The following is a 57,671-nucleotide window of genomic DNA, read 5'->3' on the forward strand; positions in this document are numbered from 1 at the left end:
GGCAAGGGCTAACAGAGGTGCTGCAGGACCTGAAAGGCACATCATGACGAAACAGCGCAAAGGGATCATTCTGGCAGGAGGGTCGGGCACACGGCTATGGCCGATTACCATGGGCGCATCCAAGCAATTGCTGCCTGTCTATGACAAACCGATGATCTATTACCCGCTTTCGGTGCTGATGCTGTCGGGCATCCGCGAGATTGCCATCATCACCACACCCGAAGATCAGGCGCAGTTCCAGCGGCTGATGGGCGATGGCAGCCAATGGGGGCTGGCTTTCACATGGATCATTCAGGCTCGCCCCGAGGGGCTGGCGCAGGCCTATCTGCTGGCCGGGGATTTTCTGGCAGGCGCACCCTCGCTGATGGTGCTGGGCGATAATATCTTCTTTGGCCATGGCCTGCCGGAAATGCTGGCGCGCGCCAGCGCGCAAGAAACCGGTGGCACGGTCTTTGGCTACCGCGTAGCCGATCCCGAACGCTATGGGGTGGTGGATTTCGACGCGGATGGCCGCGTGCGGTCGATCATTGAAAAACCCGAAATCCCGCCATCGAATTACGCCGTGACAGGACTTTATTGTCTGGATGGCACTGCCCCCGCCAAGGCCGCGCAGATCACCCCCTCGGTGCGCGGAGAGCTGGAAATCACCGCGCTGCTGGAAATCTATCTGGCACAAGGGACACTGACTGTCGAAACCATGGGGCGCGGTTATGCATGGCTGGATACCGGCACCCATGACAGCATGCTTGATGCCGGCAACTTCGTGCGCACGCTACAGGAACGCCAGGGCTTGCAGATCGGCAGCCCTGACGAAATTGCCTTTCATCAGGGCTGGATTTCGCCCGATACACTGCGCGCACGCGCACGCCTTTTCGGAAAGAGTACCTATGGCCGCTATCTGCATGCCCTGGTCGGCTGAGATAACCCGAATTAATCGCGCGATCGCGTCGGCCAACCCGCGACCTGATTGCTCAGAAGAGGCGTATCCACTGCAAATCAGATAGACAGCCGTATGGGCAGAACACTATTTCTTTGACATGTCCTCCCCGTGATCAGACCGCGACAGCAAGTGGCGGGCATATAAACCTGCGACAGATCCGCATTGGCAACCGTTTTGCTGCCGGCCACGCTCTGGGCTGCGGCCCTTCTAAGCTGCCAACATACAGTTTCAGTGGCACTGAAACCAGCAGGCACCATTTGTTCATCAAGTAGCATTTGAGGCGAAACGCTCCCACGAACAGATAACCAGGTTGACGGATTACTGAGAAGTTCAGGAATCCATGGGAACGATCGGTGACGACTTTAGGATACAATCAAATCGGCTTTGGCGGCTCTCCCATCCCCTGCGAACGACCCAGTCAGCGACGCTTGGATTGTTGCTGGATGACGCAAAGCAATCGTTGGGTAGTCCTGTAGACAATTCACGCCGAACTGGCCAAAACACAGCATTTGCGTGAAAAATTCTGTGATCTTTCCAACCTACCTGCCTCTTTTGCGGATTGCCGCCGAAATTTTGGGCGATCAATAGCCCACCTTGCCCAGAATACTATATTGCCCTAGGAAAGCGCCTGAATGTGGCTTAGATGGTGTCAGCATTTTGCGACACAGGCTTTGCTGGCACTGAATGTGCTGGAGAGTACGAGTATCTGCTTTTCCGAAAGTTTCAGTATATGTTGGGTGCATCGTATGTGCAGGGCCATTTGAAGAACTGGTTTTTGGAGCCTATCGAAAGATGACATTCATACTTGACCGCCTCATCAGGATAAACCGACCGTTCAAGCGCGCGCTGCAGGTATTTGCTGACAGCGCCCTGATCGGGCTCTGTTTCGCGACCGCGATGATGCTAAGGCTGGAAAGCGTTGTGTTTGTGTCCGATCCGCAGGTCTGGTTGGTGCTTGTGCCGGTGCTACCACTGACGATTTTCGTATTCGCAAGACTCGGGCTATATCGCTCAATCGTTCGCTATATCACAGGGCGAGCGCTGCGTTCGATCGCGATAGGTGTGTTTTTTTCCGCTGTCATATTGTTTCTGGTTGCGCTGATGTCATCGGCGCCCATCCCTCGCTCTGTTCCTGGAATTTACGCGATTTTGTTGTTCCTCGTGGTCGGGGGGGTACGCTTTCTGATGCGTATTGCGTTGCGTCAGTCTTCGGGAAATGCCCGGAAGCCGGTTGCGATCTACGGTGCTGGCGAATCAGGCAGACAGCTTCAGAATGCACTCGATCAAACACGAGAGTATACAGCACTCGCCTTCATCGATGACGATCCGGAATTACAGCGCAGCCTTGTCGCGGGCAGGCGGGTCTTTTCACCCGAACAGGCTGGGCTTCTCGTCGAAAATTTGCAAATCAAGGCGATTTTGCTCGCTATTCCCAGCGCAAGCCGGGCGCGGCGGCGCGAGATTGTAGCTCAGCTTGAGCCCTTGGGTGTCGAGATCAAGACCATCCCGGGGATGACGGACATTGTGTCTGGCGTAGCTAAGTTCAGCGATCTGAAACAGGTTACACCAGAAGACCTGCTTGGGCGCGACCCCGTACCATCACGCCCAGAATTGATGCGTCAAAACATCGCTGGCAAAGTCGTGCTGGTCTCGGGTGCCGGTGGATCGATAGGTAGCGAATTATGTCGCCAGATTCTCAAGCAAAATCCAGCCGCGCTGGTTTTGCTTGAGGTTTCGGAATACGCTCTCTACGCAATTTCAATGGAATTGCGCGAAACGTTGGCCCGCGAGGAACGGTCCATTCCGATTGATGCGGTGTTGGGATCGGTTCAGAATCCCGGACGCGTGCGCGCTATATTGCGCGCGTTCCAAGTACAAACTGTTTACCACGCAGCGGCCTACAAGCATGTCGTTCTGGTCGAAGAGAACGTTGTCGAAGGCATTCGCAACAATGTGTTCGGGACCAAAGTCATCGCCGAAGCAGCCGCAGAGATGGGGGTCGAGAATTTCATCCTGATTTCAACGGACAAGGCGGTACGCCCGACGAATTTCATGGGGGCGTCGAAGCGCATGGCCGAGTTGGTCTGTCAGGGTTTGGCACAAAGCCAGACTCGCACAACCTTTTCGATGGTTCGTTTTGGCAATGTGCTGGGGTCGTCGGGTTCGGTGATCCCGCGTTTCCGGGCGCAGATCGAGGCAGGTGGGCCGGTAACGGTGACCCATCGAGATATCACGCGCTATTTCATGACTATCCCTGAGGCCTCGCAGCTTGTCATTCAGGCGGGGGCCATGGCTAGGGGCGGAGATGTTTTCGTGTTAGACATGGGCGATCCGGTGAAAATCCTTGATCTGGCCCAGAGCATGGTCCGGCTGCATGGTCTGAAACCCTATATCATAGAAGAAACCGACCAGCCTGAAACCGAGCGCGGTGATATCGGAGTCAAGATCGTCGGGTTAAACAAGGGCGAGAAGCTATATGAAGAGCTGCTGATCGGCGACAAGCCCCAGGGAACCGATCATCCGCGCATTATGTCGGCAACAGAGGTATCGTTGCCCCAAGATGAACTGAATGCGTTGTTGGAGCAGTTGCAACGTGCCTGCCATTCCTTCGACATCGCCACAATTCGCAAGATTTTCCTGCAAGCACCCCTCGCGTATCGACCCAATGGCGAAGCAATATACGACCTGATGTGGACTGCGAGCCATCGCAAGCGAGTGGTAACTTTACCCAAGCTTACTGTCATCGAGGGCGCAAAGGACGACCTCCAAGCGAAATACTCTCTATAGCAGCCAACGATTTTGGACTGTTCTTCTATTCGAAGATTGGGCCTTTGCCAGCATGCCGCACGCCTTCATACACGAGCACCTTCAATAGCGAAACGACAGGATAATTATATCATTTTCAACGATCTATTGCTATTTACAAGAAGCTGGCAATCTTTGACACCCGCCGCAATCCGACGCCCTTCAAATTCTCGCATAATTCCGACAATAATCTTGATCGAAGCATCACGACGGGCTGGCTCGACCCGATCGGCGTGTACGCGCCGACCGGACCTGACTATATTGATTGCTGAGTGCGGCTGACTGGAAATCATCCCGACATGGTGATACCCAGCATCTCAGATAGGGTGGACACGGACGATACCCAAGGATGTGAGCTGCGGGGCAGGTTTCGCGGGTTTGGAAAAGAGTTGGAGAGCAGGTCACTTTTTGAGGGACAGGGTTTGATAATTCGATTGGTGTGCTTGACGCTGGTCAGGTTCGAGCGAGAACTAGACTTCAACAATCTCGTGTCCGGCTGATGATTGAGTCTTTCCGCACGAGAACGGCATATTCCACGCGAAGATACTTCAAAGCCTGAACCCAATTGGGCTTCTGCTTGACGGACAGCAAAGGCGTGCACGCATGAATCATCACGATTGTAGGTCCTGCTGGTTTTTGGCGCAGATCAAACCCAACAGCCATCGCATCGCCGAGCGCAATCTTGCGCGGCAAGGGTTTAGGACCTTCCTGCCGCTGCATGAGGAGACCAAACGCGCTCGTGGAAAGTTTCGCACACAACAGAGCCCGCTTTTCCCCGGCTATGTCTTCGTGGAGTTTGATTTGTCACATGGGAGCTGGCGCACTGTTAATTCTACCTACGGCATCACACGGCTTGTGAGCTTTGGCAATGCGCCGACTCCTGTCCCGCTTGATCTGGTCAACCAATTAATGCTTCGCTGCAACCGTGACGGCAGGCTCGTGCCACCCAAGCTGCTCAAACCAGGTGATCAGGTGACGCTGACGAAGGGGCCATTTGCAAATTTCGTGGCAACTATAGAACAAGTTGCCCCAGATCGTCGTATCTGGGTGTTGATGGACATTATGGGCGGGCAGACGCGTGTGGCGGTTGATGCTACCAGTGTCCAGACAATCCGCCAATGAAAGTCACCATTACCCATGCTGCTGAAAGCTCGGCGTCATGAGTAGTATGATTCCGTTGTGACGATTCGTTCAAGCTGTCGTGTTCCATCCGCTTGAACATAGCCTCTGGAATGTCGACTCTAGAAGGCCATTCAGCGCAGGTGTTTGCTGCAGAATAGCAGTCGGACAGGCATTCTCGTGGTAACGGCTTTGTTGTCGCTCCGCGTGGGCGCCTTTGTGTATCAGCGATATTTCGCAGGTGCAGAATTCCGGTGTTGCGGGACCATTCCCAAGCTATTACCTTGCCGGTGATGTCGTTTCCGTCGGCAGCTATGTCGATCCGTGCGTTTTGCTAAATTGTAGCGATTTTGGACAGCCCCGTCTTTTCCTCACAGTCAAACAAGTTTGCTGGTTGCAGGCCAACGCAGATGCAGTATATAGCTCAAAGTTGAGCAATTATGTTAGTAATGCTTCTTTTTGCTAAATCAGACTCCCAAGGCACCCTATGGGCAGTCCTTGTGCGGTAGCCTGCGAGAAAGCCCCAAGTCATGACAACCCAACGCGACAAGTTGCGTGAAGATGTGCAGTTTCGCATTCTGCGCCTTCTTCAGGAAAACCCCGAGTTGACGCAGCGCGACCTAGCTAGGGCCGTTGGCGTAAGTACGGGAGGGATACACTATGTGCTCAACGCTCTGGTAGAAAAAGGCCTTCTAAAGTTAGGCAATTTTACCTCTGCTGCGGACAAGCGCCGGTACGCCTACAAGTTAACCCCGCAAGGGATCGTCGAGAAGGCAACGATGACGCGCAAGTTTCTTGTCCGTAAGATGGCGGAATATGAAGCGCTGAAGGCCGAGATCGAAGACGTGCGCGGTGATCTTTCCGATCAGGAGCTGGCGGCGATCAGGTCCGACGTTAAGAGCCAGTAGATGAGCCCGGTGAATACCAACCCGCCACCCCCGCACTGCAAGGTCGACTTGCCCCTTGTCGGACACGGCATCGTGTTTATGCCCGCAACCGAGGCGAGATCCGACGCACTGCTTCTATTCAATAGTGTGCAGTATATCCTGTCTTCGGGGGAAGTTGCGAGAGCGGATATGGTAATCGAAAGGAAATTTAGACAATGAAGATTGCAATGATCGGCACAGGCTATGTAGGCCTTGTCTCTGGGGTGTGTTTCTCCGATTTCGGCCATGATGTGGTCTGCGTCGACAAGATGCCCGAAAAGATCACCATGCTGGAACGCGGCGAGGTGCCGATCTACGAGCCGGGGCTGGATGCGGTCATGGCGCGCAATGTCGAAGCGGGCCGACTGACATTCACGACTGATCTGGCTACTGCTGTTGATGGTGCCGACGCAGTGTTCATCGCGGTAGGAACCCCGACACGCCGCGGAGACGGTCATGCTGACCTGACCTATGTCATGGCCGCTGCAGCAGATATTGCCCATGCCCTAACCGACTATACGGTAGTGGTGACTAAGTCGACCGTTCCTGTGGGCACCAACCGCAAGGTGGCCAACGTCATTCGAGCCACGCGCGCGGACGCAGAGTTCGATGTGGCATCAAACCCGGAGTTCTTGCGCGAAGGCGCTGCGATTGATGACTTCATGAAACCTGACCGGGTCGTGGTCGGGGTTGAATCCGAGCGCGCAAAGCAAATCATGGGCGAAGTCTATCGCCCTCTCTTCTTGCGTGAATTCCCCATCGTCTATACCGATCTGGAATCGGCCGAGATGATTAAATATGCGGCCAATGCCTTTCTGGCGACCAAGATCAGCTTCATCAATGAAATTGCTGCGCTGTGCGAACGGGTCGGCGCGGACGTGAAATCCGTGGCTAAGGGCATGGGGCTGGATGGGCGCATTGGCAACAAGTTCCTGCATGCAGGCCCCGGCTATGGCGGGTCCTGTTTCCCCAAAGATACCAGCGCACTTGCCCGGATCGGACAGGAGTATGGTGTGCCCCAGCGGATCACGGAGACCGTGATCACAGTCAATGACATGACCAAGCGGCGCATGATCGATAAGGTGATGGACCTGTGCGGCGGATCAGTGAATGGCAAGACGATTGCAGTGCTGGGGGTCACATTCAAACCCGAGACGGATGACATGCGCGACGCCCCTTCGCTGACTGTCGTACCGGCGCTGGTGGGAGGTGGCGCGCACGTGCGCGTGGTTGACCCCCATGGCAGGCGAGAGGGTGAGGTGCTCTTGCCCGGCGTGGACTGGGTTGAAGACCCTTATGCCGCAGCCGAAGGCGCGGAATGCCTGCTGGTTCTGACTGAATGGAACCAGTTCCGCGCATTGGATCTGAGGCGCTTGGCTGGCTCCATGGTGACCGCTCGTATAGCTGATCTGCGCAACATCTATAGCCGCGAAGACGCGTTGGCGGCAGGGTTTGTGGAATATGAAGGCGTTGGCCGCGCCAGCATCTCTGATCTGTCCGCTGCGATGAGAGATGCTGCCGAATGAAACGCGCATTCATTACGGGAACTGCCGGTTTTATCGGCTTCCATCTGGCTGAATTGCTGTTGCAGGAAGGCTGGGAAGTAGCAGGCTATGACGGCATGACCGACTATTACAACGTCACGCTCAAACACCAGCGCCATGACATGCTGCGCCAGCATGCGCGCTTCACGGCGACCGAGGCGATGCTGGAAGATGCCGACACATTGTCCAAGGCCGTCGAGAATGCGCAGCCTGACATCATCGTGCATCTGGCCGCGCAGGCGGGCGTGCGCTATTCGATCGAAAACCCCCGCGCTTATGTTGAGGCCAATATCATCGGCAGCTTCAACCTGATGGAAGCGGCGCTGTCGGCGCGGCCTGCACATTTACTGATGGCCTCGACCAGTTCGGTCTATGGCGCGAACACAGAAATGCCCTATGCCGAGCCCCACAAGGCCGACACCCAGATGTCCTTCTACGCCGCCACCAAGAAAGCCAACGAGGCTATGGCGCATTCCTGGGCGCACATTCACGGCCTGCCCATCACCATGTTCCGGTTTTTTACGGTCTATGGCCCTTGGGGGCGACCGGATATGGCGCTGTTCAAGTTCACGAAAGCGATCCTCTCAGGCCAGCCGATCGACGTTTATAACCACGGCCAGATGTGGCGCGATTTCACCTATGTCGACGATCTGGTGCGCGCCATCCGGCGGCTGATCGACGCAGTACCGGGTCAGGGTACGGAAGTTGAGGGGGACAGCCTGTCCCCCATCGCCCCGTGGCGGGTCGTGAACATCGGCAATTCAACCAAAGTGCGGCTGGAAGATTTCATCGACGCGATCGAGGCCGCAACCGGCAAACCCGCGATCCGCAACTACATGGACATGCAACCCGGTGATGTGCCCGCAACATGGGCCGATGCCAGCCTTTTGCGAGCACTGACCGGCTATGCCCCGCAAACCGAGCTGTCCGACGGGGTTGCGCGCTTCGTTGACTGGTACAAGGGGTATCACTGTGGCTGACATGCCAGATCGCTCCTCGCTGCGCACCCGCATCAGTGCGCGTCTGTTCGGTGGGGCCTCGGGCGGGGTGTTCCGGGGGATGGTGACACTGGCACTGGGCAGTGGCATTGGCCGGATCATCGGCATTGCGTCGATCCCGGTTCTGACACGGCTCTACAGCCCCGAGGACTTTGGCGTGCTGGCGGTTTTTACCGCGCTTGTGGCAATCCTCGCACCGCTGGTCACGCTGCGCTACGCACTTGCGCTGCCCTTGCCGCGCCATGACGGGATCGCGATGAACCTGCTGGTTCTGTCTACAGGGCTGATGCTGGGGCTGACGGGGTTTTTTGCGCTGACACTCTGGCTGTGGGGCGCGCCCCTGTTGGCGCTGGTCTCGATGCAGGTGCTTGCCCCCTGGTGGTGGCTGATTGCGCTGGGGGTATTGGGGACCGCTGCCTATGAACTACTGACCATGTGGGCCACGCGCAGGCGCGCTTACAAGGTGATTGCACAGACCAATGTGACCCAGAGCGCAGCAGGCGCACTGGTGAAGATCGGCCTTGGCCTGGCCGCGCTGCAGCCGCTGGGGCTGTTGGTGGGTCAGGTGATCGCACAGACAGGGGGCGTTGGCCGATTGATAAGCGGCTTTCAGGCCGAGATGCGCGCGAACTGGCGCCATGTCAGCGTGAGACGGATGCGCGCCGCGGCATGGCGACACCGGGGGTTCCCGATCTGGCGCGTGCCGTCGCAGTTCCTGATGGTGTTCTCGATGCAGGCGCCGATGCTCGCGTTCGCGGTGTTGTACGATAAAGGAGTGGTTGGCCAACTTGCGCTTGCGTTCAGTGTCATTGTAGTTCCTGTAAGTCTGCTTGGCCAAACAACTTCGCAAGCTTATTACGCTGAAATATCCAAATTGGGGCCGAGCAGACCAAAAAGTATTCTGCTTACCATGAAAAGCACATTGAGCAACATGTTATGGCTCTCGCTCGTACCAACATTAATAATCTTTTTTGGGGGAGGAGCGCTCTTTGCATTCATTCTCGGTGCAGCATGGCTCCAATCTGGTGAGTTTGCGCAGATTCTCTCGATCTTTATGCTGACACAATTGCTGAACAATCCTATCTCAAGAACATTCTCCGTACTCGGAATGGAGTCAAGATATTTTCTCATGAACGCTCAGCGCGCTGCGTTAACCATCAGTAGTTTCACGATGAGTTACTTTTTTGCTCACGATCCTTTTCAAACACTCATTCTCTATGTTGCCCTTACTTCGGCACATCGTATACTCGTTATCCTCTATATTTTCCTAACCTTAAGAAGTAGGATTCGTCAGAATGCCCATCTATAAGCAGGCTGTAAATCACAACGTCACTTTGGGAAGATGGTTAAAATTCCAGATGCGAGATGCGCTTGTCAAATTACTGACACGAGACAAAGAAATCAAAATAAATCGTGCTCATCCCGTGTTCATTGTCGGCTGCGGCCATAGCGGGACGACACTCCTTGCAGATCGACTAGGTTTGCATCCTCATGTTCACACCATCCGTCAAGAGACAAACATTTTTTTGCCAAGTCGTTTACGGTCGGCAGCATCGGATTGGCTCTCACATTCTCTTGATCTAGTTTCTGATATCGGGAAACATGTACTGATCGAAAAGACTCCTAAGCATGTTCATGCCATTGAGGATATTCTCCGGGTCTGTCCTCAGGCGGTGATCCTAGGTTTGTCAAGAAACCCACTCGACAACATTGGCTCTCTGAAAAGAAGATTTGGCGCTATTGATCTCTGTATCGACCGATGGATGATTGATAATTGTGCGCTTCTGGATGCAACCGAAAAAGGCCAGGTTGAAACGATCAAATATGAGAGCCTAGTGTCAAATTATAATTATGTGATCGCAAGCGTGTTTGACAAGATCGGGGTCGAACCACTGGATGCAGATTGGATTGAAGAACGAGCGAAGAAGAGAGAGCTTGTTCCTAAAAACGAAAATCAAAAAATCAGATATGCCGAGGTATCTCGCCAAATTGAGAACAAGATTGGGTTCTCCGCATCATACCTCACTAACGAAGAAAAAGATGTAATCCTAGAGCGGACACATTCCGTATCTGAAAGACTAGGCTATTCGAAAGACTTCTTAAATGATCTAAAAGGCAAAAACAGATGAAGTTGAAAACAAATGCGGCTTCGATTTTGAACGGTTCCGTATCCGTCAGCGGCGCCAAGAATTCAGCGACACGTGTACTCGCGGCCAGTTTGCTGAGCGACTACCATGTGACTTTGCGGAATTTCCCGCTCGAACTTGAGGACGTAAAGGCAAAGCTTGCGTTCATTCGTTCAATGGGGGCTGAGTTGGTAGCCTCGTCTGACACGGAAGAGCTGTGCGTCCACGGGCGAGATTTGAGTTTCGATCAGATTTCAGATTTCAATCTGCCGATCCGCACAACCTATTTGCTAGCCGGAGGGGCACTGGCGCGGCATGGTCATGCAAAGGTTCCATATCCCGGCGGGTGCAAGATCGGCAGTCGGGGCTATGATCTACACATCATGGTCTGGAAGGCGCTGGGGTGCGAGGTCGAAGAACTGCCGGAGTATATCAGTGTAACCGGGCGGCTAAAGGGTGGTGAGATTGATTTTCCGATTTCCACTGTTGGTGGAACCGAGAACGCACTGATCTGCGCCGCGGTCGCGTCTGGCGACACACGGATCCGCAATGCTTATGTCACTCCCGAGGTGCATGATCTGATCGCGTTTCTACGCGAGATGGGTGCGCAGATTGAGCTGGAAGGAAGCAGTTTGATCAATGTGAGTGGCCGAGGCGGGCTACTGGGTAGCGCAACATTCTCCATCATGCCGGACCGGATCGAGGCGCTGACATGGATCGTGCTGGGTGCGGTCAGTGGCGGGCGGTTGCTGGTCCGGAATGTTCCATTGGACACGATGCAAGTACCGCTGATCCACCTGCGTGATGCAGGGCTGGATTTTTTCACGAATTCCGACTCTGTCCAGATCGGACCTGAGTGTATAGGGCCGCACGGTCTACAGCCTTTTGAGCTCGCAACGGGAACACATCCGGGTGTGATCTCTGACATGCAATCATTTTTCGTGTTTCTGGCGCTGTTCGCAAACGGTCGCTCGATCATCCATGACTACCGATATCCGGAACGGATTGCCTATGTTACAGAACTTGCAAAGTTCGCCCCCAATGCACTGGAAGCTGAACAAGGCAAGATAACCGTTCGCGGGCCTACCAGCCTGATCGGCGCTCATGCGACTTCAACTGATCTGAGGGGCAGTATGGCGCAAATTATGGCGGCTCTGTGCGCCGAAGGTCCAAGCAGGGTTGATGGCGTGGAAATGGCGCTCCGCGGATACAATAGGTTGCCAACCAAGCTTCAGTCCTTGGGAGTGCAGGCAGAATGGACCGACTGAGCGCCACCGATCTGGCCGAACTCTCCGCGCTTTGTCCTGGCGGCGTTGCGCGTGATGTCGACCTGTCGGCCATCAGCCAGTGGCGGATCGGGGGGCGCGCCGATCTGGTTTTGCGACCAGAGGACACAGTGCAGGTCGCGGCACTACTTCGCTGGTTCGCGGACCGGTCCATTCATCCAGTTGTCATCGGACTGACCAGCAACCTGCTCTTCGATGATACCGGCCTGCGCGCGCCCTGCATCCAGATCGGCACGCGCATGGCGCAAACGCGGATCGAGGGTGCCGATGTCCACGCCGCTGCGGGGGTATGGGTGCCGGGCCTTGCGCGTCGGCTCATGCTGGCCGGTCTGGGCGGCGGCGAACATATCTGCGGCATCCCCGGAACACTCGGCGGCCTGATCTGCATGAATGGCGGCAGCCAGCGCAAAGGGATCGGCAGCGCTGTGGTCACCGTGGACAGTGTTGACCTTGATGGCACCATCCACCAGCGCCGGGCCGATGCGTGCGGCTTCGCCTATCGCCGCTCGGTCTTTCAGACAAATGGCGAGATCATCACAGCCTGCCATCTGCGCCTTGCCTCGCGCCCGCGCACTGAGATCCGGGCCGAGATGCGCGCCATCCTGGCCGACCGGCGCCACAAGTTTCCGCGCAAAGAGCCCAATTGCGGCTCGGTTTTCAAATCGAACCCGGCGATGTATGCTGAAATCGGCGCCCCTGGTGCGGCAATAGAAAGCCTGGGCTTCAAGGGACAGCGCATCGGCGGAGCGCTGGTGTCACCGCGCCATGCGAATTTCATTGTCAACACGGGCGGGGCGCGCGCGCAGGACGTGTTGACCCTGATTGCGCGCATTGTGGAAGCGGTTGAGGTCGCCACGGGCTACCGGATGGAGGCCGAGGCGATCTTTGTCCACGCCGATGGCCGGCTCCAACCCGCTGATACAGTTCTGGAAGGATCGTCATGACCGAAACAATGCCCACGGTGTCTGTGGTCTGCGCCTGGTATAATAGGGCCGACTATATCCGTGACACCATCGACAGCCTGCTGGCGCAGGATTACCCGAATTTCGATATCACTGTGGTCAATGATGGCAGCCCCGATCCGCGGGTGCGAGAGATCCTCGACAGCTACACGGACCCCCGGCTGCGGGTGATCCATCAGGACAACACAGGCTTCACCCGCGCCATCCGCCGCGCGATTGTTGAAAGCGACGGGACGTATATCGCCATCCAGGGGGCCGGGGATATTTCGCTGCCGGGGCGGTTGTCGGCGCAGGTGAGATATCTGGAGGACCGGCCGGATTTTGCTGTCGTGGGATGCCGTTATGTGAATCAGGTCAAGGGACCGGACGGAGATGGCGAGCGCAAGCTAGCTCGCGTTCGGACATTGGAACCGACGGCGCGCGACATCATGCGGGGAAATCCATTCGGACATGGTGAGGTGACTATGCGGCGGGCCGCCTATGATGCAGTTGGCGGATACCGTGTGTTCTTCGAGAATTCGCAGGACAAAGACCTCTGGATGCGAATGAGCGTAAACTATCGATTGGGGATCATTGACGAAACCCACTATCAGCGCGTTATCTTTCTGGCTGACGGAATCGCGTCTAGTTTCGAGAAAACTCTGAAACAAATTGCTTATTCACGCGTGGCAGATGTGTGCCATCAGGAGCGCCTCAAGGGGGAGCGGGACTCAGTGGATCGTTTCGGCCAACTTGCTTTGATGAGGGTGCCAAAAGGATGGCGCACGACTTGGCGAATTGTGAGGGCAGTGAAGCAAGTGGCTTCTCAAAGGCTCTTAGCGTTTGAAGACTTCAAGATCACTCAAGAACTTTTTGGTACGTTTGCAGTGATTCCGAACCTGTTGTTCTATGTTGTATATCGAAAAGTATATGGTGTTCGATAGATGTTCATCTACGTAGGCGCTTTACTCGTTGCATTTTGCGTTTCTATATTCGCTTTAAGGCGTCAGCTTGCTTTGGAAATAGCTGTGTTTCCAATAATTATGATTCTGTACTTTTTAACTACCTTCTACATATTCGAGGTCGCTCACGAGATTCCAATTTTTATTCTTCACTATGAGAGAGGGGAGGAATATTTGTATGCTCTTATTGTCATTACGCTTTACCCGGCCGGAATTTTGCTGGGGTTTTCAATTCCAGCAAGATTGTCGGGAATGCGTTTTAATACTCGCCATGTAATTAACTCAGCGATTTCCAATTTAAGGATGAGGAATGTAGCGAGGCGCAGCGTCTTTGTCGAACTATCTCTTTTCTTTGTGGGTATCGTGCCCGTGCTTATTATACTAATTTTTGCAGACACCTCAGATCTCTACATTAGAGATACCTTCCCGCTTCGATCAATCGACGGGTTCGCGATGGGTTTGGCTGATACATTATTTTGGGTTTCTCTTATTGCGATACCCATTATTAAAAACCGTGCTCTCAAATATTTTTCACTGCTTGCATTGATAATAGTGTTTGCGGCCGCAGGCGAAAGGCAAGCGTTTGTTGCGCCTGTCGTATTCGTATTTTTCGAGCGGGCTGTATTTGGGAGAAAGAGTTTTGGGCATATTTTTTTAATTGCTTGCTCTTTCTGGTTGCTTGCTGTTCTGATATATTTAAGATATCAGTGGTTGGGTGGTTTGAAATATGTATCTCTGCTGTTTTTTTCGTTTGATGGTGATGTTATTGGATTTTTGGTGTTCTCTGTTAACTATATGTCGGTTTTTTCGGTTGTTACAGTGAGTGAGGCTATGATTGTGTTTGGGGAAGATTGGAGGGCATTTTGGTATGCAATCAACCCTCTTCCATCCAGCTTTGCTGACGGGCAACGTGAATTTTTGAATACAGCATCTCTACGACCTAATGTGCCATATTCGGGCTTGGCGATGATGCATAATCATTTAAATGTTGTTGGGGTTGTTGGGGTTGGGTTTGTTGTTGGATTGGTGGGATTTATCTCTGTTCTGCTTTCCCCCCGTGTCAATGCTTTGTCCGTGTTGCTTCTTTTGACTTTCTTGATGGTTCCATACATTTTCTCTTTGCAGTACAATCTTCGCGCATTTAGTAGGCTTATTTACTTTTCAGGTTTTATTTTTGTTTCTTATCAATTATTATTTCGAAGGCTGCGCTTTAATTTTTTAGGTATGCATGGGTTAAAAAATGTTTAACGAAGCGGTACTGATGCCCGCTTCGTTGCAAGAATCCAACAAGAGATTTAGATGAACGTGAATACTTTTGTTCTTATCACTAAGACCCTCACGAAGGGCGGAGCCGCCTCCGGAGCACGCAACCTACTTGGGGCACTCCGGGCTGCCGGGGCAGAGGTGACAGTTCTGGATGCCTATGCTCAGATGCAGCTACACCCGATCCGCGCTGTGCGTGTCGCGGAACGGGTTGTCGAGCGGCTGGCACAGGATGCTGAGACGCATTTCCTGCGCCTTGGCCCGCCAACCTTCGATCTGAGGGCGGTCTACCGTCAATACAAGCCAGACGTTATCCAGCTATGCGACATTTCTGCCAATACGATCCGGTTCAGCGACATTGCGCATCTGCCGTGTCCGGTCGTGCATCGTATGAGTGATTTCTGGCCCTATAACGGTGCGCATCATTACGCCGAGACTCCGCCTCGACAGCCTGACCTTGCGGATCGGATGTTGCGGCGTCTGGTGTTTGACGGGCGCTCGATGCCCCATCGCCGCGTCGCGCCCTCTGATTGGCTGGCCTCACGTCTGGGCGGTCCAGACATCAGCGTGATCCGTAACGCGGTTGCTGTTCCGACGCACGTGGACCCAAGATCGTCGGTCGAGGGGGTAGTGCGGTTTGGTTTCATCTCAGGTCAGATCATGGACCCACGCAAGGGCTATGCTGCCTTGCCCTCGCTTCTGAATGCGCTTGCCGGTCGCGTAGACAAAAGGGTGCAGCTTCATGTTTTCGGGCGCAATGCGAATGGTAATCTTGCGCAGATTCCGGGCGTCGAGACCATTCATCATCCAGCTTTTTCCAGTTCCGATCTGGCGCGAGTCTATACGTCTTTCGATATCTTGCTCTGTCCGTCCCGTTTGGATAACTCCCCCAATGTTGTGACTGAGGCGCTGGCCCACGGCACCCCGGTCATCGGGCAAAAGGGCACCGGGATGGAAAGCTATATCCGGCAAGATATCGGGGGGCTGATCGACTTTCACCGGCTTAACGGTCCTGCTGTGGAGGAATTCTCTGGCGTCGTGCAGGCGATCAGCCGCAATTACGAACAGATATCTATGCAAGCGATGCGATACACGCGGGACGAGCTGTCCCCACCGGTGATCGGAAAGCTATATCTCGATCTCTATGAGGAACTTCTGATGAAGGGCGTCAAATGAAAATCTCTGTCATCATGGCAGCCTATAATTCTCAGGCCACTATTGGCCGGGCCATCGAGTCCTTTCTGGCCCAGGCCCATCCAGACAAGGAGTTGATCGTCATCGACGGTGCTTCGAAAGACAACACCTGCGCTATTGTCGAAAACTTCAACAGCCCGCTCATCCGCCTTCACAGCGAGCACGACAACGGCATTTATGATGCCATGAACAAGGGATTGCGGCGGATCTCGGGCGATGCTTTCGGCTGCCTCAATTCCGATGATTGCTACGCCCGTCCCGACGCTCTGGCCCTGATTGCCGATGCGTTGAAAGACGCAGATATCGTTTCGGGCCGCCTACATTTCGTGCGCGAACATGACGGCAGCGCACCGGTGCGCAGGTGGCATCCGGAATTGCATCGGCCCGGTGCTTATGCGCGGGGCTTCAGCCTGCCACATCCTACAAGCTATGCGCGCCGCACGGTGTTGGAGCGAGTGGGAGAGTTCAGCACGCAGTATCGTAGCGCCAGTGATTATGACTGGCTAATGCGCGCGCTCGAGATCGAAGGATTCTCACATGCGATCATCGATGAAGTGCTGGTGAATATGCGAATAGGCGGTGAGAGTACGGCAGGTCTCCGCGCTATCTGGAAGAACTCGCGCGAGCTTCTTGAGGTCCGGCAGAAACGATTGGGCAGCGGTGTGTTAGATATAGCAATGGTTCTGAATCTTTACAGAAAATTCATGCAGCGCGCTGGTCACTGAACAGCGTGGGAAGACAATAAGGACTCGATAATGAAAAAAGCACTCATCACAGGCATCACTGGCCAGGACGGCAGCTATCTGGCGGAATTTCTGCTGGATAAAGGCTACGAGGTGCATGGGATCAAGCGGCGCGCATCGCTGTTCAACACACAGCGAATTGACCATATCTATCAGGATCCGCATAGCAATCACCAGCGGCTCAAGCTGCATTATGGGGATCTGACCGACAGCTCGAACCTGACGCGGATTCTGTCTGAGGTGCAGCCAGATGAGGTGTACAACCTTGGCGCGCAGAGCCATGTCGCCGTGAGTTTTGAGGCGCCCGAATACACAGCCGATGTTGATGGAATGGGCACGCTGCGTCTGCTTGAGGCGATCCGGTTTTTGGGCCTGGAGCAGAAGACGCGGTTTTATCAGGCGTCCACATCCGAGTTATATGGGCTAGTGCAGGAAATCCCACAGCGCGAGACCACGCCATTTCATCCTCGTAGCCCTTATGCCGTTGCGAAGCTCTATGCCTATTGGATTTGTGTGAACTATCGCGAAGCGTACGGGATGTATGCCTGTAACGGCATTCTTTTCAATCATGAAAGCCCGCGCCGCGGTGAGACATTCGTGACCCGCAAGATCACCCGCGGGCTTGCCAATATTGCGCAGGGACTGGAGCCTTGCCTGTTCATGGGCAATATCGACGCGCTCCGCGACTGGGGGCATGCCAAGGATTATGTGCGCATGCAGTGGATGATGTTGCAGCAAGAGCAGGCGGAGGATTTCGTGATCGCAACCGGCGTTCAGTATTCAGTCCGCGAGTTCATCACATGGACCGCAGCCGAGTTGGGCATGATACTTGAATTCAGGGGCGAAGGCGTTGAAGAGGTCGCTGTCGTGGCCGATGTGCAGGGCGATAGCGCTCCAGCAGTCAAACGCGGAGATGTGATCATGCGCATTGACCCACGTTATTTCCGGCCCGCCGAGGTCGAAACCCTGTTGGGTGACCCGACAAAAGCCAAAGAAAAGCTGGGCTGGGTGCCGGAAATCACCGCGCAGAAGATGTGTGCCGAGATGGTGGCCAACGACCTCAAGACCGCGCGTCGCCATGCCTTGTTGCGCCAGCACGGCATGGATCTTCCTGTTTCGCTGGAAGGGTAGGGCATGAAACGGATATTCATAGCAGGCCATCGGGGCATGGTGGGAGGGGCGATCCTTCGAAAGCTTGAGGCACGCGCAGCGGCCGGGCACGCTATTACGATGATCACGCGGTCGCGCTCTGAGCTCAATTTGACTGACCAGCACGCTGTGCGCGACTTCATGCAGACGGAGCGGCCGGATGTTGTGATTCTGGCGGCGGCCAAGGTTGGCGGCATTCATGCCAACAACACCTATCCCGCAGACTTCATCTACGAAAACCTGATGATTGAATGCAATGTAATTCATCAGGCTTTCCAGGCTGGGGTTCAGCGCTTGCTGCAACTGGGATCGTCTTGCATCTATCCACGCATAGTTGCCCAACCGATGCGTGAAGATGCCCTGTTGACAGGTGTCTTGGAACCCACCAACGAGCCCTACGCCATCGCCAAGATTGCAGGGATCAAGCTTTGCGAAAGCTACAATCGTCAGCATGGGACGGATTACCGCAGTGTCATGCCGACCAACCTTTATGGCCCTGGTGACAATTTTCATCCTGAGAACAGTCATGTCCTGCCCGCGCTGATCCGCCGTTTTCACGAAGCCGCGCAGTCAGGTGTCGATAGCGTGACGATCTGGGGTTCAGGGTTGCCGCGCCGGGAATTTCTGCATGTCGATGATATGGCCGATGCCAGCCTTTTCGTGCTCGACCTGCCAAAGGGCGACTATGACACCAACACCCAGCCGATGCTGAGCCATATCAACGTGGGCAGCGGCGTGGATATCTCGATCCTTGAGCTGGCGCAGATGATCGCGGACATCACCGGTTTCGAGGGCCAGATCAACACTGATCCCACAAAGCCGGATGGTACAATGCGCAAACTGATGGATGTCGGGCGCCTCAAGGCTTTGGGATGGTCCGCAGGTATCGGTCTGCGAGCAGGAATAGAGGACACATATCAATGGTATCTGTCCCATCACGCCAAAGCACGTCACTGAAAGCGAGAATATAGCCAATATGTCAACGCTCATTCATCCAGTTATTCTATGTGGTGGCGCAGGGACGCGATTGTGGCCGCTGTCGCGAAAAAGCTACCCCAAGCAGTTCACGCAAATTTTGGGTGATGAGAGCCTGTTTCAGGCTTCGGCGCGGCGGCTGTCGGCACCAATGTTTGCACCGCCCACAGTCATAACCGGGGCGGATTTCAGGTTTATCGTCATCGAGCAGCTTGCAAGCATCGAAATTGCGCCTGGCGCAGTGCTGATTGAACCGACAGGCCGCAATACCGCGCCTGCCATTTGCGCCGCCGCACTGAAGTTGCAGCAGAACATGGACGATGCCGTCATGCTGGTTGCGCCGTCTGATCATGTCATTCCGGAAGACTCAGAGTTTCGCGATGCGGTCGCAGCTGCACTCCCCGCCGCGGCAGAGGGGAGGTTGATTACATTTGGCATTCGCCCGGACCGCGCCGAAACCGGCTATGGTTGGCTGGAGCTTGGGCAGAGTATTGAGGGCATTGATGTCCCGATGGCCCTTAAGCGCTTTATCGAAAAACCCGAAGCCGATCTGGCGCAATCGATGCTTGATGGTGGACAGCATCTGTGGAATGCGGGGATTTTCCTGTTCTCAGCAAATGCAATCCTCAAGGCGTTTGAGCGATTTGCGCCCGATATTCTAGAGGGCGCGCGCGCCGCGGTCGCGGGTGCGCAGAGTGATCTTGGCTTTACAAGGTTTGACCCGAAGCCATGGAACGACTTGCCTGACATCTCGATCGACTATGCCGTGATGGAAAAGGCTGACAACCTTTCGGTTATGCCATATCGCGGGGCTTGGTCAGATCTCGGTGGATGGGAGGCCGTCTGGCGCGAGGCGGGACCTGATGCGCAAGGCGTAGTCACCCATGGCCCTGCGCATGCTTTGGATTGTGAAAATTCACTGCTGCGCGCAGAATCCGAAAAACAGCAACTTGTCGGCATTGGCTTGAAAGACATTGTCGCCGTGGCAATGCCGGATGCTGTGCTTATCGCACACAAGAGCTGTGCGCAGGATGTGAAACTTGCGGTAACGACACTCAAAGCGCAGGGAGTATCCCAAGCCGAAACACTGCCGCGCGATTACCGGCCATGGGGCTGGTATGAAAGCCTCGTCATGGGCGCGCGCTTTCAGGTCAAGCGCATTGTTGTGCACCCCGGCGCGGCACTTTCCCTGCAAAGCCACAATCACCGCTCTGAGCATTGGATTGTTGTGGAGGGCACTGCAAAGGTTACGATTGATGACAGCGTGAAACTGGTGACCGAGAACCAGTCAGTCTATGTCCCGCTTGGGGCTGTGCACCGCATGGAAAACCCCGGCAAGGTACCGCTGACACTGATCGAGGTGCAGACCGGCAGTTATCTTGGCGAAGATGACATCATTCGCTACGAGGATGTTTATGCGCGCAGCTGACAAATTGCCCGTGTTGCTGGTTGGCGCCTCTGGGCGGGTCGGTCGCATGGTCACGCATCATTGGCCGCAAATGTCAGGCAGCTTGCCTATGGTGGCACAGTTTCGCCGCAGCACCACTCTGCCCGATTGCTTGATTTGGGATCCCTTGACTGGGCCAGAACCATTGCTGGATGCGGTGTCTATGACGGGTGGTTTCTCAGCCATGATCATGCTGGCTGGCGTGACGCCGGGGCCAGGTAAAGATCTTGCATTGAACCGGACATTGGCGGAGGCCTGCCTTGATGCGGCATCGCGCGCTGGGATCGGGCGGGTTCTGCTTGCGTCGTCCTCGGCGGTTTATGGTGCGGGAGCAGGCACGCCGTTGGCAGAAACTGCATCCTGCGATCCTGCCAATGCTTATGGGGCCGCTAAACTTGCGATGGAAAAGGGCTGTGCGTCTTGGCGTGCGCGCGGCATGGACCTTTGCATGCTGCGGATTGGGAATGTGGCCGGGGCCGATGCCTTGCTTCTAAACGTGGCAAAATCTGCGCCGGATCAAGCCATTGAGATCGATATTTTTGATGATGGCCGTGGGCCGGTCCGCTCCTATATCGGGGTGCAGACCTTGGCATCGGTCCTTCAGTCGCTTTGCCTGCACCCTGACCAATTGCCGGAAATTGTCAACATTGGTACGCGCGAGCCGATTTCGATGGACGCCTTGGGTGATGCTGCGCGCCACCCCTGGCTTAAGCGAAGCCCTTCTGGGTCTACCCCTCAGAGCATCACGCTCGATTGCAGTTTGCTTTCGACATTGCATGAATTCAACACGCTGGACTCTCGACCCGAAGAAATGGTCCGGCAATGGAAAGAAACCCTTCAGCCATGACTTTTTCCAAGCGTGCCCTTGATCTTGTCGTCGCGATTATCCTGCTGGTCATTCTTGGCCCAATCATCTTGATCACCGCTCTGATCATTCTGGTTCTGGATGGGCGACCGGTTCTCTATATTTCGGAACGCATGAAATCCCCCACAGAGGGTTTCAATCTGATTAAGTTCCGTACCATGAAACCTGTTGCCGAGGACAGTGGTGTCTCTGGCGGGGATAAATCAGACCGCATCACACGCACCGGCCCATTTCTGCGGCGTTCGCGGTTGGATGAGTTGCCACAGCTTTGGAATGTGATCCGCAGCGATATTAGTTTCATCGGACCTCGCCCGCCTTTGCGTCAATATGTAGAGCGCTTCCCAGATCTTTATGCGCGGGTTCTGAAATCGCGGCCAGGCGTGTCGGGACTTGCCTCGATCTATTTTCATGCACATGAAGAACACCTTCTGGCGCGCAGCCGTAGCCGAGAGGAAACCGACACGATCTATTGCCGCGCCTGTATCCCGCGCAAGGCGCGGCTGGATCTGATCTATCAGGCCAGGCGCAACCTTTGTGTAGACATCATGCTCATGCTCAAGACCGTGTTCAAGCGGCTAAGGTAATCCACAGCTGTTCTGCCTTCTTTGTCCGGAGACGGCAATCCACTGGGCTTCGAAGACATCTACATTCCTTTCTCCATTCTTCGGAAAAGTTGCGCCGACTCGAACTGCCGATCTACACGCAGGGGGCGCTGAATACGGAAGTATTCGCAATGACTTCCATGCTAGCACCGAGGCATGAATGCAATGGGCGGATGCCCCTGTTCCGCTCACGCTTGGTGGGTAGCGACCGGCGATATACTGAAGTCAGAGACTTCGACAGAGCGTGCGGTCCCAACAGACGGCCAAGGGGTAGTGTCGCTCGGGACAAACGGTTGAGTGTGGATCGCCGATCCGAATAGAGATAAGGAGCGCCCTGAAAGTTGATTGCTCATTTGGTGTAGGTCTTTCCCGAGCGCTAGATGGGCACGACGTGACTATCGTAGTGATGTCATATTCTCGATCTAAGCGAGCGAACGTTGTATCCGGTCGATGTATAACCAGTTTACAAATCTCCATAAGCTTATGATATGAAAGAAAAAAAGCCAATGACGATTCTCACTTGCTTTAAAGCCTATGACATTCGGGGCCGCCTCGGTGTCGATCTTGATGAGAGCATCGCAAACCGTATCGGGCGGGGCTTTTCGCGCGCACTGAACGCCCAGCGGGTGGTGCTGGGGCGTGATTGTCGCGCCTCTTCCAAGGCGTTGGCGCAAGCGGTCGCCGACGCACTCATGGCTGAAGGAGTCGAAGTACTGGATCTTGGACTGTCGGGCACGGAAGAAATGTATTTTGCAACGACGTATTTCGGAGCTGATGGCGGCGTTTGCGTTACCGCCTCTCACAACCCGATGGATTACAATGGCATGAAAATGGTACGCGCAGGTTCTGCGCCACTGGATGCCGAGGGTGAACTTGCCCACATCCGCGCACTGGCCGAGGCCGATGATTTCGGCCCTCCCCGTGAGGGTGGCAGCCTGCGCGACGTGGCAATCGAAGCGCGCGCTGCTTATGTCACTCGAGTGCTGTCCTTTGTCGATGTCACCGCATTGCAGCCCCTGAAGATTCTGGTCAATGCCGGGAATGGAGCAGCCGGTCCGACCTTCGACGCCATTGCAGCGGAACTCGCGGCGCATGGCGCACCATTGCAGTTCATCCGCATGCACCACGACGCCGATGGCAGCTTTCCCAATGGCATTCCTAACCCGCTCCTGCCAGAAAACCAGCCGCAAACCGCCAATGCCGTGCGCGCGGCAGGTGCAGATTTCGGAGTGGCCTGGGATGGCGATTTCGATCGCTGTTTCTTTTTCGACCATGCGGGTGATTTCATCGCTGGCGAATATCTGGTTGGACTCCTCTCGGAGGTGTTTCTGGGCAGGGAGCCGGGCGCGACCATCATCCACGACCCGCGCGTCATTTGGAACACACTGAATGTCGTGGCAGATGCAGGCGGTCAGGCGGTGCAGTCACGCACTGGGCATGCCTTCATCAAGCAGGCCATGCGCGATCATGGAGCGGTCTATGGCGGTGAAATGTCCGCGCACCATTATTTCCGTGATTTCGTCCATTGTGATAGCGGCATGATCCCTTGGCTGATGATCGCGGAACTGGTCAGCCGACGGGGCGCGTTGCGCGATCTAGTGGCTGCGCGGCGCGCAGCCTTTCCGTCTTCTGGCGAAATCAACTTCGTGCTGGACGATGTGCTAACAGCAGTAGCACGGGTGCGTGCTGCATTCGAGCCCGAGGCGACAGGCATCGATGAAACCGATGGGCTGAGCCTTGATCTGGGTGATTGGCGCTTCAACCTGCGCGCGTCGAACACCGAACCGGTCCTGCGCTTGAATGTCGAAACACGTGGTGATGCAGCACTTTTGGCGGACAAAGTTGCTCGGGTATCGGACATGTTCTAACGGGGCATTGCCGAGTTATTTGGCGCGGATGATTTGGGTAGATGTTGAGCCATGAAGGTTCCACCGTCCATGCCGCGCCTGAAAGGCTTTCGCTTCCCACGTGGGATCGTCGCCTACGCTGTTTGGGTTTACTACAGGTTTGCCCTCAGCGCGGCAGACGTTGAGGATCGTCTGGCGGGGCAGGGCGTCATCGTTAGCCTCTGGGTTAATCGCTTTGGTGTGCATTTCGCCGCTTGCATCCGCCGGGATCGGGCGTGCCCGGATGACAAGTGGCATCTCGACTATACCCGCGCGATGGCCGCATAAATGACGAGAGCCATCAAGGAAAACTCTTGCCAAGGGCGGCAGAAGGTTCGTGGGCGGACCAGAGGGACAGATCAACCGCCTCAAAACTCTCAAACGCCAGATGTATGGACGCGCCAACATCGACTTGCTCAGAGCCCGGCTCATTGCAGCGTCCTGACAAGGAGGCATCCGACGCTGCACCAAAACTGCGTCAGATCCAGTTTTGCACACCGAAACACAGAGAAACGGGGTATCAGGTAGACTATTTGAGGGACTCAGTGTGTCGTAAAGGTCAAGCCTCTCCTGCGGCGTTTTGCTGATGGAATTACCCTTCGGAGCCAATGCTGCCCATGTACTGACGTTCTTCGATGATCGATAGCGATGCGGATCGTCAGAGCCACGAGCGCGCCGACACCCCGTATGGTAGGTAATGAACTGTCGGCAGATGGGAGCGGAGTTGGCATGATCGCACAACAACTTCTTCAGACCAGCCTCAAAAATACCGCTCAAGTGGAAAAAAACCGCTCAGGCGGAATGAGGCACTGGATAGCGTGCTCCGGGTTCGCTACAAGGCAAAACAATAGATCTGAGATGTGTGCCACATCCACCTTGAAGCGTGCGAGACGTATGTTTCGCTCGGCTTCTATGACGCGATTGAGGGAAGTTTCGATGGACAAGGTTTCGTGGAGAGCGGAGAATGCCCTGATGCAGAGCAAGGTGCCTGTTTTTATTGCATTCCTGTTGATCATGGCCATCACAGCTTGCTCCGATGGATATGTTCAATTTCCGACCGGGAAAGAGGCGCAGGGTTCTCTTGGTGACGACGTCGAAGTGATCGTTTTGTCATCAGAAAATATCAGTGATTTCACTCGCCCTGCACGCGGGCATCAGGTAACCCAATTGCCTAATCGGCGCGACTGGACCTATGCAGTTGGTGCTGGTGACATTCTTTCAGTCATTGTTTTCGATCACCCGGAATTGACGCTTCCCGCCGGGCCGCAGCGCAGCGCAGCCGAAAGTGGCTTTCAGGTCGCCAGCGATGGCACCATCACCTATCCCTATATCGGAGCAATACGAGCGAGTGGTCGTTCTGTCGGTCAAATCCGAAGTGATATCTCACAGCGCCTCGCAAATTTCATCCCCGATCCCCAGGTTGAAGTGCGCATAGCGGCCTACAATTCGCAATCCATCGTGGTGTCAGGTGAAGTGGCGGCGCCAAACCGCCAGCCTCTCACTTCTGTGCGGTTGAGCCTGGTTGAGGCGATCAATGCTGCGGGAGGCCTCACAGATGAAGCTGACCCCCGCATTGTCAGCGTTCAGCGCGGCGGGCACATCTACCATGTTGATGTGCTGGGCTTTCTTCAAGATGGTATCGAACAGAACAATCCTATCTTGCGCAACGGTGATGTAGTGAACGTCCCCCGCCGCAGTGCCGAAGAAGCGTATCTTCTAGGCGAAGTTGCACGTCCCGATGTCGTTGATCTATCGCGCGAGGCAATCACGCTCACTCAGGCTATCACGCGTCGCGGGGGGTTGCAGCAGTCTCGCGCCAATGCCCGTGGGGTTCTGGTGTTCCGAGCGCATGGTGATCACGTAACGCGTGTCTTTCAGCTTGATACGTCTTCACCAAGCGGTTTGCTGCTCGGCACCAAGTTTGTTCTTGAACCAAGGGATGTTGTTTACGTACTTCGCTCTCCGTTGCAGCGCTGGAATGATACGATTGTACGGCTATTGCCAACCGTGCAAGCCGTCAATACTGTCGATAGCGTTGTGAACTAATATACAATGGGCGTAATGTTTCCATCCGTTCTGGTGGTCTGCGTAGGCAATATATGTCGATCTCCCGTCGGCGAACGCTTGTTGGCGACCAAACTTGCGCAGCATGGCTCCACGATAAATGTATCATCAGCAGGGATCGCTGCGCTTGAAGGCCATGCTGCTGATGAAGATGCCGCCACAGTTGCAAAAGCGCATGGCGTGTCACTGGATGGACACATAGCGCGACAGTTCTCACGAACACTTGGTGCTGAACATGCCCTGATTTTGGTAATGGAATCCGGCCACAAGCGAGAGATTATCAAATCTGCCCCCGATTTGTCTGGCCGAGTCATGCTGTTTGACCATTGGATTGGTGGCAAGGGCATTGCCGATCCCTATTGTCATTCGATCCAGTTTCATCAAGAGGTGTTTGCGCAAATAGAAGCCGCCGCCGCTGCGTGGACGGAAAAGCTGGTAAAATAAGCTGGAGCAATGGGTTAGGTGAAGGATAGCTGTACTGCAGATCCTGACCTATTGCGATTAGCCCAAAAATGGAAAACCTACGACCATGACTGCCACGCAAAACTTGAGCGATGATGAGATCGATCTAGGCCAGTTGATTGGCACGCTGTGGCGGGGCAAATTGGCGATCGCCGCTGCAGCAGCGCTCGGAATAGCCATCGGCGCGTTTCATATTGCCAACACGAACCCCACGTTTCAGGCCGATGCTCTTTTACAACTCGAAGAAAAATCCGGGTCGCTCGCCCTGCCCAGCAGCTTGTCGACCATGGTTGACAATGATCCGCGCAGTGTAACGGAAATCGAGATACTGCGATCACGCATGGTTCTCGGTCGCGCGATTGCTGACCAGAACCTTGATTGGCGTGTCAGTCCGGACATCATGCCCTTCGTCGGAACGATGTTTTCGCGATATCGCTTTCCTGTGCTTAGTTCTGCCCTGCCATCCAGATTTGCACGTCCTGGAGACAGGATTGAGCTGGAAAATCTGGTCGTGCCACCCAGCATGTTGAACCAGAGCTTCGAACTGATTGTAACAAGCGAAACAGAATATCGCCTGATTTTTCCGGATAGCTTGCGCCTGGATGGAACTGTCGGACAGCCAACAACGCTCACGGAGACAGGGTTTTCAATTACAATTTCCCGCGTCGAGGCCCCAGCCGGCCGGAGATTTTTTATCAGGCAGGTCGATGAACGGCGTGCAATCAATGACCTACGAAGCAGACTTTCTATCAGCGAGCGTGGCCGCGCATCCGGTATCCTCGAGGCACGCCTGACCGGCGAGAACAGGACCGAGAATACTCGCGCCCTAGAAGCGGTAATTCAGGCGTATCTGAATCAAAATGTCTCCCGCAGTGCTGCCGAAGCTGAGAGCAGCCTGACGTTTATCCGCGAACAACTGCCTCAAGCAGAGCAAACACTGCGCACTGCGGAAGCTGCGCTGAACGCATTCAGGCAAGAACAGGTAACGGTTGACCTGTCCCTCGAGACGCAGACTATTCTGGGTCAGGTTACGCGCATAGAAGGTGAGTTGGCAGACCAGCAACGCCGTGAAGACGAATTGGCGCAGCGCTTTACGCCCTCACACCCGACATACCGGCAATTGCTGGACGAACGTGCGCGCTTGGAGGCACGTCTGGCAACGTTGCGCGATCAGGTTGGCGCTTTGCCAGAAACGCAACGACAAATTTTGAACCTGACTCGTGAAGTGGAGTTGGCACAACGCATTTACACCGAACTGCTCACCCGCGCGCAGGAAGTTGAAGTGCTGCGCGCCAGTACCATCGGAAATGTCCGGATAGTCGACGGCGCCAGCGCAGCGCCTTTGCCGATTGCGCCGCGCAAAGCACTGATTCTGGCCCTCAGCATGGTTCTTGGTACTATGGCAGGCATTGCCGTGGTGCTTGTCCGCAACTGGATGCGAAAGGGCGTTCAAGATGCGAGCGAGCTTGAAAAGCTCGGTATGCCGGTTTTCGCGACAATCAACTATAACAAGGACGCTGACACAGATGGGCGCCGCGGCGGAAAACTGCCAATCTTGGCATTTGAGAGCTCGGCCGACCTGACGGTCGAGGCATTCCGCTCTCTAAGGACCAGCCTACATTTTGGGATGCTCGACGCCAGCACACCAAGCCTAACTATAACGTCTTCACATCCCGGCGCAGGGAAGAGCTTTCTTTCAGTAAATCTCGCGGCAGTGGCGGCACAGGCCGGGCAACGCGTCTGTGTGATAGACGCTGACCTCCGTCGTGGGCAGTTGCGCCGCTATTTTGACCTGCCACGCAACGCGCCGGGGCTAGCAGAAGTGTTGGCGGGCGATATTTCCTTCGACGACGCAGTTGTCCAGGGATCGCACGAAAACTTCTTTCTACTCCCAACAGGTCGGTATCCACCAAACCCGTCAGAATTATTGATGCGCGCTGAATTGTCCAAATTGATCGAAACCTGCGCGCAATACTTTGATTTGACGATTTTTGATGCCCCTCCTGTTCTTGCAGTGACAGACCCGGTCATTCTCGCGAGAAATACCGGGTCAACCATTTTCGTGGCCAGACATGATATAACCCCGTTAGGAGAGGTGGAAGCGGCACAAAAAACGCTTTCTAGCGCTGGACTGAAGTTTTCCGGCGCTGTCCTTAACGGGTTTGATCCCAAGAAAGCCGGCGGGCGGTATGGATATGGATATGGGTATCGCTACGAATACAAACAGCGCAAACAATAGGTTCTGGCCGTCAAAAATACTGACCGGGGGCGCGCATTATGGCTGTTGGCGTGATTCTGAGACGAGTACTTGAACCCCCGCCAGCAGGATGAACATCTTGAAACTTGGCGATTGAGCCGTTGATCATTGCGTATTCAAGCCTGTTACCCCGCTCAACTCTTTTAATAGGCTATATGTAAATGCTGGCTTAAATTCCCTACCTCACGGGGTCGGATGATTTCCCAGTGTTTGCTTGTACGACCCCGGGGATTTTTGCCCGCGAGGTCATTCATCGCCATCATGTCCCGTGTTCATTCAACTGTCACAGATTTGGCCAGATTTCGTGGCTGGTCCACATCTGTCCCTCGTGCGAGGGCTGTGTGATAGGCGAGCATCTGAGCAGGAACAGAATACACGAATGGCGAAATAAAGGAGGGGACTGCTGGCAAGGTGATGGTATATTCTGCACCGCCAGTTGCGTTAAGTCCGGCTTTGTCGGAAATCAAAACGATCTTGCCACTGCGCGCCATCACCTCCTGCATGTTCGAGATGGTTTTACCGAACAAATCGTCTCGTGGTGCCATCACAACGACAGGCAGGTTTTTATCAATCAGAGCGATTGGGCCATGCTTAAGTTCCCCAGCCGCGTAGGCTTCAGCGTGAATATAGCTGATTTCCTTGAATTTGAGAGCAGCTTCCAGAGAGAGCGGGTACATCAGGCCGCGCCCTAAAAACAGCACATCATCATGTTTGGCAAGTATCTCGGCGATGGATCGATAATTGTCCTCTCGGTCTAGCGCCTGTGCGACATATCCAGGAACTGTTTGAAGGGCCTCCAGATGTTGGTCGCACGCCTTCGCATCAAGACGCCCACGATCCACCCCGGCTTTGAGAGACAGAAGGGCCAGGACGAGCAGTTGCGCTGTGAATGTCTTTGTTGAGGCGACACTGATTTCAGGACCAGCATGCAGGGGCAATGCCAGATCCGCCTCGCGCGCAATCGACGAGGTGGGTATATTCACCACCGCAATCGTTTGCGCTATTTTACCTTTCACATGGCGCAAAGCTGCCAATGTGTCGGCGGTTTCACCGGATTGGCTGACGAAGATCGCGATAGTTTTTGCGGTCAGCACAGGCGCTCGATATCGAAATTCCGATGCAATATCGATTTCAACGGGGACGTGTGCGATCTGCTCGAACCAGTATTTGGCGACGTGACAAGCGTAGTGCGCGGTCCCACACGCCACAAGGATCACGCGATCGGCTTGTGCAAAATCGACGCCCTCCGGTAGCCCGGAGATGCCCGAATTTGGAACGCCATAGAACCCGAGCGCGGCTTTAAGTATTGCTGGCTGCTCTGCCATTTCCTTGGCCATAAAATGTCGATGACCCGATTTGTCTATCCGGGTGTTCTGCTGTGAGATACGTGTCATTGGGCGCGAAACGATGTTTCCACTCGCATCGTGGACCTCTGCACCTTCTCGCGTGATGACTGCCCAGTCGCCTTCTTCCAAATAAGTCAGCAGATCGGTCAGGGGTGCCAATGCGATAGCGTCAGAGCCCACATACATCTCGCCCTGACCATGACCTATCACCAAGGGTGACCCGCGGCGGGCTGCGATCATCAAGTTTTCTTCACCTTCAAATAGGAAGGCCAAGGCAAATGCGCCCTCAAGCTTCTTCAGTGTTTCCCGTGCGGCAACATCTGGACTCATTCCCTGGTCCAGAAACTTGCTGGCAAGATGAACAATTGTTTCGGTATCCGTTTGTGACGTGAACTCAGAGCCATCCGCGCTAAGCTCTTCACGTAATGCGCGGAAATTCTCGATAATTCCGTTGTGCACGACAGCGACGCGGCCCTTGTGATGGGGGTGCGCATTGGCGACACTTGGTCCGCCATGTGTTGCCCATCGCGTATGGCCGATACCGGCTCTGCCCTTGAGCGGTTCATGGACGAGCAAATCAGAAAGATTGATCAGTTTTCCAAGTGCCCTGCGACGATCTATCTGCCCTTCGTCCAGCGTAGCAATACCAGCGCTGTCATAGCCCCGGTATTCCAGCCTCTGGAGGGCGTCGAGTATGAGCGGCGAAACCTCATGCTTGCCAAGAATGCCCACAATTCCGCACATGGTTGTCCCTAAAGCTAAGATTCTTAAGTAGTTTCTATCGTGCTCCGTATCGCGTTTGTCGTTACTTGACCAGCCTGCTCAGGCCGCCATGAGCGCTACTTGCTCCTCGGGCTTTAGCTTCGGCAGACATTCGCCTGCCGTCACGATCCCCGTGCGGCATCAGTATCCCCGTGCGGCATCAGCTGTCTGATCAATCGAAGTGGGCAAAACCTTGAAACAGAACCAAACCGCCATGTTTAGATTTGAAATAGACCATTTCCCGTCGAGAACAGCCACCTTAGCGATGGTGACGTGGTTAGCTCCCTTTGGCGGCCACGTCGTCTGGCGGCACTGGCCCATGCGGGTGTTACCAATTGTCATTGTCACAGATTTTTGCGCGCGAAGGTGCGATTGGAAATCCCTAGAGATACCGCGAACCATAGTTGGTCAATGACCTCATGTGAACGGCAATATATGAGCAGAGTTCCCGGAATAGCACCAGCACTCCGCTTGCGGCGACTTGGACGGTAGCATCTTCCACAGTCGCCAAGCGCAATCTACTATGCGCTATAGAAGACATACTTCCACTGCCGTGATTTGGCATGCCACACGAACACCATCGCACGGTCTCGGTAGGACGCTGAAACTAGCCGGAATTCCGTTGATGTGCTTTCCGTGCGACAAGCTCCTATGGCTATGTCGACTTTTCAGCCATGCATTGAAATGGGCCGCCAGTCGAAAATGCGGCGCACAGGCTCTTAAATGGCCCTGCGGATCAGTTTTGTTAGTACTGGCTCGCGATCGGAGGTGACCGTGTTGGAACACTCTCCGTATCATCCGAAGCCCATCGAACCCTGACTCCGCCCCTGCTGACAAAGAGCCACGGCCAACAATCTCACACTCACAACCTGCCGAGGTCAATCTCGATCGAGATAGGACAGTGATCTGATGGATAGCGCGCTGCTGCGCCGCTGAATGTTGTTTCAGTAAATGACCCTCGCAGCTTTGCAAATTGTGCTTCGTCGTTCAGGATCAGGAAATCAATAAACTCGCGATACTGAGGCAAACAATTGGGCCGAATACCTTCTCCGGCGATATGCAGGTCGCCGAATTCGTTCAGCACAGCCCAGAACACATCGCTTGAAACCTCGAGGCGCCGGTTCAAATCGCCGCCGATGAGCGCTGGCCCACTCAAGGCATCGAGCCATGAGCGCAAGACTGGCAACTGCGCGAAGAGATCTCCACAAGCCTGACGCCCGGTGCCTTCAAAACAGCCCGATTTCAGATGCGTGTTGAGAATGGTCAGTGGGCGACTGGCCGACAGCTCGACCTGCACAGCGTGGCGCAGGGAGCCCCGTCCTGAGATGTCGAGTGCCGCAAGATCATGAAGGCGTCGATGCGCCACGTCATTGCGAACGACAATCGCAGTGGACTGCATCGACAAGCGCTGACCAGCCGTGTTCCGGCATTCGGGGTAAGACCGGCGTGGCTGCCGTTCCTCGATGTGAAACACCCACTCAGCTGCGTCGAACACCCGGGCGAGGGCCGCCTCACCTTCGATTTCCTGCAAGAGCCAGACATCGGCATCAACCTCTGCGATGACATCTCGCACGCGTTGGAAATCTGCCTCGTTGCGCGGGCGGCAACCTTGATCGAAACCTGCTACCAAATGCTCGATGTTCCAACTCGCGATGCGCAGGGTTTCTGCGCTGACCAGCGGTGCCCAAAGTATCGCGGCAATAACGAGCAGAGTACGCATTATGTCTCTCCAAAATTAGATTTCGCTCAACCACACAACCTCTGCCGGACGCCATTATCCGCCCCCGCGAGCAAGAAAGATATTTCCATCAATTATAGATGCTGGCGTACAGATGTGCCAGGCGCGAGGGCGGGAATTCAGCGATGAACCGAACGCGCCGGGCCCGTGTATTCGTACTCTGCCCAAGGCAAAGCGACAGATGCCGTTTTGTTGTACCAGCCCTTCCGGGCCCACGTGTTGCACCACGAAATGACCTTTGGGGGCACTATAGCAGTTCCCCGCCATCATTCGCATTACTCTGCATTGGTCTCTCAGCCATGGTCCTGCCGCGCGACAATTTTCTCCATAGCCGGAGAGGATTTTAAATGACAAACATGATTGATGAGAGGCCCAATGTGGTGCCAGAAGATTTGATGCGCAATTCTCAGGCCGAGGGCTACCTGCTGGAAGTAGTCTGCATCCAAAGCGGTGAGACGCGCCATAGCAGCCGGTACAACACATGGGTAGTGCGCGCAGTCTGATGATGGCAGTCCGACCATGCGGCTTGTTACCAGCCGCAGCTATCTCAATATCTCGAGTTCAAGACGATTGTCGGTCTGGCGGACTTCCTTGCGGATATGGGCTGCACAACAGCCAGCATTCCACTGAAAGAATTTGGGCGCGCGCGTCGCGCGGCCACTGGAAAACCTGTGTGAGTGCATTTTCTAACTGAGCATACTTGGACGTCCCCCGAATATGTCCATCGCCACACTTCATCTCACAGGCGCGGCGGCCTTGCAGAAATTCACCCATCGCTTCTTCACCGACGAGTCGTTGAACCCGATGCCGTGGCGCCTGAGATTGCCCCGGAATTTCTCCGCTACCCTGTTCATGCAAGGCCGCGATCGCCCGCCGGGCAGGTTGAGGCGCGCCAGATCAGCCCAGAACGTGTCATAGGTGATGGCGCCAGAGGCGGGGAAGGGCCCGGATGTCTTTTCCTGATCAGATTTTTCAGCGGTAATTGATTTATATTTCAAATCTTTCTTCTTGGGCGGACACTGGTTGTCCGGGGTCTTTTCGCGGCGCGCCTCAAACCATTCCCAGAACCCTTTGAGCCGCACGCGGTTCAGGAGGTTTTTGTAACGATGACGGGGGTTCTTACGGTATTCGCGTGCGATTAGGCCCAAGGCTTCGAGATGGGCCAACCAGCGCCGCGCGGAGCGAATGGTGACGCTGAAACGCGCGGCGATGGCGGCATTCGAGACAGGCCGTGTCTGGAACGCCCGCCCTCCACTGAAGTCATAGCGTTGCTGCTCGAGATAGCTCATCAGATCGATCAGGACCGAGACCTGCACACGGGTGACCTGTGCGCTCAGACGAGGGCGCACGACCTCATCAATATAGATGCGGAAACTCGCGCTGCTCGGCTTAAGCGTGCCTTGGGGCGTAGACATTTGGCTTCGATCTTTCAATCAGTCAGGCGACCGGCACAGCGCCATCCTTCGCACGGATGCGTTTTTTGCTTGTGACGGAGGAGAGAGAAGGCTAACAAGCCAATGGTTTTGTTTATTTTTCCAAGGCGGACACCTTGGTATCTGTTAGCCCTGTATCTCCCCCGTAGGTCTCCTGCGGGGGATTTCAGTTTAGGGGTGGGGGCTCGACCTTTTCTCCTCTGGTTTGTGTGCTTGTCGCGCGCGCGGCCTGCAGGGAGACGCGCAGCTTAGTAATTCACAAATTCAGTGTGCTTGTTGCCCTCGAAATCTTCATAGCGGATCGCAACCACAGGCCTGTATCCAAGCAAAAACCCTCCCGCAGGCCAGTTCTCATAGTGTGAGACACGCCATTCCCAGCAACCATTGTCGGTCTCGCGTGTGCAAACCTGGATGGGCACGCGGCGGACGCGGTCCGACTCCGCCAACCATGCCGGTCCATGGCGCAGGCTGGCACCGACCCAGCGATGACTGCCATCGTCCAGATAGGTACCGCGCTGCGTATGATCGCGCCAGGCACTGTCGGGCGCCTCATCATCCACGGGAGGGAATGTGCGTATGTGATAGATCTCAATCGCGTCGCGGTAACCACGCACCTCATCAGTCAGCCCGTCGGGTCCAAGACTGATCCCGGGGCTGCCCGGTGCGGCTGTAAATCCCGTCGGCAGGCCGAACGGGCAGTTCCAGAGTTGCAAGGGCGGTGACACCGGCCAGGGCGTAATGCGCCGGATCATGGTCAGTTTTGCGCTCGAACATTCAGCACTCGCGGGAAACCCGCCCGCAAGGCACAGAAGGATTGCGCAATCGATCGGATAGGCTCGGGCGGGAGGGCTATGCAGAATCGTTGCGCCAAGCACCAGGCTGGCGAGCGCTAAGCGTGAGAGTGACATGAGGGGTTCCTTTCTCTTGGATGGAAGGACTGTGCGGATCAAATCGCATAGCGGGTGAGGTGCACCGATCACGGCGGTGCGCGGCGCAGGGAGTCTAGGAAGGTGCCATATTGTGCAGTGACCTGAGCAGCCTCACGCAAGGCGCGGTCGCGCTCGTCATCAAGGCAGCGGAAATACCGCGTTACCTCCGATAGGTACTGCTCGAACTCTTCGCGCAGTAAATCTTCGAATTCCCGCATGAGTTTATCATCCGCGGGCAAGATCGGCGGGATGAGGAGCAGGCAGTATTCCGGGGCTATCTGGGCATGCACATGCCTATGCGGCGATGCGAGAGTCGCGAGCAGCAGTGCCAGCGCAGTACCTGCGTGGGCGCGGAATGCGTTGCGTCTTCCCTGCTGCTTCTCGGGCACGGGCGTCTGTCGAGGGGCACTCAGAACCGGCAGCCTCAAGATCTTCCCGGGCAGGGTGGGGCGAAAATCACCTTTGCGCGCGGGATGCCTTGGCTCGCGCGCCATCAGCGACCGTAGGGAGCAGAAGATTCGAGGGCGATTCGTAGCGCAAATCTGGTTTCGCATGCGGCTTCGATTTCGATATTTCGCACTGGCCCCAAAGCCTGTCACCGCCCACGTTAAGAGGGTGCAAATCATAGTTCGCGCAGAGCGCAGCAAGTGTAAAATAAGGTCTGTCAATTTATTTACTCATGGTTGTATTTTGAGGGTTGCCCCTCAAGAAGTAGCTGTTTAAGACACGCGAAAACACAATCTATAGGGGAGTATTTGTTCAATCCTGACATCTAGATATGCGTGAAATACCGCCGCCTATGTCGGATCAGAAGTTTTTCTGCAAGTGCAAAATATGGATTTAAGATATTGTAATGGTATGTATATTAAGAATCCTCGAGAATATTGCGGGGCGGGTTTGTGTGAGACAATGATCATTTGATCGTCTCCAAAGCGCACAACCATAAGTTGCATTATAAGCTCAATCCGGTCGCACCTTCCTAAAGAAACTGGTCAGAAACATTTTTGTAAATTTTGGCTGTCTCACGCGTGTTTTACGCTCGGTCAGCCCAGTTTCAACGCCACGCAATTGCCTTGCGCGGACCGGTCTCTTGCATCCCCAAACCACGGCGCACGACGCAATCGATCTTCACGAAACGCACCAAAAGACGCCCCGAATGATGCAAGGCCAAGAAAGGGTATTTTAATGATTGACGAAATCTCGATCCGGGCGCTCACCCTCGCAGGCGCCGTGATCCTCGCCACACCAGCACTGGCTGGCGACGGGCTGATCCTGCGCTTTGACGCAGATGGCCGGTTCGGTCCCTCCGGGACCACGCGGGCGTTTGCCAAGCACTATTCTGGCGGCGGGGTGCTGTCCCATCCCCTACAACAAGCCGCGCTGGATTCCGCCGAGTTGGACGGGCAGGGCAGGCGCTCAACTCCCCCAGCAGCACCCGTTTCCGCAAGCCCCAAAGTCCTCACAGCCATTCTTGACGCCGCGATGCGCTATGCCGGGCACCCCGCTCTACGCGAGACGGGGCTAGGTGCGACAGACTGGGTGCTGCTGTTCCAATCCAATATCGAGATTGAGAGCGCCTATAACCCGCGCGCGCTCTCACATGCGGGCGCCATCGGGCTTGGGCAATTGATGCCTGACACGGCCCGAGCACTTGGCGTCGATCCCCATGACATGGATCAGAACCTTGATGGCTCTGCGCGCTACCTGCTCAAGCGGCTTGCACAGTTCGGCACGCCCGAACTGGCACTCGCCGCCTATAACGCAGGGGCTGCAGCGGTCATCCGCCATGATGGCATCCCCCCGTACCCCGAGACCATTGGTCATGTTCGCAAGGTCATGGCCGCATTTCACCGTTTGAAAGGAAAGACGTCATGAGACATGAGACTTTGGCGCTTGTAGTCCTGCTGGGCTTTGCGACCTTGCTGATTTCTGTCAGCCCTGCACTCGCGCAATCGATTGATCTCGATCCGGTAACCAACCTGTTGCACGGGATCATCGACACGATCACGGGGCCGTTGGGCATGGCCATCGCAACGCTCGCAGTCGTAGGCATCGGCCTGAGCTGGTTTTTCGGGATCATCGATTTTCGGCAAGCCATGTTCGTGGTGATTGCCATCGCCATCGTGGCGAGCGCCGCCACCATCGTTAGCGCCATCTGGCAGACCTGAGGGCGCGAAATGCCGGAACGCTCAACACTCTTTCTGGGGCTTGTACGCCCGCCGCAGATGCTCGGTCTGCCGATCCTCTATGCGGTCTTGTGGATATTTGGCTCAGTCCTGATCCTCATCTGGTCGCAATCGCTCTGGGCCTTCGCGCTCTCAGGTCTGGCCTATCCGATACTCTGGGGGGCGGCGCAATGGGACCCGTATTTCGTGGAAGTGGTGCGTGTCGTGACCGAGCGCACCCGCCCCACTAAGAACCGCGATATCTGGGGAGGGGACAGCTATGGCCCGTGATCTGGAAATGGGAATTGCGGGCACGCAGGTCATGCCCGCATGGGCAGGCGATGAGGCGCGGCTTGCCCATCACCTGCCCTATATCCGGCTGGTCGATGATCACACGATCCTGACCCGCGGCGCCGAATACATGCAATGCATCCGCGTCACGGGCGCAAACAGCTTCACGGCCCTGGATGCAGATCTCGACAAGGCCCGCGCGACACTAGCCACCGTGATTGCCCAGAGCGGGGCAGGGTTCTCCTTCTATGTGCATAAAGTATCCGCGCGCGTGCCGGTTGATCTTACACCCGTCAGCACCGAGGGATTCGCGGACGCCGTCGATCAGCGCTGGCAAAGCCACCTTGCAGGCGCAGGGCTGCGCGATCGCACGCTGACCATCACAGTCGTGAAACGCCCCACAGCGCTGGAGCGTGTCTCGCTCTGGCCCCACCCGCGCGGTGGTAAACCCCGCGATGCGCAAAAAACCCAGATGGCACGGCTCACCGAAGTCGTGCGGTTTCTCATGCAAAGCCTGACTGGTATGGACGCCCGACTGCTTTCAGCCTCATCGGGCGAATTGCTGGGTTTTCTGGATGGGCTTAATACTGGGCTGGAGGGTCATACTTTCCCGCGCGGCTTTCCGTCGACAATCGCCGATGATGTCGCCAATGCCCGCATCACGTTTCGCGGCGAGAAATTCTTTGTGAGCGGCGGCTCGCATCCCGATCGCGTGGGGCAGATATTTTCCATCAAGACCTATCCGACCCAGACCGGGTGCACGATGTTTGATGATCTGGCGCTCCCGATCGATATGGTCGTGACCCATAGCTTCACGCCGGTGAACTCAAACCTCATGGGTGACCGGATCAAGCGCCAGATCCGGATGATGCGCGCGGGCGATGATGCCGCAATCTCGCTGCAAAACGATCTGGTGCAGGCCGCCGATGATCTGGCCTCGCAGCGCCTGATCTTTGGCGATCACCACATGACTGTGGCGACCTACGCCGATAGCGAAGCAGCACTTGACACGATTTCGGCAGAAATCCGCAATATCTCGGCCTCCGTCGGCGTAAAACTGATGGTCGAGAGCTATGCCGCACGCGCGAGCTATTTTGCGCAGGCGCCCGCCAATGCCAGCTACCGAGCACGCCGCGCCACGATCACCAATCTCAATTTCGCCGATATGGCCGCCCTCCACCGCACACCACTGGGCAAACCCGGCACCAAGGCCCCCTGGGGTACACCGATCACGATGTTTCCCACGCCCGAACGCTCGGCCTATCGGTTCTCGTTCCATGAGAAGGGCAGCCCCGGATCCGAGCCCACCAGCGGGCATACCATCATTCTGGGCCGCTCGGGTTCGGGAAAATCTGTGCTGGCGAGTTTTCTGATGGCGCAGGCCCGGCGCACGGGCGCGCGAATATTTGCCTTCGATTATCGTTACGGGCTTGAGATGGGCCTCCGTGCCCTCGGGGGCAGCTATCAGTCAATTGAGCCGGGCCAGCCTACCGGGCTTAACCCACTCTGGGTAGAGACAGACGCAGGCGGGCGCGAATGGCTGACAGATTGTCTGGTGACACTCCTGGAATCACGCGGTGCACAGCTCACCCCGCAACAGACCCATGCGCTCCAGCAAATGGTTCGGCGCAACGCAGAGGCGCAAGACCCGAGCCTGCGGACATGGACGGAATTCGCAGGCCAGTTCCGCTCGGTCGATGATGGCGGAGATCTGGCCGAGCGCGTACAGGAATGGACACCACAAGGCAGATTTGGCTGGGTGTTCGGCACCACAACGAAAGATACCTTCACGCTTGATGGCGATGTCGTGGGCTTTGACCTGACAGGCATTCTGGATACGGAAAACGAGACCGCGCGCATGGCGGTCCTGAGCTATATTTTCCGGCGTATCGAGCGCAAGATCGAGGATCGCCGCCCGACCATCGTGCTGATCGATGAAGCATGGAAAGCGTTTGATAACAGCTATTTCGCAAACAAACTTGAAGACTGGCTGGTCACCGCGCGCAAGCAAAATACCGTCGTTGTGATGATGACGCAATTTGCCTCGCAGCTCGAGAAATCGCGCGTGGGCGCGACCCTCATTCAAGCCCTGCCTACCCAGATTCTGCTGCCCAATTCCCGAGCCAAAGCCAGCGATTATGGCCCTCTACAGCTCAGCGACAAGGAGCTTGATGTGATGCTTGGCACGCTGCCTGCCTCACATCTGGCCCTCCTACGCGATGATCAAGGCTCGCATATCATCGACGCCGATCTCTCCGGCCTAGGCAGCCATCTCGCAATCCTTGGCGGGCTTTCCTCCGGCGAGGCCGTGGTGGGCCCCAACTATCGCGACATCCCTGATTTCTGGAGAACTGCCCCATGAAACGCGCTTTCATTCTCGGCCTGCTGGCCGTCATCCTCGCTGGTTGTGCCACCACATCAGCCGCCCCAGTCAAATCTGAATGTTTCCGCTCTGACGGCAGCGCGCGCTGCACATTCACCCCGCTGCCGGAACTGTGGGAAAGGGCAGGGGGGCGTAATGCGTGAGAAGTTGCGTGCGAGCGTTCGCGGGCTGGCGGCGATGGGGGCTGCAGTTACAGCCCTGAGCAATGGCACTGCCAGCGCGCAAGGCGTGCCGATCTTTGATGCCGCGCAAGCCATTGAGCAGGCGCGCCAGATGGCTGAGCAGACGCAAGACCGGGTACTGCAGATCGGCAAGGGTGATCAGCGCGCCCGCCTGGACGAAATCAAGCGTGCGCAGCTTGAGGTGCTGGATTCTATCATTGAAAGCAGCACGATCAACCCAGCAGATGTGACTGCGACCATTCAGTCACTGGAAGCAGGGCAGGGAGCGGAGACCGCCGCCACGACAGTCTATCCAGCCCAGGAGACCAACCTGCCTGCCACCCAACTTTTTGGCGATGCGCGCCAGAATATCGAGGAGATGATCATCGAAGGTGCGCGCGAGACACACAATCATCCTGGAGTGGCCAAGGCGGGTCTCTCACTCGTGCAGTGGCGCGCACTATTGCAGGCGCTGATCTGGCAGGAAAGCCGCTTCAACCCGGCCGCCGAATCCCATGTCGGAGCCTATGGGCTTACGCAAATCATGCCCGACACGGCCCGAGACCTCGGTATCTATCCCGCCTATCGCACCGATCCCTTGATGCAGGTACGCGGCGGTGCGCACTATCTTGCCTCGCGGCTCGATCACTTGGGCGGCAATATCACCCATGCGCTAGCTGCCTATAACGCTGGACTTGGCCGCGTTCAGCAATATGGCGGGGTACCCCCCTTTGCCGAGACACAGAACTATGTCGTCGTCATCCCGCGCAAGTACAACGAATATTTAGCCCGCTTGGGCGGTATCGACGCGCTTGGTACAATCGAGCCCACATATCTCGCCAACGGCGAATTGGCACTGCAGGGCTTAGCCGCGATCGGCTATGCGGAACTGGCCTATTCCACGATTCAGGCCGCCGCCCAAAGGCTCGCGCACCTCGTCGAACAGGTTGGCCAATCCAGGGACTGGGCGGCGGCCCAAGCACTCAACACCTATGCTCGCACGGAAATCGCGCGCCTGCTGGTCCTGAGCATGCGCCTGCAGGCAGTGCGCGCAAAACCACTAAGCGCTGCACAGCTCGCAGTCATGGCCCAGATGGCCGACGAGAAGGGGTTTTCTGACATGACATTGCAGGAGTTTTGATATGTGGAGCAAGTTCAGGATATCAGTTTGCGCACTCAGCCTGGCCGCCATGCCGCTCGTCGCACCAAATCCGGCGCTGGCACAAGGTGTCCCCACCTTTGACGCTCAAAACCTTACCAACCAGATCCGGCAGCTCCAGCATATGCTTGATGACATGGGCATTCAGACCGATCAGCTTGATACGCTGATCGAGCAGGTCACGTTGCTCGATGATCAGCTCTCCCAGCTGCAGGATATCCACGGTATCCTGACCAGCAGCAATCCGATGTCACAGCTTCTCGGTGGCGATCTTGACTGCGTGCTCGGGCAGGATTTCTCTGGGTTGATGAATGTCGTCCACGGCATTTCTTCGGGCAGTATCGTCTCAACGCTCACGGGCGGCTGCGGGGACATCGGCGCCTCGGTCGAGCGGGTGCTGACCAGCGCTGGTCTGGGCCCGCAAATTGTCCAGCAGCTCTCCGGGTCCATCAATGCAGGCGACCGGCGGCTCGGACAGCAAGCCTCTGCTGCGGCGATGACCAGTGCGGCGGCCGAGAGCAGCTATGAGCGTTCGAATACCAGCGTGCGGCGCATCGAGATCATGGTGGGTGAGATTGGCAATCTTGCGGACGTCAAAGCCTCGGTTGATCACAACACATTGGTGACTGCGGAGATCGGGATCATCCTGTTACAGATGCTGGAGCTGCAGGCCGCGCAAACCATGGCCGATGGGGTTGCAGGTGTCAGCACGGCCTCGCAACAGGCCGAAGAGAAGGCGTTTTCTGATCTGACCATGCCGCCCCTGAGGGTGCAACCATGATGGGCTTTGGCAGGATGCGCGCGCCTGTGCAAGCTGACATCGCCGAGACTGTCACCGAAGAGTTGATCTATGGTGCGCTGAGGCGCGAGCGCCAATGGCAGATGATCGCACTTGGTAGCGCCGCTTTTGCGGCCCTGATGGGCTGTGGGATGATGGTCGTGGCGATGAAGCATAAAATGCCCACGCCGGAACTTGTGCCCTTTGACACATCGACGGGCACAGCCGTCCCTTGGGCGCAGGTCCGCGCGATCTCTGTTCATGAGGAACGCGCGGTGGCAGATTCGCTGATCTACGCCTATATCCGCGACCGCGAGACCTATAACCAGCTCGACAATGATCTGCGCGTGCGCGCGGTCATGCAGCGAAGCGACGGCGAGGCAGGCGCCAGCATGCGCCGGCTCTGGAGCAGCGCCAACCCGAATTACCCGCCCGCGCGCTATGGTGACACCGCACGAATGGATGTCGAGGTCATCTCGATTGCGTCGCTTTCGGGTAATCGCGCGCAGGCACGTATCCGCAAACGCCTGCGCGGTATAGAAGGCGAACAGATCGGCAATTTCACAGTGACACTGGCCTATGATTTCCAGCCCACGGAAGTGCGCGAAATCGCCGATGTCTGGGCCAACCCGTTCGGCTTCACAGTCACGGACTACGCCATCACCTCTGACCGGTTCGAATGAGGCCCCTTATGCACAATGCGCTCCTTCTATCCACCTGCCTCTGCCTTGTCGCCAGCGCAGCATTTGCGGAAGTAACACCGCGCCGCGGTGCACATGATGCCCGCGTGCGCGAGGCCCTCTTTGTTGATGGGCAAGTCTATACCCTGATGCTGATGCTCGAGCGCGTCACCACGGTCGAGTTTCCCCGCAATGAGGAGATTGTCTCCGTGGTTGCAGGTGACACAGAAAGCTTTGATTTCGACGCAGTACCCGGTGGTCGGGCTTTTGTGATCAAGCCCAAGCGCTCTGGCGCACGCACCAATATCACTGTCTTCACCAATCGGCGCAGCTACTACTTCACGGTGCAGGAATCCCGCGACACGGCCTTCTATGCCGTGCGATTCACGGTACCCTCGGAGCGTGACCAAGGTACTCGCACCCAGGTAGCTGCGTGGCCACCCAATCTGCACTACGGCGCCAATGCAATGAACGCAATCACACCGCGCGAAGTCTGGGATGATGGTAGCTTCACCTATTTCCGATTTCACGAGACAGGCGAGATGCCCGCAATCTTCGCAGTCTCGGACGGCATGGAGCGGGTGGTAAACGCCCAGATCCAGCGAGATGGATCCGTGCGCGTCAGCGGTACCAGCCCCTATTGGGTGCTGCGGCTTGGCAAGACCGAGACTACCATCGCCGACCTAAAGGTGCCGCAATGAGCACAGACAGCGATCTCCCGACCCGTCTCAAGGAGCTTGAAGGTGAGTTTGAAGGCCCGCGTCGTGCCCGGTATTCACCTTCCCTGATCCTTGGCATTTTTGCTGCTGCCGCCGCGATGTCAGTGACGGTCTTTTTCTTGTTGCGCGAGAGTGACACAGCCCCGCGCCTTGCCACGCAATCGAGCCGGGAGTTTCAGACCGGTGGTTCAGCCTTCGGGGATATGGAGATCGCGCGCCGTGATCCACCGTCGCCCACAACGCGGCCTGAACCTGAAGCCCCCAGCGAAATGGCTCAGCTGCTCGAGCAACTGGCCGCGATGCAGGCAGAGCTGGCTGCCCTGCGCGCGGCCCCGGTAACTGCGAATAACGATGAGGACCCGGCGGCGGAACTCAGCGCCCTGCAGGCGAAGGTAACGCAGATGCAGGCGGCGGCCGATCAGGCACAACGCGAGGCACAAGAGGTTGCGAGGCGTCTCGACCGCGATCTCGCCGAGCGCAATCGCGAAATCACGCGGCTGGAAAGCGAGTTACAGATGGCGCGGATGGCACAGCCCCCGGAGGCGTTTGAGGCCCGCGACCATGAACGCGAAGAGTTACAGAGACGGCGCGCGCAAGCCGAGGCCGAGCAGCAGGCGCGGCTGAACTCTTCCATGTTGGCCATTGGCGGGCGCAGTTCTTCCGCGGCGGGTGCCTCGGATCAGGATGCGCGGCGCCTTGATGACAATGAAGCCTTTGTACGCAGTGCAGGCAAGCCCGCGCCCGTTGAGCGCGCTGGCATCATCGTCAACCCGTCAAATACAATCACGCAAGGGACCGTGCTGCAGGCGTCGCTAGAGACCGCAATAAACTCCTCGCTGCCGGGCCCCATCCGCGCACTGGTCACGCAAGATGTGCATTCCTATGACGGCACGCGCATACTCATACCGCGCGGCAGTCGGCTCATCGGGCGCTATTCGGCCAATGTCAATATCGGGCAATACCGCGCCATGGTGGCTTGGGAACGTATCATCCTGCCCGACAACCAGACCGTCACGATTTCAGCCTTTGGTGGCGATCAGATCGGGCGCTCGGGCGTCTCGGGCCGGGTGAACACGCGCTTCGGCGAGCGCTTCGGCTCGGCCGCGCTGATCTCGCTGCTGGCCTCTTCACCTGCGGCTGCGAGCCGGAACATGACAGATGAAACTGTCCGCGAGGCAACCGCGCGCGTCACGGGCGATCTACGCGATGCCACAGGCGATGCAGTCAGCGAGTTTCTTAACCTGCCTCCAATCATTACCATCGACCAAGGCGCACGCGTCACGGTTATGGTTGATCGTGATCTGGAAATCTTCTGATGGATGGGGCGAGTTACTTTGCGCAGGAGATGAACCGGCTCGGCCCCATCGTGCGCGATCCAAACCTTGTGGAGCTCTGCATCAACCCTGATGGCCGGGTCTGGGTCGAGATGCAGGGAGATTCTGCCATGCGCAATACGGGCCAAAGCTTGTCGGCCACCGAAATGCTCGATCTGGCCAGCAACATCGCCTCGACGGGCAACAGCAGCCTCGGACGCAGCCGACCCATCATCTCCGGCTCTGTACTCTATCAGGGCCGCGCGGTGCGCTATCAGGTCGTGGCCCCGCCCGTTGTCGCCCAAGGCCATTCCATCTCAATGCGGTTTTTTGCAACCCTCGCGCTGGACAGCATCGCGCTGCAATTCCTGCATGGCGGCCAAGTCTCACTGGAAGCGCGGCGCGCGGGATTGGGGCGCGCGCTGCAAGGCCTCGTCGCAAAGGGCGATATTGATGCAGCGTGTCGTTTCTGCATCGACTATAAGCTGAACCTGATCATCTCAGGAGGCACCTCGACTGGAAAGACCGTGCTGGCGCGCAAGCTTCTGTCTTTCATCGCGCCTGACGAGCGCATAATCACCATTGAAGAGGCGTCAGAGCTGTTGCCCACGCAGCCGAATGTGGTGACCTTGCTATCGGATCGGGACAACCCGCTGCGCTCGACCGATGCGCTGCTGACCTCGTCGCTCAGGATGCGGCCCGACCGTCTGGTTCTGGGTGAGGTGCGCGGGGCGGAGGCCATGACATTTCTCGAGGCGATCAACACAGGTCATGGTGGCTCGATCACGACGCTGCATGCGGAAACCCCGCAGCTCGCCATCTCGCGCCTTGCCATCGCCGCCCTGAAATCCAACCTCCCCCTGACCTATGACAATATGCGCGCCTATATCGAAAACTCGATCGATGTGATCATTCAGGCCGGGCGCTATAAGGGCCAGCGCGGGATCACCGAATTTCATCTCCCCTCCCATGCAACAGACCAGGAACCGATCCCATGATCCACATCACGCTTGCCACAGCGCTTATCCTCGCCACGCCTTTGAGCGCCGGGAGCGAAGGGACGCCGCTCAATCCCAGCGGCCCGCCCGCCGCCATGAGAGGCACGCTCGATCTCGACCTGAGCCTGCCCGATCTCTTTGGCTCCAGCGAGCCGGATCGCGAGATCAATGGCTGCATCGTGCCCGGTCGCCCCGACTGGGTCTGGCAGATGGATCCAACGACGACCAATGAACGCGCGCTGGCTAACGCTATGTATCAGCACCGCTGGTCCGCCGCCGTGGTAGAAAATCAAGATTGTGGCTGCGCGCTACGCTATCCCGATTGGCATGAAGTGATAGAGGAATTCCAGTCGAATTATGACGGAATGGACCCGCAGGAAATGTTTAAGATAATCATGGCATATCGATCAAAGTTCCACCAAGTAGTCTCTCGCGCCGACAGTATCTGCAGCGAGAAAACCCAGTAAACATGGGAATCGTCTCCTGGATCGTCGGCTCGGTTGATAGCTATCTCGCATCCGCAGGCCAAACGGCCTTCGGGGCGTTACTAGGCGCAGTCGGGATGATCGGCATGACGATGGCCACACTCGCCGTGATCTTAGTTGCGCTCAATGCCATGCTGCAGGTCCGATCGATCGATCTGCGCACCGCCGTTCTGCTGGGCGTCAAACTCGCGTTAGTTGGCATCTTCGCTCGGAACTGGGCGGAGTTCAATTCCGTGACCAATGCCATCGTCGGCGGGTCGGAATACCTCGCCGGGGTGATTGTTGGAGCCGCCGGTGGTCTAGGAGATGGCTCGGCCAGCAATTTTGCGCAGCAATTCGATTCGATCATTGCCGACCTAGTTCGTACGGCAAACAATATCGGCAGCGCGATGAACTGGGTCGGCGGGGCCTTCTTCACAACTATTGCTTTCATCATTCTCGCTGCCATGGGGGCATCTGCGGGCTTGATGATCGTCTTCGCCAAGCTGATGATCACTTTCTATGTCAGCATTGCGCCCATCATGATCACCATGTCCCTCTTGAACGCTACCAAGGACTACTTCCAGAACTGGCTGACCGGGATCATCAGCTATGCCTTCTATCCGATCGTGATTGCCGCAGTCTTCTCAGTCATCATCTCGATGAGTGATCAGATGGCCACCAATGTGAATTCCGGCGATCTGGCCACCCTCGGTCAGGCAATCCCCTTCTTCGCCATGATCATCATGGCCTTCTTCGCAATCTTCCTGATCCCCGTGATCATGCGCCAGATCACGGGCAATATCCAAATGACCTCGGTGATGAGTGGCCCCATGGCGGCGCTGAGCACCTTGTCAGCCGCGCGCATGGCCGGTCTGACCGGACGGCCAGCACCCTTGCAGCCTCTCCCGCCAGGGGCGGGAGGCGCGACGCGTGGGCCAACACCACCAGCAAGCGGGGCCGCCTCTGGTGCCAGAGCTCGATTGGCGCGCTCAGCAAGATTGGCAGGAAGTAATGGATAGTCTCTTTCAAGCGACGCAGTTAAACACACTCGCAAATGACCTGCCCCCGGTCATCCCTCAATCTGATGAAGAGCTTTGTTGCCTGTGATCCGACCCCCAACGTTGGACCGCCGGAAGCTGGATTTTTCTGGCTTCCGGTCCCTACTGGATGAAGGTTCAGTGGCAGGTCAGACAGGGCACCGGCGCAGGGAAATTCACAGTGATGGCGCAAGTGAACATACCCGATCAAAGGTCAAAAACTGCCGTTTGTTGGTGAGCTAAGAAATCACACCTTACCGACCAACTGAGGTTTGCTAGCGTCAAAGTAAACGCCGTCGTGACGCTTCCAGCAGGGCCGCTCCGCGGCTGTTCACGTCGAGCTTGGAATAAATGCGCTTCACATGCGTCCGCACTGTCGACTCTGCAATTCCCAGAGACCGCGCAGCCTGCTTCAGCGTATGACCGGTGGAAATGCTATTCAGCACATCCTCCTCGCGCTGCGTCAATTCGACAGGTGCCATTTGTTCATCGGAAGGGGCGGCGAGGGAGTTCAGGATATAACGCGCAACCTTCGGGCTGATGGGCGCACCGCCGGCCATCATCTGCGACAGCATTTCAATCAGACTGCTCCCGGCATTCTCTTTGAGGATATAGCCCGACGCTCCTTGGCGAATAGCCTCCAACACGGTTTTCTCATCTTCGAAAATCGTGCAGATGGCGCCCTCGACAGCCGGTTGCAACTTAGACAATTGCGACAACACCTCAAGGCCGGAACCATCAGGCAGGCCCACATCTATCAGCGCAGCGTCGAAACGATATCGTCGCAGGGCAGACTCGGCGTCGCGGACGCTTGCAACAAGGGCTGTTGCCTCAAAATTCGGCGCTAAGGCAAGGATATCTTGGAAATATGTCTGCCAATCCAGATCATCCTCTACCACCAGAACCCTATAGATCATTGCGTTCCTCCGCGAGTGCGCGCTCGCATGAAGGGCGTGCATTCGTCATGCTCTCCGTTGTATCTCAAAAATGCGCAACAGGGATAACGCATTCGACCGTCCAGCCGCGTTCACCTTGAGTGATAGTCAGTGTTCCTCCAAGGCGTGCCGCGCGGGAGCGCATAGTGTCAAGGCCACGACCGATCGGATTTTCCCGAGCTACGGTGCGCGGACACGCGGCCCCTATATCGGAAATACGCAGGATGAATTCCTCAGCCTTGCTGAGTAACCCCTGAACTTTGATCTCACGGCTTCCGCTATGGCGCACCGCGTTCGACAGCGCTTCCTGTCCTATACGCAGAATGTTCAGCATCTGGGTTGGAGGCATCTGCAAAGCCCGCACCGGGGGCGTGCAATCAAGCAATATATCAATGCCTAACGCCTCTGCAGCACTTCGATTGATATGACACATATCGACTAAGGCCTCACCCACCGTGTGGACATCACGCGCAGTCATGACAATGCGCAGATCGTCCAAGCAATCACGCAGAGATTTGACCCCTGGCAATTTCTGCGCTCGAAAAGTCGCAATCAACATCGACAGGCGGTTGCCAACCCCGTCATGTAGATCTTCGATTAGCTGCGCGCGTTCAGACGCGATGGTTTCGCGACGTTCCGCGATGATGCGTGCTTCATATTGCTGGTGCAGTTCTTTCCGCGCGGCCTCGATGCCTCTGTTGAGCTCGACATTGGCCTCATGCGCACGCACCCAGGCGCGCGCATAGCTGTTTGCGACTGTAACCGAAATGGCGAACATGATTGTCGGCATCGCCACAGGCAACAAGAGAACTGTCTCGAATGGCAGCGCGCCTCTTAGCCAAGCCAGATCATTGATTGTAGGCGGCACGATCATCAACAGCGCAAGCGAAAGCAGGATAAGGTCACGCTCCGGGCGCATTATTGTTTTGACACAGATAAAAGTGATGCATGCGACCCCGACTGCCGTCAGCGGGACATAGAAAAACAGTGTCCGGTTCTCGGCGAAGTAGCTTTGTGGGAACAGGAACAGAACAGCGGTCCCCGCAACGGTCGCTACGATGATACACCTTTCTGGAAGTTGCCAAACCAATCCGGACTGACGCAGCAAGAAGATGGAAAAGAATGCAACTGCCCAAGCGAGGCTGGAACTGACAAGTGGCACCCAAATCTCAATTGGGATCGGCACTTCGCCTGCATGGACATGCAGTGAACGAAACGCAAAGATTACCATCGCCCCCGCAAGAAATCCGTATGATGAAAAATGTCGGTGGAAGGTGAACCTGCGGCCCTGCAACCAAATCAACAGCAGCGGAATCGCCATGACGAAGGTAGCCAAATTTGCAAATAGCGGTAAACTTTTCTGCAGGAAATTAAGTCGGTTTCCTATCGTCTCAACCATCGCGGTCGGCCCCAAAAAGAGCTTCGACAGGCCTGCAGTGCTATGGAAAGAAGCAGTGACCGTCACATTGAGGAGATTTTCGCCCTGACGTATCAAACCATCGGGCAGATCGACAAGCCGCGGCGTGTACCATTCCCAGCTTTTCATCGCATCCTGCTCGGACTCAGTGTAAATCAGTTCACCGTTGAGCACCAAATCCATAGTCCGTGCGACACGCGGAATCAGTATGGCCTGAGAGCCCATAGGTTCATTAACCTGTGAGAAAGGAATCGTGTAATATCCTCGAACAAGACCCAGCGGTGCGCGCCCGTCCAATGAAACATTCATGCGCCAGTCTTGTGATAGGGTGAAATCGTGTTGACTGGCCAGAGGCTCAGCTGTCTCTGCAATAACAAACTCGACAGTATGGACATGGTCAAGAATGACTATCGGTGCTGAAGTCCGGTGTGGGTTATGATCTAAAATCAAAACGCTCGTCACCATCAAGACGGCGGACAGTAGTGCGAATGTTGCTACTGAGAAAGTTGACTTTTTTGTCACTGCCCGACCGCCTGCTTGCGCAACAAGCTTAGTCAGAGCCTTTCGTTGCGTCAACGGGCTTGCGTTTGCTACACTAGTCGCCTGAATTTGAAGTTCATGCTTGTGCTTTCTGGCAGAACTTTTTGACGGAGGTGAGGACTTCGTCTGCAGACTTGACCCTCTGGCGTCTTGTGGGTGGCGTAGTTCACCCTGGCGAGATGCATGTCTTGCCCCTCAAACTCTCTCCCGTCGATCTTCTTGAGGAAGTCGACGAACTCCGTCGTGCAGCGACGTTTGTAACACTTCCCGATCGCCGCTTCGGTGACAATCAACCAACAGAGCCGGAGGCCGCTAGGACAAAATCATGCCGCCTGTTCCAAATCATTCGACGACAGACAGTCTCTCAAGAGCGCGATACACAGTCGAGCGGACCCAGAATTGCGCAGAGCCCGAATGCTACCCCTTGGCCACACAGAGCGACGCAGAACCCAATTAAGGGCTTTGGAATGAAAAAAGCGGCAGCCGGTAGGGCTTAACCACAGGCATGTACCATGACAGCCATTGATGCGATTACTGTGTCGCGGCTATATATGGTTCAAGCGCGTTCTCTATACTCGTCAACAGCATGACTTTTGCGTTGGGGCCGACAGTGCCCGCGCGAAGTTGGGGGGTGAGTCGCCCCAGGTACTGACTGACTAGGGAATCCGGGATAGGTTTCTCCCCAAGCAAATCCAAGAGCAGAGACACTGAAGTTTCGGCTTGCGACATCGGCCATGCATACCGGATTCGGTCGCTGAGGGAAAAGTGGCGCAGCAGACGCTGCTGGTCTGCTGTGCCCTTATAGTAGTCCTGCCAGAATTCTGGGTGATCCAGCAGAACCCTCTCCATGGTAGCGCGCAAGGAAATGGGGCGCTCGTTCGGAAAAAGCTCTGTTGCAATCTGGTCCAAGCCATACAGGGCCTCGCGCAGCGCAAAGGTAAGCCCTGGTCCGACCTTCAGGATTGCAAAGCCATCGCGTACAAGGGCAGCAAGGGCCCCCGGAGTTTGATAATCGGTCGAATGGGCCTCGAACACCATACCAGGAAGTTCTGGCAGAACTGCACTCAGTGCGCGCGCGGCGTTTGGGTCATAGTCGATGACGTTGTGGTTACCAAATTCCACGCCTGGCTGAACTACAAGGCCGATCACGCGGCGCAAGGCAGAGTCAAGACCAGCGGCAACAAACGCCTTGCGATGGATCTCGACAGTGGCAAGCGCTGCGTCGGCAGTTGTGACAGCCAGTTTTCCAGGTTCTTCCATAGCGCCCCCGGGGATCGGGACTTCGGTGCCGATGATATAGACCGGAGGCGGCGCTGGCGCGCCGGGTAGCGCTGCTTCGGCAGCGGCGGCGAGGCGCGCGGCGCGGTCCGCGGTCTGCTGATCGTCAAGCGCCACCGGTTCGCCCGCGCAGCCCATCGAGCAATCGAGATGCAGTTTGGTGAAACCGGCGCGGACATAGGCGGCGATCATGACACAGGCGTTTTGCATGGCCTGCTCACTGGGCAGTGCTTTCCAGGGGTTTGGGCCCAGATGGTCCCCGCCGAGGATCAGACGATCCTGAGGAAAGCCGACGCGTTCCGCGATCCCGTCAACCAGATCACGAAAATCCTGCGGGGTCATGCCGGTATACCCCCCCTCCTGATTGACCTGGTTGCAGGTGGCTTCGATCAGAAGCGGCAGGGCAGAGGGCAAGGTTGCGCGCATCGCGGCTTCCAGAACGAAAGGATGCGCGGAACACACCGATGGAATGCCACGCGGTCCCTGCCTTTGCGCCCATGTGGCGATATCGGCAAGCGGATGCGTCGTCATGAGAGAGCCTTTTGTTTCTTCAGAAAATCATCAATCTCGGCGTTCGTCGACGTCCCCTCCATCGGGCCCAGACGGGTTACAGCAAGGGCACCGGCGGCATTGGCGCGATGCAATGCATCCGCGGGCCGGGAACCTGCAAGGCGCAGCGCAACATACACCCCGCCGAAACTGTCCCCTGCGCCTGTGGGATCGACCTCTTCGACCGGGACAGGACCCACATCGAAGCGTTCTTCCGAACTGAAAAAGCTGGCACCCTGCGCACCGCGTTTCAGCACAATCTCGCGGATGCCCCGCGCCAGAAGATCGGTGACGGCGTGTGCCTCAGTCTTGTCATTCGAGAAAAGGAAAAGCTCGCGTCCCGAAGGCATGAAAATATCAGTCTGGGCCAGAATCTTGTCCAGACGATCCCGCATGCCGGGCGTGTCGATAAGCTCCGGGCGCAGGTTCGGATCGAAACTGAGTGTGCCGCCGCGCGCTTTCACTCGACGTAGGGCTTCAAGCGCTGTATCGGCCATGCCGGGCGCGGCCAGTGCCGTGCCCATGATATGCAGGTGATCGCAGCTTTCCATCAGCGCGGCACCGGAAGGGGTGACCGAAAGCATTGCTGTGGCGCTCTGGTGCATCGTGAACAGAAACGCGCGGGAGCCGTCCTCGCGGTAGCGGACAAAGGCGCAGCCGGTAACTTCGCCGGGCGCAATCTCAATGCCTGAAATGTCAACGTCATCCCGGGCTAGGCGGTCGATATTCAAGTGACCGAAATCATCGTCACCGACGCGTCCGATGATTGCCGCCGCGCCTCCAATCTTGCCGACCTGATCCACGAAGATCGCAGGTGCTCCAGAAGGGAAAGGGCCAAAAAATGGCTGTGCGTCGCGAAACCCATCTCCCTTTGTGGTGGCCACCAGTTCGACGAGAATTTCACCAACGGTTAAGATTTTTGGCATGGGCTATCCGTGGAATTATTTGAGTACGCGCGCCTGCACTCTTCATATCATGCAGGCGCGCGGGGTCGGGGTCAGAGCGTGGCGCCCATCATCATGCGGACAATTTCCTCGTCATTGGTTTCCGTCGGCCGGCGTTCGCCAGCCACCATGCCGCGGGCCAGCACGATAATCCTGTCTGCAGCGGCAAAGATGTCAGGCAGATTGTGTGAAATCAGGATGATACCCACACCTTTCGATTTCAGGCGCTCGATCAAGGCCATGACTTCGCGCTGCTCGGGCACACCAAGTGCGGCTGTCGGCTCGTCCATGATGACGATCTCGGCTTGCCAATGAATTGCTCTGGCAATGGCGATCGCCTGGCGTTGGCCCCCTGACATGTCGCGCACCGGGGCTGCCGGATCAGGCACCACGATGCCCAGGTTGCGCATGACCTCTACGGCGTCCTCGCGCATTTTCTTGCGGTCAAGGAAAGGAATGCCGAAGACGCGCCTGGTCACTTCGCGTCCCAGATACAGGTTCAGTCCCGGGTCAAGATTATCTGCCAGCGCAAGATCCTGATAGATCGTTTCAATGCCCGCGCTGCGCACCGCTTCGGGAGATTTACCGGTCAGCAAGGTGCCATTCTTGTAGACCTTGCCATCGGTTGGCTGATAGACGCCCGACACCATCTTGATGACGGTGGATTTGCCCGCCCCATTGTCGCCTGCCAGCACGACGCATTCGCCGGGATTGACCTCGAAGCTGACATCGCGGACCGCTTCATTGCCGCCAAATGTTTTCTTCAGGCCGTCGATTTTCAGAAGTGGGGTCATGATCGGTCTCCCACAATACGCTCTTTCGACTGGTCGACGAGGACGGCAATAATGATCACAAGGCCGACGGCGACAAACTGCCAATAAGGGGGCAGGCCGGAATAGACGAGGCCGAATTGGATCACTGCAATGATGAAGGCGCCAATGACGGTGCCGCTGATGGTTCCCTGCCCACCAGTCAACGATGCGCCCCCGATGAACACTGCGGCAACGGCATACAGCAGGATCGGCTCACCCGCATTGGCGGCCCCGGCCGAGAAGCGGCTGGTATAGATCAGCCCACCGATACCGGCAGTAATGGCAGACAGAACAAAGAGCTTGATCAGAAGCTTCTTCACGTCGACACCAGCGCGTTCTACTGCCGCACGGTTCGCGCCAAGCGCATAAGTGTGGACACCAAAGCGCGTATGCTTGAGCAGGTAATGGCAGCCGAGCGCCAGCACCCCGGCTACAACCAGCGGGATCGGTATGCCAAGAATGTCGCCATTGCCAAGTGCGCGGGTATGGTCATTGCGGATCGACACAGTGGCGCCGCCCGCCACAATCAGGGCCGCGCCCCGCGCGATCCCATAAGTGCCGAGTGTCCCGATAAAGCTAGGCACATTCAGATAGGCGACAAGCCAGCCATTCACCAGACCGACAGCCGCCGCAGCGCCCAGACCTGCCAGTATCGCAAGCCCCACAATCATCCAGCCTGCATCCACGCCAGCTGCCCGGATGATCAGCGCCATGACGACAGCCGCAAGCCCGGTGCTGAAGGCAATTGACAGATCAATCTGGGCAGCGACGATTACGAGCGTCAACCCCAGCCCCAACAACAGGATTTGTGATGCGGCAATCGAGATGGATTGCAGGTTGTGGATGCGGAACAGGAAGGTGCTTCCGGTCTGAGTCTGCGCATAAATTTCAAAAAAGCCCAGGATCAGGATCAGAAACAACCATGACCAGGCGTCCAGAAGGGACCTCGCAAACGAGGCCCCCCTGGAATGCTTCTTGGTTTTCACCTCATTCATCATGTCGGTTATCATTCCGAATAGATGAATTTAGCAATGTTCTCATCATCGACATTATCTGCGTCGATTACAGTGAAGCCGGTGCCGATTGTTGTCGGGATGGACTGACCTGTGAGCGCGGCATATGCGGCTACAACACCAAAATACCCGATTTCTGCGGGGTGCTGGGCAATCGCTGCGTCAACCAGCCCCGAAGTGATGTTGTTGACAATCGATTCAGGCGCATCGAAAGCGATCACGGTCACCTGATCTTCCATTCCGGCGCTTTCCACACCATTGGCCGCACCCAGTGCCGAGAAGAGATTCGCGCCGAAGACACCGGAAATGTCAGGATTGCGCGCCAAAACGGCCTGGAACTGCGATGCTGCCAGCGAGGCGTCGTTTTCGTTATACTGAGTCTGCAGAACCTCGATTTCGGGATAGTTCTCGCTCATTTCGGCCATGAAGCCTTCTTCGCGCTGGTCGGTTGTCGAAATGCCGGGCCGGACGTTGGACACGTAGACCTTGCCTGCCGCACCCATGGCTTCGGCCATGTAGCGCGCCGCCATACGTCCACCGGCGATGTTGTCCGACGCGATGTAAGACAGCGGGAAATCCGCATCCCCAGAGCCGGTCTGATACATGCCATCACCGATGAAAGTATCGACAGTTATAATTGGGATGCCCGCATCCGCAGCCCGGCGCAATGGCTCGATCATCTGGTTGCTGTCGGTCGGTGCAATCAGGATCGCATCCGGGCCGCGGCCAATGACAGCATCAAGGACCGGGGTCTGCAAGACGGGATCAAACTCTTCTGCACCTTGAAAATTCACTGTTATGCCGAGGGCCTCGGCCGCGGCCTGTGCACCACGGTTCATGGTGATATAAAATGCATCGGTTGTCAGGCCCGGAATCAGGGTGATGGTGAGATCTTCCTGGGACTGGGCCGCACCTGCAGAGCCCAGAGCAGCCGCAAAGACAGCTGTCTTGAAAAAGTTCTTCATAAGGTTTCCTCCCTTGAGCGTGCGGCATTCCGGTTCATTGAGGTTTGCACGCCCCTTCCTCATCAGGGCGAATCAATGACCGAAATCCGACATGCGAAGATTGCCGGAGATATCCATCTCTGACAAGATGGAAATATCAGAAATATATTTCCACGTTCTGGGATCCGGGCGCGCATCTGCTGAAAGCATTTGCTATTTCGTGTCGTCTCCTGCAGTAAATTTACATCAGCAACAAATTTCAGTGGAGCACTGATGAAGCGCGCGAAGCCCGGAAAACTGCTTAATCGCCGCATGATGCATACTGCGGCCAAGCTTCATTATTTGCAGGGATTATCGCAAGTCGAAGTGTCCCGACGTATGGATATCTCAACTGCGACGACATCACGCCTGCTGGGTCTGGCCCGCGAAGAAGGTATCGTCCGCATCCGGGTGTTGGACCTTGATGAGTTTGATGGCCTGAGCGACAAACTGGCTGAAGCACTGCGCCTGAAATCAGTGCGGGTGACGGAAAGTGGCAAGGCAGCGGCGCTCAGCACGCAGGTGGGGACACTGCTTGATGAAGCGAAGCTTGCGCCAGGTTCCGTGGTCGCAATTGGGTGGGGGCGCACGATACAAAGTATCATTTCGGCAGGGTTGCCCAAATTGCCGGAGGTCGAGGTAGTGCCGATGACAGGCGGGATGCATGAGGCGGCTTCTCACTTTCAGATCAACGAGTTTGTCCGCATGGCTGCCGAACAAACGGGCGGCGCGGCACGGTTTCTGTATGCGCCCTTTATGGTGTCGCCAGAGTTGCACTCAGTTCTCATTCGCGATCCGCGAACAGCGCAGGTGATCGAGCTTTGGGCGCGGGTCGAAGCTGCAATTGTGGGGATCGGCGCCTATGTCCGTGATGGAATCCAGACCGAAGTGGGCTTCAGCGAAGATGAGGTAGAGCGCGTCGTGGGCGATGTGATCCGGCATTATTTTGACAGTCAGGGCCGCGAAATCCGTTGGCCGGGGCAGGAGAACCAGATGTCGATCGCGCGCGCACAGCTTGAGCGGATTCCGCTGTCAATCGGCGTGGCGATGGGGCGCGAGAAGGCAATGTCCATCATCGGGGCGGCACGTTCCGGGATGATCAATTCACTGGTGACAGACACAGCGACAGCAAGCGAGATTCTTGGCCTTCTGGAGGAATCCGAAGATATTTGACTTATTGACAGAAATATATTTCAGCAAATAATTGTTGATACATGCGAGCGCGCTCGCTAATCCTGTCATCAGTTTTTTGGGGGGTAGGATAGCCAAGGCGAATCACGTTTCTCGATTCGATGGGAAAGATTTTCCTAAAAAGATGCTCCGGCACGCGGCGATGGCCTGGGTGACGGGCCCCCAGAAACGGTAAACTGCAGCAAGCACAACCGGCAAGCGCTGGTTTTGAGCATATTTGAGACAAGGATCAGCCCAAATGACCGAAGCGATGACGACTGCTGAACGCCGCGGATATCAGCAGATTTGTGCGGAAAATGGCCTGATGATGGTCGTGGCCTGTGATCAGCGCGGCGGGATGCGCAAGGTGCTGGCCGACACCCCCGAAGCACAGGCCGCCATCAATGAGGCAGCGCTTGGCGTGGTGAAAACGGGCATCGTCCGTCATTTGGCCAACAAGGCGTCCTGCGTGCTGCTGGACGCGGTTTGCGCTGTGCCCGGTGTGGTGGACGAAGGCGCGCTGTCGCGTGACACCGGCCTTCTGATCGGCCTTGACGCGTCCGGTTGGGATACCGATGCCAACGGCTATCAGATTTCGAAGCTTGTTCCGGGGATCACGGCGCGGCGGGTGCGTGAACTTGGTGGGACCGGCGCAAAACTCATGGTCTATCTGCGGCCCGACAAGCCAGAGGCAAATGACGTCAATATCGGCATCATCCGCGAGCAAATCGCAGATTTCGCGGCGGAAGACCTGCTGCTTGTGGTCGAGATCCTGACATATAAACTCGAAGGCGAAAGTGATGAAGCGTACCGCGCGGTTTTCCCAAGCCTGATCGTGGAAAGTGCCCGGATTTCGATAGAGCTTGGCTCGAAAGTGCTCAAGCTGCCCTATCCCGGAACGCCCGAAGCTTGTGCAGAGATTACCGAAATCTGTGGTGACGTGCCCTGGGCCGTCCTTTCTGCCGGTGTCGACCATGAAACCTTTATTGGTCAGGTCGAAATTGCGATGCAGAACGGGGCGTCGGGCGTTATCGCCGGGCGCGCATTGTGGAAGGACTGCATCTCCCTGGATCCGGAGGTGAGCAAAGACAGGCTGGAAAAGATTGCCAGCAGCCGC

51 protein-coding genes and 1 pseudogene (2 of these 52 cut by a window edge) are annotated in these 57,671 nt (G+C 56.3%); 40 read left to right on the top strand and 12 right to left on the bottom strand.

All coding sequences use genetic code 11. The features are described 5' to 3' along the window. The 25 genes and pseudogenes from rfbD to PUT78_RS12860 form a co-directional block, all read left to right on the top strand. A protein-coding gene (rfbD, locus tag PUT78_RS12740; protein ID WP_274352650.1) for a dTDP-4-dehydrorhamnose reductase crosses the window boundary here: on the top strand, nucleotides 1-47 show its end. 802 nt of this gene lie to the left of the window's left edge; 47 of the gene's 849 nt are visible here — the last part of the coding sequence; the start codon falls outside the window, past its left edge; it ends in the stop codon at nucleotides 45-47. Further along, nucleotides 44-919 carry a glucose-1-phosphate thymidylyltransferase RfbA gene (gene rfbA / locus PUT78_RS12745; protein ID WP_274352651.1) on the top strand — a complete coding sequence of 292 codons (876 nt, stop codon included), beginning with the start codon at nucleotides 44-46 and terminating at the stop codon, nucleotides 917-919. Before rfbD ends, rfbA begins: the two co-directional genes overlap by 4 nt. A gap of 813 nt (nucleotides 920-1,732) precedes the next feature. Further along, nucleotides 1,733-3,727, top strand: a complete 1,995-nt coding sequence (locus PUT78_RS12750) for a polysaccharide biosynthesis protein (protein ID WP_274352652.1) — start codon at nucleotides 1,733-1,735, stop codon at nucleotides 3,725-3,727. Between the two features lie 621 nt (nucleotides 3,728-4,348). Then, nucleotides 4,349-4,867, top strand: coding sequence for a transcription termination/antitermination protein NusG (gene nusG / locus PUT78_RS12755; RefSeq protein ID WP_274352653.1), 519 nt, complete (start codon nucleotides 4,349-4,351; stop codon nucleotides 4,865-4,867). A 527-nt stretch (nucleotides 4,868-5,394) separates the two neighbouring features. Beyond that, a complete protein-coding gene (locus PUT78_RS12760; RefSeq protein WP_274352654.1) occupies nucleotides 5,395-5,772 on the top strand; it encodes a MarR family EPS-associated transcriptional regulator in 378 nt (125 codons plus the stop codon). Between the two features lie 194 nt (nucleotides 5,773-5,966). Then, nucleotides 5,967-7,316: a UDP-glucose dehydrogenase family protein gene (locus PUT78_RS12765; protein ID WP_274352655.1), complete on the top strand. Its 1,350-nt coding sequence runs from the start codon at nucleotides 5,967-5,969 to the stop codon at nucleotides 7,314-7,316. Then, on the top strand, nucleotides 7,313-8,314 hold the full coding sequence (locus tag PUT78_RS12770) for an SDR family NAD(P)-dependent oxidoreductase (RefSeq protein ID WP_274352656.1): 1,002 nt from the start codon (nucleotides 7,313-7,315) through the stop codon (nucleotides 8,312-8,314). The genes PUT78_RS12765 and PUT78_RS12770 overlap by 4 nt, the downstream gene beginning before the upstream one ends. 1 nt (nucleotide 8,315) lies before the next feature. Beyond that, complete coding sequence (locus PUT78_RS12775) at nucleotides 8,316-9,641, top strand: lipopolysaccharide biosynthesis protein (RefSeq protein ID WP_274352711.1); 1,326 nt, start codon at nucleotides 8,316-8,318, stop codon at nucleotides 9,639-9,641. Continuing rightward, a complete protein-coding gene (locus PUT78_RS12780; protein WP_274352657.1) occupies nucleotides 9,628-10,461 on the top strand; it encodes a sulfotransferase family protein in 834 nt (277 codons plus the stop codon). Before PUT78_RS12775 ends, PUT78_RS12780 begins: the two co-directional genes overlap by 14 nt. Then, the gene (locus tag PUT78_RS12785) at nucleotides 10,458-11,726 is read left to right on the top strand and encodes a UDP-N-acetylglucosamine 1-carboxyvinyltransferase (protein ID WP_274352658.1); all 1,269 of its coding nucleotides are present in this window, start codon (nucleotides 10,458-10,460) and stop codon (nucleotides 11,724-11,726) included. Before PUT78_RS12780 ends, PUT78_RS12785 begins: the two co-directional genes overlap by 4 nt. Further along, the gene (gene murB, locus PUT78_RS12790; RefSeq protein WP_274352659.1) at nucleotides 11,714-12,688 is read left to right on the top strand and encodes a UDP-N-acetylmuramate dehydrogenase; all 975 of its coding nucleotides are present in this window, start codon (nucleotides 11,714-11,716) and stop codon (nucleotides 12,686-12,688) included. Before PUT78_RS12785 ends, murB begins: the two co-directional genes overlap by 13 nt. After that, complete coding sequence (locus PUT78_RS12795; protein WP_274352660.1) at nucleotides 12,685-13,629, top strand: glycosyltransferase family 2 protein; 945 nt, start codon at nucleotides 12,685-12,687, stop codon at nucleotides 13,627-13,629. Before murB ends, PUT78_RS12795 begins: the two co-directional genes overlap by 4 nt. Next, the gene (locus PUT78_RS12800; protein ID WP_274352661.1) at nucleotides 13,630-14,895 is read left to right on the top strand and encodes a hypothetical protein; all 1,266 of its coding nucleotides are present in this window, start codon (nucleotides 13,630-13,632) and stop codon (nucleotides 14,893-14,895) included. A gap of 51 nt (nucleotides 14,896-14,946) precedes the next feature. Beyond that, nucleotides 14,947-16,086: a glycosyltransferase gene (locus PUT78_RS12805; protein WP_274352662.1), complete on the top strand. Its 1,140-nt coding sequence runs from the start codon at nucleotides 14,947-14,949 to the stop codon at nucleotides 16,084-16,086. Beyond that, nucleotides 16,083-16,829: a glycosyltransferase family 2 protein gene (locus PUT78_RS12810; RefSeq protein WP_274352663.1), complete on the top strand. Its 747-nt coding sequence runs from the start codon at nucleotides 16,083-16,085 to the stop codon at nucleotides 16,827-16,829. Before PUT78_RS12805 ends, PUT78_RS12810 begins: the two co-directional genes overlap by 4 nt. 30 nt (nucleotides 16,830-16,859) lie before the next feature. Continuing rightward, nucleotides 16,860-17,978: a GDP-mannose 4,6-dehydratase gene (gmd, locus tag PUT78_RS12815; protein ID WP_274352664.1), complete on the top strand. Its 1,119-nt coding sequence runs from the start codon at nucleotides 16,860-16,862 to the stop codon at nucleotides 17,976-17,978. A 3-nt stretch (nucleotides 17,979-17,981) separates the two neighbouring features. After that, nucleotides 17,982-18,953, top strand: coding sequence for a GDP-L-fucose synthase (gene fcl, locus PUT78_RS12820; protein ID WP_274352665.1), 972 nt, complete (start codon nucleotides 17,982-17,984; stop codon nucleotides 18,951-18,953). A gap of 19 nt (nucleotides 18,954-18,972) precedes the next feature. Further along, a complete protein-coding gene (locus PUT78_RS12825) occupies nucleotides 18,973-20,400 on the top strand; it encodes a mannose-1-phosphate guanylyltransferase/mannose-6-phosphate isomerase (RefSeq protein ID WP_274352666.1) in 1,428 nt (475 codons plus the stop codon). Further along, complete coding sequence (locus PUT78_RS12830; RefSeq protein ID WP_274352667.1) at nucleotides 20,387-21,265, top strand: NAD-dependent epimerase/dehydratase family protein; 879 nt, start codon at nucleotides 20,387-20,389, stop codon at nucleotides 21,263-21,265. The genes PUT78_RS12825 and PUT78_RS12830 overlap by 14 nt, the downstream gene beginning before the upstream one ends. Then, complete coding sequence (locus tag PUT78_RS12835) at nucleotides 21,262-21,867, top strand: sugar transferase (protein ID WP_274352668.1); 606 nt, start codon at nucleotides 21,262-21,264, stop codon at nucleotides 21,865-21,867. The genes PUT78_RS12830 and PUT78_RS12835 overlap by 4 nt, the downstream gene beginning before the upstream one ends. Before the next feature lie 524 nt (nucleotides 21,868-22,391). Further along, nucleotides 22,392-23,753, top strand: coding sequence for a phosphohexomutase domain-containing protein (locus PUT78_RS12840; RefSeq protein WP_274352669.1), 1,362 nt, complete (start codon nucleotides 22,392-22,394; stop codon nucleotides 23,751-23,753). 51 nt (nucleotides 23,754-23,804) lie between these two features. Beyond that, nucleotides 23,805-24,035 (top strand): annotated as a pseudogene (locus tag PUT78_RS12845) (IS6 family transposase); the annotation flags it as partial. 672 nt (nucleotides 24,036-24,707) lie between these two features. Beyond that, entirely contained in the window at nucleotides 24,708-25,817 is a 1,110-nt protein-coding gene (locus PUT78_RS12850; protein ID WP_274352670.1) for a polysaccharide biosynthesis/export family protein, read from the top strand. A gap of 15 nt (nucleotides 25,818-25,832) precedes the next feature. Then, entirely contained in the window at nucleotides 25,833-26,279 is a 447-nt protein-coding gene (locus tag PUT78_RS12855) for a low molecular weight protein-tyrosine-phosphatase (RefSeq protein ID WP_274352712.1), read from the top strand. An 85-nt stretch (nucleotides 26,280-26,364) separates the two neighbouring features. After that, nucleotides 26,365-28,536, top strand: coding sequence for a polysaccharide biosynthesis tyrosine autokinase (locus tag PUT78_RS12860; protein WP_274352671.1), 2,172 nt, complete (start codon nucleotides 26,365-26,367; stop codon nucleotides 28,534-28,536). Nucleotides 28,537-28,826: 290 nt separating this feature from the next. On the opposite strand, the gene glmS is transcribed toward PUT78_RS12860, so the two are convergent. Beyond that, complete coding sequence (gene glmS / locus PUT78_RS12865) at nucleotides 28,827-30,644, bottom strand: glutamine--fructose-6-phosphate transaminase (isomerizing) (RefSeq protein WP_274352672.1); 1,818 nt, start codon at nucleotides 30,642-30,644, stop codon at nucleotides 28,827-28,829. Between the two features lie 880 nt (nucleotides 30,645-31,524). Then, complete coding sequence (locus PUT78_RS12870; RefSeq protein ID WP_274352673.1) at nucleotides 31,525-32,382, bottom strand: endonuclease/exonuclease/phosphatase family protein; 858 nt, start codon at nucleotides 32,380-32,382, stop codon at nucleotides 31,525-31,527. Between the two features lie 365 nt (nucleotides 32,383-32,747). On the opposite strand from PUT78_RS12870, the gene PUT78_RS12875 reads away from it, so the two are divergent. Next, complete coding sequence (locus PUT78_RS12875; RefSeq protein ID WP_274352674.1) at nucleotides 32,748-32,903, top strand: hypothetical protein; 156 nt, start codon at nucleotides 32,748-32,750, stop codon at nucleotides 32,901-32,903. A 231-nt stretch (nucleotides 32,904-33,134) separates the two neighbouring features. Here PUT78_RS12875 and PUT78_RS12880 read toward each other — a convergent pair whose 3' ends face one another. From PUT78_RS12880 to PUT78_RS12890, 3 genes are all read right to left on the bottom strand, one after another. Continuing rightward, nucleotides 33,135-33,815, bottom strand: coding sequence for a helix-turn-helix domain-containing protein (locus PUT78_RS12880; RefSeq protein ID WP_274352675.1), 681 nt, complete (start codon nucleotides 33,813-33,815; stop codon nucleotides 33,135-33,137). Nucleotides 33,816-34,081: 266 nt separating this feature from the next. Further along, on the bottom strand, nucleotides 34,082-34,741 hold the full coding sequence (locus PUT78_RS12885; RefSeq protein WP_274352676.1) for a hypothetical protein: 660 nt from the start codon (nucleotides 34,739-34,741) through the stop codon (nucleotides 34,082-34,084). A 68-nt stretch (nucleotides 34,742-34,809) separates the two neighbouring features. Continuing rightward, nucleotides 34,810-35,151, bottom strand: a complete 342-nt coding sequence (locus PUT78_RS12890) for a hypothetical protein (protein WP_274352677.1) — start codon at nucleotides 35,149-35,151, stop codon at nucleotides 34,810-34,812. A gap of 877 nt (nucleotides 35,152-36,028) precedes the next feature. Here PUT78_RS12890 and PUT78_RS12895 point away from each other — a divergent pair. The 12 genes from PUT78_RS12895 to PUT78_RS12950 all read left to right on the top strand — a co-directional run bounded on the left by PUT78_RS12895 (nucleotide 36,029) and on the right by PUT78_RS12950 (nucleotide 46,895). Then, nucleotides 36,029-36,637 (top strand): lytic transglycosylase domain-containing protein, encoded by a 609-nt coding sequence (locus PUT78_RS12895; protein ID WP_274352713.1) that lies wholly within the window; start codon nucleotides 36,029-36,031, stop codon nucleotides 36,635-36,637. Beyond that, nucleotides 36,634-36,930, top strand: coding sequence for a TrbC/VirB2 family protein (locus PUT78_RS12900; protein ID WP_274352678.1), 297 nt, complete (start codon nucleotides 36,634-36,636; stop codon nucleotides 36,928-36,930). The genes PUT78_RS12895 and PUT78_RS12900 overlap by 4 nt, the downstream gene beginning before the upstream one ends. A gap of 9 nt (nucleotides 36,931-36,939) precedes the next feature. Then, nucleotides 36,940-37,218: a VirB3 family type IV secretion system protein gene (locus PUT78_RS12905; protein ID WP_274352679.1), complete on the top strand. Its 279-nt coding sequence runs from the start codon at nucleotides 36,940-36,942 to the stop codon at nucleotides 37,216-37,218. Then, complete coding sequence (locus PUT78_RS12910; protein WP_274352680.1) at nucleotides 37,208-39,580, top strand: VirB4 family type IV secretion/conjugal transfer ATPase; 2,373 nt, start codon at nucleotides 37,208-37,210, stop codon at nucleotides 39,578-39,580. Before PUT78_RS12905 ends, PUT78_RS12910 begins: the two co-directional genes overlap by 11 nt. A 156-nt stretch (nucleotides 39,581-39,736) precedes the next feature. Continuing rightward, nucleotides 39,737-40,903 (top strand): lytic transglycosylase domain-containing protein, encoded by a 1,167-nt coding sequence (locus tag PUT78_RS12915; protein WP_274352681.1) that lies wholly within the window; start codon nucleotides 39,737-39,739, stop codon nucleotides 40,901-40,903. Between the two features lies 1 nt (nucleotide 40,904). Further along, nucleotides 40,905-41,702, top strand: a complete 798-nt coding sequence (locus tag PUT78_RS12920) for a type IV secretion system protein (protein WP_274352682.1) — start codon at nucleotides 40,905-40,907, stop codon at nucleotides 41,700-41,702. Next, complete coding sequence (locus PUT78_RS12925) at nucleotides 41,699-42,382, top strand: VirB8 family type IV secretion system protein (RefSeq protein ID WP_274352683.1); 684 nt, start codon at nucleotides 41,699-41,701, stop codon at nucleotides 42,380-42,382. Before PUT78_RS12920 ends, PUT78_RS12925 begins: the two co-directional genes overlap by 4 nt. A gap of 8 nt (nucleotides 42,383-42,390) precedes the next feature. Next, complete coding sequence (locus tag PUT78_RS12930) at nucleotides 42,391-43,080, top strand: TrbG/VirB9 family P-type conjugative transfer protein (RefSeq protein WP_274352684.1); 690 nt, start codon at nucleotides 42,391-42,393, stop codon at nucleotides 43,078-43,080. Beyond that, complete coding sequence (locus PUT78_RS12935) at nucleotides 43,077-44,414, top strand: TrbI/VirB10 family protein (RefSeq protein ID WP_274352685.1); 1,338 nt, start codon at nucleotides 43,077-43,079, stop codon at nucleotides 44,412-44,414. Before PUT78_RS12930 ends, PUT78_RS12935 begins: the two co-directional genes overlap by 4 nt. Further along, nucleotides 44,414-45,409: an ATPase, T2SS/T4P/T4SS family gene (locus PUT78_RS12940; protein ID WP_420793499.1), complete on the top strand. Its 996-nt coding sequence runs from the start codon at nucleotides 44,414-44,416 to the stop codon at nucleotides 45,407-45,409. The genes PUT78_RS12935 and PUT78_RS12940 overlap by 1 nt, the downstream gene beginning before the upstream one ends. Then, on the top strand, nucleotides 45,406-45,876 hold the full coding sequence (locus PUT78_RS12945) for a hypothetical protein (RefSeq protein WP_274352686.1): 471 nt from the start codon (nucleotides 45,406-45,408) through the stop codon (nucleotides 45,874-45,876). Before PUT78_RS12940 ends, PUT78_RS12945 begins: the two co-directional genes overlap by 4 nt. A gap of 2 nt (nucleotides 45,877-45,878) precedes the next feature. Next, a complete protein-coding gene (locus tag PUT78_RS12950) occupies nucleotides 45,879-46,895 on the top strand; it encodes a TrbL/VirB6 family protein (RefSeq protein WP_274352687.1) in 1,017 nt (338 codons plus the stop codon). A 299-nt stretch (nucleotides 46,896-47,194) separates the two neighbouring features. On the opposite strand, the gene PUT78_RS12955 is transcribed toward PUT78_RS12950, so the two are convergent. From PUT78_RS12955 to PUT78_RS12985, 7 genes are all read right to left on the bottom strand, one after another. Then, the gene (locus tag PUT78_RS12955) at nucleotides 47,195-47,872 is read right to left on the bottom strand and encodes a response regulator (protein ID WP_274352688.1); all 678 of its coding nucleotides are present in this window, start codon (nucleotides 47,870-47,872) and stop codon (nucleotides 47,195-47,197) included. Nucleotides 47,873-47,894: 22 nt separating this feature from the next. Continuing rightward, nucleotides 47,895-49,787, bottom strand: a complete 1,893-nt coding sequence (locus tag PUT78_RS12960) for a sensor histidine kinase (protein WP_274352689.1) — start codon at nucleotides 49,785-49,787, stop codon at nucleotides 47,895-47,897. Nucleotides 49,788-50,336: 549 nt separating this feature from the next. After that, nucleotides 50,337-51,614 carry a D-tagatose-bisphosphate aldolase, class II, non-catalytic subunit gene (locus PUT78_RS12965; protein WP_274352690.1) on the bottom strand — a complete coding sequence of 426 codons (1,278 nt, stop codon included), beginning with the start codon at nucleotides 51,612-51,614 and terminating at the stop codon, nucleotides 50,337-50,339. Next, entirely contained in the window at nucleotides 51,611-52,558 is a 948-nt protein-coding gene (locus PUT78_RS12970) for a tagatose kinase (RefSeq protein WP_274352691.1), read from the bottom strand. The genes PUT78_RS12965 and PUT78_RS12970 overlap by 4 nt, the downstream gene beginning before the upstream one ends. A 71-nt stretch (nucleotides 52,559-52,629) precedes the next feature. After that, a complete protein-coding gene (locus tag PUT78_RS12975; RefSeq protein WP_274352692.1) occupies nucleotides 52,630-53,370 on the bottom strand; it encodes an ATP-binding cassette domain-containing protein in 741 nt (246 codons plus the stop codon). Then, entirely contained in the window at nucleotides 53,367-54,386 is a 1,020-nt protein-coding gene (locus PUT78_RS12980) for an ABC transporter permease (RefSeq protein ID WP_274352693.1), read from the bottom strand. Before PUT78_RS12980 ends, PUT78_RS12975 begins: the two co-directional genes overlap by 4 nt. Nucleotides 54,387-54,394: 8 nt before the next feature. Beyond that, nucleotides 54,395-55,366: an ABC transporter substrate-binding protein gene (locus tag PUT78_RS12985; RefSeq protein ID WP_274352694.1), complete on the bottom strand. Its 972-nt coding sequence runs from the start codon at nucleotides 55,364-55,366 to the stop codon at nucleotides 54,395-54,397. Nucleotides 55,367-55,618: 252 nt separating this feature from the next. Here PUT78_RS12985 and PUT78_RS12990 point away from each other — a divergent pair, with 252 nt between their 5' ends. Beyond that, nucleotides 55,619-56,557 carry a sugar-binding transcriptional regulator gene (locus PUT78_RS12990; protein ID WP_274352695.1) on the top strand — a complete coding sequence of 313 codons (939 nt, stop codon included), beginning with the start codon at nucleotides 55,619-55,621 and terminating at the stop codon, nucleotides 56,555-56,557. Between the two features lie 256 nt (nucleotides 56,558-56,813). Continuing rightward, a protein-coding gene (locus PUT78_RS12995) for a tagatose-bisphosphate aldolase (RefSeq protein WP_274352696.1) crosses the window boundary here: on the top strand, nucleotides 56,814-57,671 show its 5' portion. 42 nt of this gene lie beyond the right edge of the window; the window shows 858 of its 900 coding nt (coding positions 1-858); it begins with the start codon at nucleotides 56,814-56,816; its stop codon lies off the right edge, out of view.

Origin of the sequence: Roseinatronobacter alkalisoli (assembly GCF_028745735.1) — a bacterium.
Lineage (GTDB): Bacteria > Pseudomonadota > Alphaproteobacteria > Rhodobacterales > Rhodobacteraceae > Roseinatronobacter > Roseinatronobacter alkalisoli.

Excerpts from the sequence above, each read along its gene's own strand:
- PUT78_RS12930 (WP_274352684.1), top strand. The coding sequence starts at position 42,391 with ATGCACAATGCGCTCCTTCTATCCACCTGCCTCTGCCTTGTCGCCAGC.
- PUT78_RS12875 (WP_274352674.1), top strand. The coding sequence starts at position 32,748 with ATGACAAACATGATTGATGAGAGGCCCAATGTGGTGCCAGAAGATTTG.
- PUT78_RS12850 (WP_274352670.1), top strand. The coding sequence starts at position 24,708 with ATGGACAAGGTTTCGTGGAGAGCGGAGAATGCCCTGATGCAGAGCAAG.
- PUT78_RS12970 (WP_274352691.1), bottom strand. The coding sequence starts at position 52,558 with ATGCCAAAAATCTTAACCGTTGGTGAAATTCTCGTCGAACTGGTGGCC.
- PUT78_RS12750 (WP_274352652.1), top strand. The coding sequence starts at position 1,733 with ATGACATTCATACTTGACCGCCTCATCAGGATAAACCGACCGTTCAAG.
- PUT78_RS12800 (WP_274352661.1), top strand. The coding sequence starts at position 13,630 with ATGTTCATCTACGTAGGCGCTTTACTCGTTGCATTTTGCGTTTCTATA.
- PUT78_RS12770 (WP_274352656.1), top strand. The coding sequence starts at position 7,313 with ATGAAACGCGCATTCATTACGGGAACTGCCGGTTTTATCGGCTTCCAT.
- PUT78_RS12990 (WP_274352695.1), top strand. The coding sequence starts at position 55,619 with ATGAAGCGCGCGAAGCCCGGAAAACTGCTTAATCGCCGCATGATGCAT.
- PUT78_RS12825 (WP_274352666.1), top strand. The coding sequence starts at position 18,973 with ATGTCAACGCTCATTCATCCAGTTATTCTATGTGGTGGCGCAGGGACG.
- PUT78_RS12870 (WP_274352673.1), bottom strand. The coding sequence starts at position 32,382 with ATGCGTACTCTGCTCGTTATTGCCGCGATACTTTGGGCACCGCTGGTC.
- nusG (WP_274352653.1), top strand. The coding sequence starts at position 4,349 with ATGAATCATCACGATTGTAGGTCCTGCTGGTTTTTGGCGCAGATCAAA.
- PUT78_RS12940 (WP_420793499.1), top strand. The coding sequence starts at position 44,414 with ATGGATGGGGCGAGTTACTTTGCGCAGGAGATGAACCGGCTCGGCCCC.
- PUT78_RS12785 (WP_274352658.1), top strand. The coding sequence starts at position 10,458 with ATGAAGTTGAAAACAAATGCGGCTTCGATTTTGAACGGTTCCGTATCC.
- PUT78_RS12905 (WP_274352679.1), top strand. The coding sequence starts at position 36,940 with ATGCCGGAACGCTCAACACTCTTTCTGGGGCTTGTACGCCCGCCGCAG.
- PUT78_RS12950 (WP_274352687.1), top strand. The coding sequence starts at position 45,879 with ATGGGAATCGTCTCCTGGATCGTCGGCTCGGTTGATAGCTATCTCGCA.
- PUT78_RS12840 (WP_274352669.1), top strand. The coding sequence starts at position 22,392 with ATGACGATTCTCACTTGCTTTAAAGCCTATGACATTCGGGGCCGCCTC.
- PUT78_RS12925 (WP_274352683.1), top strand. The coding sequence starts at position 41,699 with ATGATGGGCTTTGGCAGGATGCGCGCGCCTGTGCAAGCTGACATCGCC.
- PUT78_RS12945 (WP_274352686.1), top strand. The coding sequence starts at position 45,406 with ATGATCCACATCACGCTTGCCACAGCGCTTATCCTCGCCACGCCTTTG.
- PUT78_RS12810 (WP_274352663.1), top strand. The coding sequence starts at position 16,083 with ATGAAAATCTCTGTCATCATGGCAGCCTATAATTCTCAGGCCACTATT.
- PUT78_RS12975 (WP_274352692.1), bottom strand. The coding sequence starts at position 53,370 with ATGACCCCACTTCTGAAAATCGACGGCCTGAAGAAAACATTTGGCGGC.
- PUT78_RS12795 (WP_274352660.1), top strand. The coding sequence starts at position 12,685 with ATGACCGAAACAATGCCCACGGTGTCTGTGGTCTGCGCCTGGTATAAT.
- PUT78_RS12880 (WP_274352675.1), bottom strand. The coding sequence starts at position 33,815 with ATGTCTACGCCCCAAGGCACGCTTAAGCCGAGCAGCGCGAGTTTCCGC.
- PUT78_RS12920 (WP_274352682.1), top strand. The coding sequence starts at position 40,905 with ATGTGGAGCAAGTTCAGGATATCAGTTTGCGCACTCAGCCTGGCCGCC.
- PUT78_RS12965 (WP_274352690.1), bottom strand. The coding sequence starts at position 51,614 with ATGACGACGCATCCGCTTGCCGATATCGCCACATGGGCGCAAAGGCAG.
- PUT78_RS12935 (WP_274352685.1), top strand. The coding sequence starts at position 43,077 with ATGAGCACAGACAGCGATCTCCCGACCCGTCTCAAGGAGCTTGAAGGT.
- rfbA (WP_274352651.1), top strand. The coding sequence starts at position 44 with ATGACGAAACAGCGCAAAGGGATCATTCTGGCAGGAGGGTCGGGCACA.
- PUT78_RS12830 (WP_274352667.1), top strand. The coding sequence starts at position 20,387 with ATGCGCGCAGCTGACAAATTGCCCGTGTTGCTGGTTGGCGCCTCTGGG.
- PUT78_RS12980 (WP_274352693.1), bottom strand. The coding sequence starts at position 54,386 with ATGATGAATGAGGTGAAAACCAAGAAGCATTCCAGGGGGGCCTCGTTT.
- glmS (WP_274352672.1), bottom strand. The coding sequence starts at position 30,644 with ATGTGCGGAATTGTGGGCATTCTTGGCAAGCATGAGGTTTCGCCGCTC.
- PUT78_RS12805 (WP_274352662.1), top strand. The coding sequence starts at position 14,947 with ATGAACGTGAATACTTTTGTTCTTATCACTAAGACCCTCACGAAGGGC.
- PUT78_RS12910 (WP_274352680.1), top strand. The coding sequence starts at position 37,208 with ATGGCCCGTGATCTGGAAATGGGAATTGCGGGCACGCAGGTCATGCCC.
- PUT78_RS12780 (WP_274352657.1), top strand. The coding sequence starts at position 9,628 with ATGCCCATCTATAAGCAGGCTGTAAATCACAACGTCACTTTGGGAAGA.
- murB (WP_274352659.1), top strand. The coding sequence starts at position 11,714 with ATGGACCGACTGAGCGCCACCGATCTGGCCGAACTCTCCGCGCTTTGT.
- PUT78_RS12915 (WP_274352681.1), top strand. The coding sequence starts at position 39,737 with ATGCGTGAGAAGTTGCGTGCGAGCGTTCGCGGGCTGGCGGCGATGGGG.
- PUT78_RS12860 (WP_274352671.1), top strand. The coding sequence starts at position 26,365 with ATGACTGCCACGCAAAACTTGAGCGATGATGAGATCGATCTAGGCCAG.
- PUT78_RS12775 (WP_274352711.1), top strand. The coding sequence starts at position 8,316 with ATGCCAGATCGCTCCTCGCTGCGCACCCGCATCAGTGCGCGTCTGTTC.
- gmd (WP_274352664.1), top strand. The coding sequence starts at position 16,860 with ATGAAAAAAGCACTCATCACAGGCATCACTGGCCAGGACGGCAGCTAT.
- PUT78_RS12835 (WP_274352668.1), top strand. The coding sequence starts at position 21,262 with ATGACTTTTTCCAAGCGTGCCCTTGATCTTGTCGTCGCGATTATCCTG.
- PUT78_RS12855 (WP_274352712.1), top strand. The coding sequence starts at position 25,833 with ATGTTTCCATCCGTTCTGGTGGTCTGCGTAGGCAATATATGTCGATCT.
- PUT78_RS12765 (WP_274352655.1), top strand. The coding sequence starts at position 5,967 with ATGAAGATTGCAATGATCGGCACAGGCTATGTAGGCCTTGTCTCTGGG.
- PUT78_RS12985 (WP_274352694.1), bottom strand. The coding sequence starts at position 55,366 with ATGAAGAACTTTTTCAAGACAGCTGTCTTTGCGGCTGCTCTGGGCTCT.
- fcl (WP_274352665.1), top strand. The coding sequence starts at position 17,982 with ATGAAACGGATATTCATAGCAGGCCATCGGGGCATGGTGGGAGGGGCG.
- PUT78_RS12885 (WP_274352676.1), bottom strand. The coding sequence starts at position 34,741 with ATGTCACTCTCACGCTTAGCGCTCGCCAGCCTGGTGCTTGGCGCAACG.
- PUT78_RS12955 (WP_274352688.1), bottom strand. The coding sequence starts at position 47,872 with ATGCACGCCCTTCATGCGAGCGCGCACTCGCGGAGGAACGCAATGATC.
- PUT78_RS12760 (WP_274352654.1), top strand. The coding sequence starts at position 5,395 with ATGACAACCCAACGCGACAAGTTGCGTGAAGATGTGCAGTTTCGCATT.
- PUT78_RS12900 (WP_274352678.1), top strand. The coding sequence starts at position 36,634 with ATGAGACATGAGACTTTGGCGCTTGTAGTCCTGCTGGGCTTTGCGACC.